53 protein-coding genes and 1 pseudogene (1 of these 54 only partly in view) are annotated in these 57671 nt (G+C 37.9%); 40 read left to right on the top strand and 14 right to left on the bottom strand.

Annotation, left to right across the window (positions count from 1 at the left end; translation table 11 throughout):
- Together NCWK1_RS22695 and NCWK1_RS22690 are read right to left on the bottom strand one after the other, a co-directional pair.
- On the bottom strand, nt 1-1259 hold part of the coding region annotated (locus NCWK1_RS22695; RefSeq protein ID WP_103126272.1) for an NACHT domain-containing protein (this coding region is incomplete at its 3' end). Its footprint begins 1090 nt before the window's first position; 1259 of 2349 annotated nt are visible.
- A gap of 218 nt (nt 1260-1477) precedes the next feature.
- The gene (locus NCWK1_RS22690; protein WP_103126271.1) at nt 1478-2443 is read right to left on the bottom strand and encodes a GDP-mannose 4,6-dehydratase; all 966 of its coding nucleotides are present in this window, start codon (nt 2441-2443) and stop codon (nt 1478-1480) included.
- 1319 nt (nt 2444-3762) lie between these two features.
- On the opposite strand from NCWK1_RS22690, the gene nifB reads away from it, so the two are divergent.
- The 7 genes from nifB (at nt 3763) to nifD (ending at nt 11357) form a co-directional block, all read left to right on the top strand.
- Nucleotides 3763-5211, top strand: a complete 1449-nt coding sequence (gene nifB / locus NCWK1_RS22685; RefSeq protein ID WP_096576478.1) for a nitrogenase cofactor biosynthesis protein NifB — start codon at nt 3763-3765, stop codon at nt 5209-5211.
- 100 nt (nt 5212-5311) lie between these two features.
- Nucleotides 5312-5659, top strand: a complete 348-nt coding sequence (locus NCWK1_RS22680) for a DUF362 domain-containing protein (protein ID WP_103126270.1) — start codon at nt 5312-5314, stop codon at nt 5657-5659.
- A 2-nt stretch (nt 5660-5661) separates the two neighbouring features.
- The gene (gene nifS, locus NCWK1_RS22675) at nt 5662-6864 is read left to right on the top strand and encodes a cysteine desulfurase NifS (RefSeq protein WP_103126269.1); all 1203 of its coding nucleotides are present in this window, start codon (nt 5662-5664) and stop codon (nt 6862-6864) included.
- Nucleotides 6865-7052: 188 nt separating this feature from the next.
- A complete protein-coding gene (gene nifU / locus NCWK1_RS22670) occupies nt 7053-7973 on the top strand; it encodes a Fe-S cluster assembly protein NifU (protein WP_103126268.1) in 921 nt (306 codons plus the stop codon).
- 195 nt (nt 7974-8168) lie between these two features.
- Nucleotides 8169-8528: a group I truncated hemoglobin gene (locus tag NCWK1_RS22665; RefSeq protein ID WP_103126267.1), complete on the top strand. Its 360-nt coding sequence runs from the start codon at nt 8169-8171 to the stop codon at nt 8526-8528.
- 324 nt (nt 8529-8852) lie between these two features.
- A complete protein-coding gene (gene nifH / locus NCWK1_RS22660) occupies nt 8853-9740 on the top strand; it encodes a nitrogenase iron protein (protein WP_096576486.1) in 888 nt (295 codons plus the stop codon).
- A 174-nt stretch (nt 9741-9914) separates the two neighbouring features.
- Nucleotides 9915-11357 carry a nitrogenase molybdenum-iron protein alpha chain gene (nifD, locus tag NCWK1_RS22655; protein WP_103126266.1) on the top strand — a complete coding sequence of 481 codons (1443 nt, stop codon included), beginning with the start codon at nt 9915-9917 and terminating at the stop codon, nt 11355-11357.
- Nucleotides 11358-11537: 180 nt separating this feature from the next.
- On the opposite strand, the gene NCWK1_RS29950 is transcribed toward nifD, so the two are convergent.
- Nucleotides 11538-13859 (bottom strand): NACHT domain-containing protein, encoded by a 2322-nt coding sequence (locus NCWK1_RS29950; RefSeq protein WP_222838807.1) that lies wholly within the window; start codon nt 13857-13859, stop codon nt 11538-11540.
- A gap of 157 nt (nt 13860-14016) precedes the next feature.
- Between NCWK1_RS29950 and NCWK1_RS22645 the strand changes: the two genes are divergently transcribed.
- Nucleotides 14017-14256, top strand: a complete 240-nt coding sequence (locus NCWK1_RS22645; RefSeq protein WP_103126265.1) for a hypothetical protein — start codon at nt 14017-14019, stop codon at nt 14254-14256.
- 6 nt (nt 14257-14262) lie between these two features.
- Here the strand turns inward: NCWK1_RS22645 and NCWK1_RS29215 are convergent, their stop codons facing one another.
- The 4 genes from NCWK1_RS29215 to NCWK1_RS22625 form a co-directional block, all read right to left on the bottom strand.
- Nucleotides 14263-14478, bottom strand: coding sequence for a hypothetical protein (locus NCWK1_RS29215; protein ID WP_146034022.1), 216 nt, complete (start codon nt 14476-14478; stop codon nt 14263-14265).
- Nucleotides 14479-14662: 184 nt separating this feature from the next.
- Nucleotides 14663-16588 carry a DNA methylase gene (locus NCWK1_RS22635; RefSeq protein ID WP_245894973.1) on the bottom strand — a complete coding sequence of 642 codons (1926 nt, stop codon included), beginning with the start codon at nt 16586-16588 and terminating at the stop codon, nt 14663-14665.
- Nucleotides 16589-17157: 569 nt separating this feature from the next.
- The gene (locus NCWK1_RS22630; RefSeq protein WP_096576496.1) at nt 17158-17577 is read right to left on the bottom strand and encodes a pepsin/retropepsin-like aspartic protease family protein; all 420 of its coding nucleotides are present in this window, start codon (nt 17575-17577) and stop codon (nt 17158-17160) included.
- Entirely contained in the window at nt 17570-17833 is a 264-nt protein-coding gene (locus tag NCWK1_RS22625) for a hypothetical protein (protein ID WP_096576498.1), read from the bottom strand. The genes NCWK1_RS22630 and NCWK1_RS22625 overlap by 8 nt, the downstream gene beginning before the upstream one ends.
- Nucleotides 17834-18611: 778 nt before the next feature.
- Between NCWK1_RS22625 and NCWK1_RS22620 the strand changes: the two genes are divergently transcribed.
- Complete coding sequence (locus NCWK1_RS22620) at nt 18612-19727, top strand: hypothetical protein (protein ID WP_103126263.1); 1116 nt, start codon at nt 18612-18614, stop codon at nt 19725-19727.
- A gap of 60 nt (nt 19728-19787) precedes the next feature.
- On the opposite strand, the gene NCWK1_RS22615 is transcribed toward NCWK1_RS22620, so the two are convergent.
- The gene (locus tag NCWK1_RS22615; RefSeq protein WP_187308219.1) at nt 19788-21206 is read right to left on the bottom strand and encodes a site-specific integrase; all 1419 of its coding nucleotides are present in this window, start codon (nt 21204-21206) and stop codon (nt 19788-19790) included.
- A 110-nt stretch (nt 21207-21316) separates the two neighbouring features.
- On the opposite strand from NCWK1_RS22615, the pseudogene NCWK1_RS30625 reads away from it, so the two are divergent.
- From NCWK1_RS30625 to NCWK1_RS22555, 13 genes and pseudogenes are all read left to right on the top strand, one after another.
- A pseudogene (locus tag NCWK1_RS30625) lies at nt 21317-21466 on the top strand (nitrogenase molybdenum-iron protein subunit alpha); the annotation flags it as partial.
- A gap of 207 nt (nt 21467-21673) precedes the next feature.
- On the top strand, nt 21674-23212 hold the full coding sequence (nifK, locus tag NCWK1_RS22610) for a nitrogenase molybdenum-iron protein subunit beta (protein ID WP_096576502.1): 1539 nt from the start codon (nt 21674-21676) through the stop codon (nt 23210-23212).
- A gap of 148 nt (nt 23213-23360) precedes the next feature.
- A complete protein-coding gene (locus tag NCWK1_RS22605; protein WP_103126262.1) occupies nt 23361-23678 on the top strand; it encodes a Mo-dependent nitrogenase C-terminal domain-containing protein in 318 nt (105 codons plus the stop codon).
- Nucleotides 23679-24252: 574 nt separating this feature from the next.
- Nucleotides 24253-25692: a nitrogenase iron-molybdenum cofactor biosynthesis protein NifE gene (gene nifE, locus NCWK1_RS22600; protein WP_103126261.1), complete on the top strand. Its 1440-nt coding sequence runs from the start codon at nt 24253-24255 to the stop codon at nt 25690-25692.
- Nucleotides 25693-27009 carry a nitrogenase iron-molybdenum cofactor biosynthesis protein NifN gene (nifN, locus tag NCWK1_RS22595; protein ID WP_103126260.1) on the top strand — a complete coding sequence of 439 codons (1317 nt, stop codon included), beginning with the start codon at nt 25693-25695 and terminating at the stop codon, nt 27007-27009.
- A 91-nt stretch (nt 27010-27100) separates the two neighbouring features.
- A complete protein-coding gene (gene nifX, locus NCWK1_RS22590; protein ID WP_096576510.1) occupies nt 27101-27514 on the top strand; it encodes a nitrogen fixation protein NifX in 414 nt (137 codons plus the stop codon).
- Entirely contained in the window at nt 27511-27987 is a 477-nt protein-coding gene (locus NCWK1_RS22585; protein ID WP_103126259.1) for a NifX-associated nitrogen fixation protein, read from the top strand. The genes nifX and NCWK1_RS22585 overlap by 4 nt, the downstream gene beginning before the upstream one ends.
- 253 nt (nt 27988-28240) lie before the next feature.
- Nucleotides 28241-28438 (top strand): CCE_0567 family metalloprotein, encoded by a 198-nt coding sequence (locus NCWK1_RS22580; protein WP_103126258.1) that lies wholly within the window; start codon nt 28241-28243, stop codon nt 28436-28438.
- Nucleotides 28435-28752, top strand: a complete 318-nt coding sequence (nifW, locus tag NCWK1_RS22575; protein ID WP_103126257.1) for a nitrogenase-stabilizing/protective protein NifW — start codon at nt 28435-28437, stop codon at nt 28750-28752. Before NCWK1_RS22580 ends, nifW begins: the two co-directional genes overlap by 4 nt.
- Nucleotides 28753-28762: 10 nt before the next feature.
- Entirely contained in the window at nt 28763-29563 is an 801-nt protein-coding gene (locus NCWK1_RS22570; RefSeq protein ID WP_103126256.1) for a HesA/MoeB/ThiF family protein, read from the top strand.
- A gap of 137 nt (nt 29564-29700) precedes the next feature.
- A complete protein-coding gene (locus tag NCWK1_RS22565) occupies nt 29701-30072 on the top strand; it encodes a HesB/IscA family protein (RefSeq protein ID WP_096576520.1) in 372 nt (123 codons plus the stop codon).
- A gap of 183 nt (nt 30073-30255) precedes the next feature.
- Nucleotides 30256-30555 (top strand): 2Fe-2S iron-sulfur cluster-binding protein, encoded by a 300-nt coding sequence (locus NCWK1_RS22560; RefSeq protein WP_015114168.1) that lies wholly within the window; start codon nt 30256-30258, stop codon nt 30553-30555.
- A 101-nt stretch (nt 30556-30656) separates the two neighbouring features.
- Nucleotides 30657-30908, top strand: a complete 252-nt coding sequence (locus NCWK1_RS22555) for a FeoA domain-containing protein (protein ID WP_103126255.1) — start codon at nt 30657-30659, stop codon at nt 30906-30908.
- Between the two features lie 81 nt (nt 30909-30989).
- Here NCWK1_RS22555 and NCWK1_RS22550 read toward each other — a convergent pair whose 3' ends face one another.
- Nucleotides 30990-31199: a TOBE domain-containing protein gene (locus tag NCWK1_RS22550; RefSeq protein WP_103126254.1), complete on the bottom strand. Its 210-nt coding sequence runs from the start codon at nt 31197-31199 to the stop codon at nt 30990-30992.
- Nucleotides 31200-31966: 767 nt separating this feature from the next.
- Here NCWK1_RS22550 and NCWK1_RS22545 point away from each other — a divergent pair.
- The 4 genes from NCWK1_RS22545 to NCWK1_RS22530 all read left to right on the top strand — a co-directional run bounded on the left by NCWK1_RS22545 (nt 31967) and on the right by NCWK1_RS22530 (nt 35071).
- A complete protein-coding gene (locus NCWK1_RS22545; protein WP_187308218.1) occupies nt 31967-32593 on the top strand; it encodes a CBS domain-containing protein in 627 nt (208 codons plus the stop codon).
- Nucleotides 32594-32934: 341 nt separating this feature from the next.
- On the top strand, nt 32935-33399 hold the full coding sequence (locus NCWK1_RS22540) for an ankyrin repeat domain-containing protein (RefSeq protein WP_103126253.1): 465 nt from the start codon (nt 32935-32937) through the stop codon (nt 33397-33399).
- Nucleotides 33386-34672 carry a nitroreductase family protein gene (locus tag NCWK1_RS22535; RefSeq protein WP_103126252.1) on the top strand — a complete coding sequence of 429 codons (1287 nt, stop codon included), beginning with the start codon at nt 33386-33388 and terminating at the stop codon, nt 34670-34672. Before NCWK1_RS22540 ends, NCWK1_RS22535 begins: the two co-directional genes overlap by 14 nt.
- Before the next feature lie 18 nt (nt 34673-34690).
- Nucleotides 34691-35071 (top strand): hypothetical protein, encoded by a 381-nt coding sequence (locus tag NCWK1_RS22530; RefSeq protein WP_103126251.1) that lies wholly within the window; start codon nt 34691-34693, stop codon nt 35069-35071.
- Nucleotides 35072-35083: 12 nt separating this feature from the next.
- On the opposite strand, the gene NCWK1_RS22525 is transcribed toward NCWK1_RS22530, so the two are convergent.
- The 3 genes from NCWK1_RS22525 to NCWK1_RS22510 all read right to left on the bottom strand — a co-directional run bounded on the left by NCWK1_RS22525 (nt 35084) and on the right by NCWK1_RS22510 (nt 36927).
- A complete protein-coding gene (locus tag NCWK1_RS22525) occupies nt 35084-35557 on the bottom strand; it encodes a hydrogenase maturation protease (RefSeq protein ID WP_103126250.1) in 474 nt (157 codons plus the stop codon).
- A gap of 626 nt (nt 35558-36183) precedes the next feature.
- A complete protein-coding gene (locus tag NCWK1_RS22515; RefSeq protein WP_222838806.1) occupies nt 36184-36351 on the bottom strand; it encodes a hypothetical protein in 168 nt (55 codons plus the stop codon).
- 153 nt (nt 36352-36504) lie between these two features.
- Complete coding sequence (locus NCWK1_RS22510) at nt 36505-36927, bottom strand: hypothetical protein (protein WP_096576538.1); 423 nt, start codon at nt 36925-36927, stop codon at nt 36505-36507.
- A gap of 347 nt (nt 36928-37274) precedes the next feature.
- Here NCWK1_RS22510 and NCWK1_RS22505 point away from each other — a divergent pair, with 347 nt between their 5' ends.
- From NCWK1_RS22505 to NCWK1_RS22440, 14 genes are all read left to right on the top strand, one after another.
- Nucleotides 37275-37520: a hypothetical protein gene (locus NCWK1_RS22505; RefSeq protein WP_103126248.1), complete on the top strand. Its 246-nt coding sequence runs from the start codon at nt 37275-37277 to the stop codon at nt 37518-37520.
- A gap of 621 nt (nt 37521-38141) precedes the next feature.
- Complete coding sequence (locus tag NCWK1_RS22500) at nt 38142-38939, top strand: WecB/TagA/CpsF family glycosyltransferase (protein WP_103126247.1); 798 nt, start codon at nt 38142-38144, stop codon at nt 38937-38939.
- 267 nt (nt 38940-39206) lie between these two features.
- Nucleotides 39207-40700, top strand: coding sequence for a lipopolysaccharide biosynthesis protein (locus NCWK1_RS22495; RefSeq protein WP_103126246.1), 1494 nt, complete (start codon nt 39207-39209; stop codon nt 40698-40700).
- A gap of 43 nt (nt 40701-40743) precedes the next feature.
- Complete coding sequence (locus tag NCWK1_RS22490) at nt 40744-41964, top strand: polysaccharide pyruvyl transferase family protein (protein WP_096576548.1); 1221 nt, start codon at nt 40744-40746, stop codon at nt 41962-41964.
- Nucleotides 41961-43127 carry a glycosyltransferase gene (locus tag NCWK1_RS22485; RefSeq protein WP_103126245.1) on the top strand — a complete coding sequence of 389 codons (1167 nt, stop codon included), beginning with the start codon at nt 41961-41963 and terminating at the stop codon, nt 43125-43127. Before NCWK1_RS22490 ends, NCWK1_RS22485 begins: the two co-directional genes overlap by 4 nt.
- Before the next feature lie 67 nt (nt 43128-43194).
- The gene (locus NCWK1_RS22480; protein WP_103126244.1) at nt 43195-44262 is read left to right on the top strand and encodes a glycosyltransferase family 4 protein; all 1068 of its coding nucleotides are present in this window, start codon (nt 43195-43197) and stop codon (nt 44260-44262) included.
- A gap of 63 nt (nt 44263-44325) precedes the next feature.
- Nucleotides 44326-45315: a glycosyltransferase family 2 protein gene (locus tag NCWK1_RS22475; RefSeq protein WP_103126243.1), complete on the top strand. Its 990-nt coding sequence runs from the start codon at nt 44326-44328 to the stop codon at nt 45313-45315.
- 106 nt (nt 45316-45421) lie between these two features.
- Entirely contained in the window at nt 45422-46585 is a 1164-nt protein-coding gene (locus tag NCWK1_RS22470; RefSeq protein WP_103126242.1) for a glycosyltransferase, read from the top strand.
- 120 nt (nt 46586-46705) lie between these two features.
- On the top strand, nt 46706-47518 hold the full coding sequence (locus tag NCWK1_RS22465) for a hypothetical protein (protein WP_103126241.1): 813 nt from the start codon (nt 46706-46708) through the stop codon (nt 47516-47518).
- A 104-nt stretch (nt 47519-47622) separates the two neighbouring features.
- Nucleotides 47623-48873 carry a glycosyltransferase family 4 protein gene (locus tag NCWK1_RS22460; RefSeq protein WP_096576560.1) on the top strand — a complete coding sequence of 417 codons (1251 nt, stop codon included), beginning with the start codon at nt 47623-47625 and terminating at the stop codon, nt 48871-48873.
- A 17-nt stretch (nt 48874-48890) separates the two neighbouring features.
- Nucleotides 48891-50069: a glycosyltransferase family 4 protein gene (locus NCWK1_RS22455; RefSeq protein ID WP_103126240.1), complete on the top strand. Its 1179-nt coding sequence runs from the start codon at nt 48891-48893 to the stop codon at nt 50067-50069.
- Between the two features lie 122 nt (nt 50070-50191).
- Nucleotides 50192-51505: an O-antigen ligase family protein gene (locus NCWK1_RS22450; RefSeq protein ID WP_103126239.1), complete on the top strand. Its 1314-nt coding sequence runs from the start codon at nt 50192-50194 to the stop codon at nt 51503-51505.
- A 140-nt stretch (nt 51506-51645) separates the two neighbouring features.
- A complete protein-coding gene (locus tag NCWK1_RS22445; protein ID WP_103126286.1) occupies nt 51646-52881 on the top strand; it encodes a glycosyltransferase family 4 protein in 1236 nt (411 codons plus the stop codon).
- A 153-nt stretch (nt 52882-53034) separates the two neighbouring features.
- Nucleotides 53035-54210 carry a glycosyltransferase family 4 protein gene (locus tag NCWK1_RS22440; RefSeq protein ID WP_103126238.1) on the top strand — a complete coding sequence of 392 codons (1176 nt, stop codon included), beginning with the start codon at nt 53035-53037 and terminating at the stop codon, nt 54208-54210.
- Nucleotides 54211-54241: 31 nt separating this feature from the next.
- Here NCWK1_RS22440 and NCWK1_RS22435 read toward each other — a convergent pair whose 3' ends face one another.
- Nucleotides 54242-55468 (bottom strand): nucleotidyltransferase domain-containing protein, encoded by a 1227-nt coding sequence (locus NCWK1_RS22435; RefSeq protein ID WP_245894972.1) that lies wholly within the window; start codon nt 55466-55468, stop codon nt 54242-54244.
- A 233-nt stretch (nt 55469-55701) separates the two neighbouring features.
- Nucleotides 55702-57159 (bottom strand): glycoside hydrolase, encoded by a 1458-nt coding sequence (locus NCWK1_RS22430; protein ID WP_103126236.1) that lies wholly within the window; start codon nt 57157-57159, stop codon nt 55702-55704.
- Nucleotides 57160-57671: the final 512 nt, after the last annotated feature.

The raw sequence follows: 57671 nt of genomic DNA, 5'->3' as shown, positions 1-57671 counted from the left end.
TGATAGCCGATAATGCGAGAAGTGACAATTACTTGCACATCTGGATATTCGTTAGTAAAGCGATGAATAGAATCAATGACTTCGTTTCGCATCACTGAATCAAATATTTCATCTAATCCATCAAACATAACTAAAGCATTACCTGCCTTGAGTTGTTCGTGCAGCTTATGCTGATTGAGATGAAAGAAGCACTTGGGGGCGTGATTATAATATTCTAGAAAATTATTACATTTCTCGTTGCGATCGCGCACATAACTGTTCAATTCAATGAGCAAGGGAATCGGCAAAGAAAAATCTTTTAGTGTCAAAGTTTCTTCAACCCATTTTAATGCTAGGTAATGAAGTAACGTAGACTTACCCGAACCCGGATCGCCTAAAATTACAAGATAATTTTTTGAGTGTTTTTCTTGAATAACATCTAATACTGAACGTATCGGCTGCTGAACATAATTGCGTTTATAGCGGTCTAATTCTTCTAAATCAAATTCAGTGTCTAATTGCTGAGTTGCTTGTAATCGGCGGAGATGTTCTTTAGGTAGTTCTGGCAACACCTGATAAACTTCGCGGACATTTTGAGGAATAAATATTTGCCATAAATTAATCCTCAATTCGCTGCCTTTATTCTCTAAACGATGCAGCTTTAAACTAATGTAACGCTCACGAATAGTTTCTAGATATTTTTCTAAATCAAAATCTGGTGTAATACTACGATTCTCTTTTAAAAATCTGAGAATTTCTTCAAGTCTCTGACCTAATAAAATACTGCGTAGTTCAGATGAGTCTCCAAGAATTTCTTTACATTTTTCAATATATTTTTCTGTAACCGATTGCCAGTTAAAGTTAGCTGGCATAAGTGGTAAATTAAGCTCATCCCAGATATTTCTGAGTTCTTGATAATTAAGAGAATTACAATCGTCTTTAAAGGCTTTTCCTAAAATTTGTTTAATAGATTTATTATATATAAACGTTTTTAGAGGTTTAGCAAATTTCTTAATATCTGCTTCTGATACTTGGCACAACTTCAACTCGTCTTCTACAATTTGAAAAAACTCTTTCAGTGCTTTAATAATAGCTTTTTGCAGTGGCTCTTTCTCAAATAGTGCTATGGGGACATTATTGAAACGGTCTTTGAAAAAGTCCTTAGCATAGTCTCTGGCTAATTCCTGAGCAAATTCCTTAACAAATTCCTGATTCATAATTGTCTTAACTAATACCCCAACAGCATTAGTCGCTACCCACCCAAGAATCCATTCCACCATAAGAACTGCGATCGCCTAGTGTATTGTTTAAGTATGAGTATATACACCAGTCTCAGCCAGCATGGGCGAATTTAGGATGATTTAACCTCAGCGATGTAAAAAAAAGGCGATCGCCAAAAATCACTATAATTTACTTAAATAAATTGACTAAAATCATATCTCACATAGAGGCGCAAAGAATTGTAGTTTAAAAATGCCTCTTTGCGCCAAAGCTAAGTTCACAAATAATCTTTTTGTTTCTCTTCTATCATCATTCGCACTACATCTTTCATTGTGTATTGTGCTTGCCATCCCAGCTTTTCTTTTGCTTTCGCTGGGTTGCCTCTGCCAACTACAATATCAGTAGGTCGTAATAAACTACTATCAGTAGTTACATATTCCTGCCAGTCTAGCCCTACACAAGCAAAAGCCTGCGCTACAAAGTCCTCTAATTTTGATGTCTCACCCGTAGCAATTACATAATCATCAGGTTGTTCTTGTTGCAACATTAAATACATCGCATTCACATACTCCGCAGCCCAACCCCAGTCCCGACGCACCGACAGATTTCCCAAATAAAGATGATTATCAGTTCCTTGAGCAATACGACAAGCCGCAGAAATAATTTTCTGAGTTACAAATCTTTCTGGTCTTAACGGCGACTCATGGTTGTATAGAATACCAGAACAAGCAAACAAACCATAAGCTTCTCTGTAATTAGCGACTTCCCAAAAAGCCGTAGCTTTAGCCACACCATAAGGACTGCGCGGACGAAATGGTGTATCTTCATCTGCTGGCTGTTCACCTGTATTCCCAAAGCACTCACTAGAACCAGCATTATAAAGTTTAATCGGCGCACCAATAAAACGAATAGCTTCTAATAAATTCAAAGTTCCAGTAGCGATACTCTCTAAAGTTTCTACTGGCTGTTCAAAAGACAAACCCACAGAACTTTGTCCAGCTAGGTTGTACACTTCATCAGGCTGAATCTTTGTCAAAACCTGCAAGACACTACGAAAATCAGTCAACGCCACAGATGCTAGTTTAATTTGATCACGGATGCCCAAGCGCACTAAATTATGAAACGAGGACATCTGTGCGTCTCGTGAAGTCCCACAGACAATGTATCCCCGGTTTAATAGTAACTCTGCTAAATAAGCCCCATCTTGCCCTGATACACCACAAATAAGTGCTTTCTTCTGCATATTTTATCCCAACAATATTACGTAGAAAAATGTAGTACTTAAACCAACAGTAAAAATAAAACAACCATATTATCATTATTTTTCGGGAATGCCTTCTTAACTAGGACTTACGCAAAAAAACGAAAAATTAAGGTTTTAGAGCAGGGTGTAAGAAGATATTCAAAACCCTTACACCCTATATCCGTTACTGAGTGCAGTCAAAGTACGCACCACAATCCCCACAAATAATTTTGGTGTGTAAGTTCTATTAACATTTCTCCTGTAAATCTGTTTGGGAAAGGAAGTGGTTTTCTTGTGAGTAAATACCTGACCACTGCGGAGTACAAATACTAACCTCTTGTGGCAATGTCTGGCGATCGCCCTTCATTTGTAACGCAATTAACTTTTATGCTATCTGTTAGATATGCTGCAATTTGAATATCAAAATATTTTACTTTTTATATAAAAAAATTAATTTTTGCAAATTATATTCATTAATTTTGACACTTTCAAAAACCTTGAAACCTAACAATATCATACTCTTGGGTGCGATTTAATTTCATTAAACTTAGAAAACTTAAGAAAATGTGAATTACATTTTTCTCTAAAAAAAAATGATATGTTGTATACAGAATTGAATTTCGCACGTATCTGGAGTAGTACCTACGAATCTACTCCAGTTTTTCCCCTTAAATCCTTAAGCCATCGCTATTTTTGGCAAGATTTGTGAGGGGTTGAGTACAATTTTTTGTATCCCGAAATCAGCAGCAAACAGCCTCAAAGCTTTGCTGATATTGGGTTATAGCTGAGTACAAAGAAATCCTAAACCCCACTCTAAAAATACAAGAACCCTGACCTAAAAATACTAGAACCCCTACCCGAAAATAAAATTTATAAACTTTTTTATAGCTCAATATCAAGGTTTGCAGATTTGAGTACAAATCTAATAAATCCAATAAATTCTATCCAAATGTAACTTCAGTCGAGCTAAAAAACGGCTGCTATAAATCATATATCGCCAATCACCAATGACTCGAAACAAAACAACGAGCCAAAAGTGAGTGGAGGGATGAGATAGCACCATGCCTCGGTGAATCGAAGTCGCGGCTGTACACACCAACTCTACCCACAACCTCAAAGTTGACACACACCAGCCGAAACACAAGGATTCATAGCCTGCCATCATCAGCGAAGTTGCCCAACCAGTGGCTTTGCTACAACCAAAGGATGCACTCCTGCGGGCAGTGTGATGGCCGTGACTTCCATTCTACTAGGGCAATAAAAATAGCAACTGCATCTCCCACAGTGGCAGCTTAGTCCACCGACATTTGCGAAATTCAATGACACCACAGGTTACAGACTCCTCCGTTACTGAATCGACACCTACCCAAGCAAAATCTGGTGGTTGCGGATGCGACAGCAAAAGCAGCGCCACCGTGGAAATGGACGAAAAGCTCCAAGAACGTATTGCTAAACATCCCTGCTACAGCGAAGAAGCTCACCACCATTACGCGAGAATGCACGTTGCAGTTGCACCCGCTTGCAACATTCAATGCAACTATTGCAACCGCAAATATGACTGCGCCAACGAAAGTCGTCCTGGTGTAGTGAGCGAGTTACTTACACCGGAAGAAGCAGCACATAAAGCGTTGGTTATCGCAGGCAAAATCCCCCAAATGACAGTTTTGGGAATTGCTGGCCCTGGCGACCCTCTAGCCAACCCAGACAAAACCTTCCGCACCTTTGAGTTGATTGCAGACAAAGCACCAGATATCAAGCTTTGCTTATCAACTAACGGTTTGATGCTAACTGAATACATCGATCGCATTAAACAATTAAATATAGATCACGTTACTATCACCCTAAATACCATCGACCCAGAAATCGGCGCGCAGATTTATTCATGGGTTCACTATAAGCGCAAGCGTTACAGAGGTGTTGAAGGAGCCAGAATTCTGCTCGAAAAGCAGTTAGAAGGCTTACAAGCTTTGAGAGAAGCCGACATTCTCTGCAAGGTCAACTCCGTGATGATTCCCGGAATTAATGACCAACATTTAGTAGAAGTCAACAAAGCAATTCGTGAGCGTGGTGCATTCTTGCACAACATCATGCCTTTGATTTCTGCACCAGAACACGGTACACACTTCGGCTTAACAGGTCAACGCGGCCCCTCACAAAAAGAACTCAAATCAGTTCAAGACCAGTGCGCCGGCAACATGAAAATGATGCGCCACTGCCGTCAATGCCGCGCAGATGCCATTGGTTTGTTGGGTGAAGACCGCAGCCAAGAATTCACCAAAGAGAATTTCTTGGAAATGGCTCCAGAGTACGACTTCAGCAAGCGTCAAGAAGTTCACGAAGGTATTGAGAAATTTAGAGAAGAAATCAAAGCAGCCAAAGAAAAGGCAAAAGCTGGCAAGCAGCAAAGTGCAAACAATCCGAAAATCTTAGTTGCAGTCGCAACCAAAGGCGGCGGATTAGTTAACCAACACTTCGGCCACGTCAAAGAATTCCAAGTTTATGAAGTCGATGGTAACGAAGTTCGTTTCGTTAGTCACCGCAAGATTGATCAATATTGTCAAGGTGGATACGGTGAAGCCGCCACCGCAGAGAATATTATGAAGACAATTGCAGATTGTAAAGCAGTATTGGTTTCCAAGATTGGCAACTGTCCCAAAGAAAAATTGCACGAAGCTGGCATACAGACCGTTGAAGCTTACGACGTAATCGAGAAAGTTGCTTTAGAGTTTTACGAACAGTACGTCAAAGAATTAGGAAATAGGGAATAGGGAACAGGTGACAGGTTACAGATAATTTTTTATCATCTCTCACCTGTCACCTATCACCTATCACCTCTCACCTATCACCTCATTCGCAAGGAGAATAATCATGGCTTATAAGATTACCAGCCAGTGTATTTCTTGCAATCTCTGTGAGTCTGTATGCCCCACTGGCGCAATTAAAGTAGAAGGCACCCGCCACTGGATTGACAGCGAACTTTGCACAAATTGTGTCGGTAGTATTCATACCGTGCCTCAATGTAAAGCTGGTTGCCCAACTTGTGATGGTTGCGTTAAAGAGACAAACGATTATTGGGAAAGCTGGTTTGCTAAATATAACCGCGTTATAGGGAAATTAACAAAAAAACAAGATTATTGGGAACGTTGGTTTGACTGTTATTCAAAGAAGTTCTCTGAACAAATGCAAAAGCATCAGGGTGAAATATTAGGGGTATAAGAATGAGCGTCATTTATCTAGATAATAATGCGACTACTAAGGTAGACCCACAGGTTTTAGAGGCAATGATGCCCTACTTAACCGAATATTACGCCAACCCCTCAAGTATGCACACCTTTGGCGGGCAACTGGCTAAAGCAGTGAAAACAGCCAGGGAACAACTAGCCGCCCTCCTCGGTGCAGATGAATCAGAAATCGTTTTTACGAGTTGTGGAACCGAGGGAGATAACGCAGCCATTCGCGCCGCTTTGTTAGCCCAGCCAGAAAAACGCCACATCATCACCACCCAAGTAGAACATCCGGCGGTGCTGAATGTCTGCAAACAACTAGAAACCCAAGGTTATAATGTTACTTATCTTTCGGTAAATAGTCAGGGGCAGTTGGATCTAGATGAACTAGAAGCCTCGCTGACTGGGAACACCGCCTTGGTAAGCATCATGTATGCTAACAACGAGACAGGCACAATTTTCCCGATTGAGCAGATTGGATTACGCGTTAAAGAACGCGGCGCACTGTTCCACGTAGATGCAGTGCAAGCAGTGGGTAAAATTCCCCTGAACATGAAGACCAGTACAGTAGATATGTTAACTATGTCTGGTCATAAGATTCACGCACCCAAAGGTATTGGCGCGTTGTATGTGCGCCGGGGCGTGAGATTCCGTCCCCTGTTGATTGGTGGACACCAAGAACGCGGTCGCCGCGCGGGTACAGAGAATGTTCCTGGTATCGTTGGTTTAGGTAAAGCAGCCGAGTTGGAATTGCTGCATTTAGAAGAAGCAACTACCAGAGAAAGACAGTTGCGCGATCGCCTGGAACAAACTCTCCTCGCTAAAATCCCTGATTGTGAAGTTAACGGCGATACCAAAAATAGATTGCCCAACACCACCAACATCGGTTTTAAATATATCGAAGGTGAAGCAATCCTGCTTTTGTTAAACAAATACGGTATCTGTGCCTCATCTGGTTCCGCTTGCACCTCCGGTTCACTCGAACCATCCCACGTTCTGCGGGCAATGGGTTTACCATACACTACCTTACATGGTTCCATTCGCTTCAGTCTTTGTCGCTACACCACCGACGCTGAAATTGATCGCGTCATTGAAGTCATGCCCGAAATTGTAGAACGTCTGCGCGCTTTGTCACCATTCAAAAACGACGACGCAGGTTGGTTGCAATCTCAAGAACAAACACTGGCACATCGATAAATAGGTTACAGGTTACAGGGAACAGGTTACAGATAGTTTCTATAACCTGTCACCTGTCACCTGTCACCCTTCGGGTGACGCTCCTGCGTCGCTACCGCTTCGCTAACGCCACTTGCTTTATGCCGGGAAACCCGTCCACCACAGTGGCTCACCTGTCACCTCTCTCCACTCAGCACTCGGAATTTAATATGTGGGACTACACAGATAAAGTATTAGAACTGTTTTACGATCCCAAGAATCAGGGGGTCATCGAAGAAACCAGCGAACCTGGAGTTAAGGTTGCAACAGGAGAAGTCGGCAGCATTTCTTGTGGTGATGCCCTCAGACTGCACCTGAAAGTAGAAGTAGAATCTGATAAAATTCTTGATGCCCGCTTCCAAACCTTTGGTTGTACTAGTGCGATCGCTTCTTCTAGTGCATTGACCGAAATGGTTAAGGGTTTAACTTTAGATGAAGCCCTGAAGGTATCTAACAAAGACATTGCAAATTACCTCGGCGGCTTGCCAGAAGCCAAAATGCACTGCTCAGTTATGGGTCAAGAAGCCCTAGAAGCCGCCATCTATAACTATCGTGGCATTCCTCTAGCTGCCCATGACGACGATGACGAAGGCGTTTTAATTTGCTCCTGCTTTGGTATTACTGATACAAAAATTCGTCGCGTAGTGAAAGAAAATAACCTTACTACTGCGGAGCAGGTAACAAATTATGTCAAAGCTGGTGGCGGATGCGGTTCCTGTTTAACAAAAATTGATGATATTATTAAAGATGTAGAGCAGGAAGTCGCCACAACCACTAAAAACGCAAATAACGGCATAAAAACAGCAGAAATTCTTAACTCTGGTCAGATAGCTACAGCCACAAGACCACTGACCAACGTCCAAAAGATTGCCTTAATTCAAAAAGTTCTCGACGAAGAAGTCAGACCCGTCCTCATTGCTGATGGTGGAGATGTAGAACTGTACGACATAGAAGGAAATACAGTTAAAGTCATTCTCAAAGGTGCTTGTGGTTCTTGTTCTAGCAGCACCGCCACCTTAAAGATAGCGATTGAATCGAGACTGCGCGATCGCATCAGCAAAGACATAGTAGTACAAGCAGTTGAGCCATAGCTCTAAGTTTTACCCACAGTACAAATACACCCTAATGTGCAACAGCCAAGAACAGAAAGTAGGATTTAACTGATACGATTGTTTTCTCATCAATGTTTTATTCCTACTGACAACAAACAGCTAACAGCACATAGGCAAAGATATTCAACGCCTACCTGCAATTTCAATATCCAACACGCTTCAAAGGAAAAGGATATGAGTGCAACATTGTATGACAAACTTGGCGGACAACCGACTATTGAGAAAATAGTTGATGATTTACACAAACGCATCTTGGCAGACAATACCCTCAAACCATTTTTCGCTAACACAGATATGGCGAAACAGCGCGCTCATCAAGTTGCTTTCTTCTCTCTGATATTTGAGGGGCCAAAGCAATACACTGGTCGCCCAATGGACAAAACACACACAGGTATGAGTCTACAGGAACCACACTTTGATGCGATCGCCAAGCACCTAACTGAGGCTATGGCTGTAGGTGGAGCATCAGCAGAAGATACCAAAGCTGCGTTAGATCGCGTTTCCAGCTTGAAAGGAGCTATTTTGAACAAGTAATGGGACTGACGCATTGATTATTGACTAATAGCTTAGTTAAATCTCACCTAGCGTTCCCAGTTTTTCCAGATTATGGCGTATTTGTAAAGTGTGTAATTCCTTTGTCATTTGCCTAATAAACAACAAATGACAAAGACTAAACAAAATTTTAACCCCGAATCATTATGACACCAATATCCACCAATTTTGCTGTAGAGCGATCGCCCCCGGCGTGTGCCTAAACGACCGTTCTACAAACCCCTCACAGCCATAGCTCAACAGGCGTGAGATTCTCAAACAAAGGCTCATACCCACTAAACCAACCAATTGTAGGAAAAGAGAACCATGACTGACGAAAAAATTAGACAGATAGCTTTCTATGGTAAAGGCGGTATTGGTAAATCTACCACCTCCCAAAACACCCTGGCAGCTATGGCAGAAATGGGTCAACGCATCATGATCGTAGGTTGTGACCCTAAAGCAGACTCCACCCGTTTGATGCTCCACGCCAAAGCACAAACCACCGTATTACACTTGGCTGCTGAACGCGGTGCAGTCGAAGACCTAGAACTAGAAGAAGTAATGCTCACCGGTTTCCGTGGCGTTAAGTGTGTAGAATCTGGTGGCCCAGAACCCGGTGTAGGTTGCGCTGGTCGTGGTATCATCACCGCTATTAACTTCTTGGAAGAAAACGGTGCTTACCAAGACCTAGACTTCGTTTCCTACGACGTATTAGGTGACGTTGTGTGCGGTGGTTTTGCTATGCCTATCCGTGAAGGTAAAGCACAAGAAATCTACATCGTTACCTCCGGTGAAATGATGGCGATGTACGCTGCAAACAACATCGCTCGTGGTATTTTGAAATACGCTCACTCCGGTGGTGTACGCTTGGGTGGTTTGATTTGTAACAGCCGTAAGACAGACCGGGAACACGAACTCATCGAAACCTTGGCAAAACGGTTGAACACCCAAATGATTCACTTCGTACCTCGTGACAACATCGTTCAACACGCTGAATTGCGCCGGATGACCGTCAACGAGTACGCACCTGACAGCAACCAAGGTAATGAATACCGTGAATTAGCTAAGAAAATCATCAACAACGATAAACTCACCATTCCTACACCAATTGAAATGGATGAATTAGAAGCACTGTTGATTGAATACGGTATCCTCGATGATGATTCTAAGCACGCAGAAATCATCGGTAAGCCCGCAGAAGCTACCAAGTAGGTAATTCCCTAATTGGGAGACAAGGAAAGTATGAAGTATGAAGTGTAAAGTCTGAAATCTCAAATATTTCATCTTTTAACCTTCAGCTTTGATCCTTTAGCCTTCAACCTTCATCCTTCTCCTCTCCCTTTTTTCCCTAAATTTCCCCATCCTTAACAGTAACCGAGGCAGACTATGACACCTCCAGAAAACCAAAATCTTGTAGATGAAAATAAGGAACTTATTAAAGAAGTTCTGCAAGCTTACCCCGAAAAAGCTCGCAAAAAACGCGAAAAACACCTCAACGTCCACGAAGAAAGCAAGTCCGATTGCGGCGTTAAGTCTAACATCAAATCTATTCCTGGTGTAATGACCGCTCGTGGTTGTGCTTATGCAGGTTCTAAAGGTGTGGTTTGGGGTCCTATTAAGGACATGATCCACATCAGCCACGGCCCAGTAGGATGCGGTTACTGGTCTTGGTCTGGTCGTCGTAACTACTATGTAGGTATCACAGGTATCAACTCCTTTGGTACCATGCACTTCACCTCCGACTTCCAAGAACGCGACATCGTATTCGGTGGTGACAAAAAACTCACCAAAATCATCGACGAACTAGAAATTCTCTTCCCTCTAAACCGTGGTGTTTCTATTCAATCTGAATGTCCCATCGGTCTAATTGGGGATGACATCGAAGCTGTAGCTAAAAAAGCTTCTAAGCAATATGGTAAACCAGTTGTACCCCTACGTTGCGAAGGTTTCCGTGGTGTATCTCAGTCTTTAGGCCACCACATTGCTAACGACGCTATCCGTGACTGGATTTTCCCTGAATTTGACAAGGCTAAGAAAAACAACACAATTGACTTCGAGCCAAGCCCTTATGATGTAGCTCTAATCGGTGACTACAACATCGGTGGTGACGCTTGGGCAAGCCGGATGTTATTAGAAGAAATGGGCTTGCGCGTTGTTGCTCAGTGGTCTGGTGACGGTACACTCAACGAGTTGATTCAAGGCCCTGCTGCTAAATTAGTTCTCATCCACTGCTACCGTTCTATGAACTACATCTGCCGTAGTTTGGAAGAACAATATGGTATGCCTTGGATGGAATTTAACTTCTTCGGCCCCACCAAGATTGCTGCATCTTTACGCGAAATCGCCGCTAAATTTGACTCTAAGATTCAAGAAAACGCTGAGAAGGTCATCGCTAAATACACACCAGTGATGACTGCGGTACTTGAAAAGTATCGTCCTCGCTTGGAAGGTAACACCGTAATGTTGTACGTAGGTGGTCTACGTCCTCGTCACGTTGTTCCCGCTTTTGAAGACTTGGGTATCAAAGTTGTCGGTACAGGCTACGAATTCGCTCACAACGACGACTACAAACGTACCACCCACTATATCGATAACGCCACCATCATTTATGATGACGTTACCGCCTACGAATTCGAGGAATTCGTTAAAGCTAAGAAGCCTGACCTAATCGCTTCCGGTATTAAAGAGAAGTACGCCTTCCAAAAGATGGGTCTACCCTTCCGTCAAATGCACTCTTGGGATTACTCCGAACTTGGCGACGGGGCAAATATGTCAGGTAAATCAAGGTTTTCTTGTGACGGGAGAAAAAATAGTCTATTTTTAGCCTAAATGCAGGTTGTAGGGTTACGTGATAACAATATATTTTTGCGTTTTAAGACAATATAACTCTTATATGGTATGGTTTTTGGGTTTGCTTAGATTTTGGTTACTGTAAAACTGTAAATTTAAAAACTATTTTAATTGATATTTTTTAGATTAATATGAGACGGTTGGGCGATCGCTTCTATACTAATAAAACTGAGGTAACAACAAGTTTGTTTCAATATTATCTCGGACAGCACGAGTAACGTAGCAATCACTATTGATATATGTTATTAACAACCTATTTAATTCATGATACTCTTTAAGCAATTCTATTTCTTCCTGTTGAAAATTACGTTCATGGCAAGTTGCAGAGTCCTGAAAAAGCGCAAAATATAAAGCTTTAAGGGATGCCTGATAAGGAACAGCCGCAGAACGAGAATTAGCGTTTATTTGCCTCAAAAATTGATATAGTTTTTCGCTGTTATTATGCCTGATTATCTTTGTATCTATTGTCTGCTTCATAAGGCAGAATAGACGATCAGCACTTGGAAGCATACCTACTGTCAATAAAATTACTTCTCTCCAACGTTTTTCTGCCATATGCTTTACAAGATATTCAAATAATTCTTCCAATGCCTTTGGATCTGATGTGGTAACAACCTTTCTAGCTGCAAAATATTCATGAAAGGTTAAATGCGAAAAAGAATATATTCCTTTTGCTCGCTCTACCAGTAAGCCATGTTGTGCTTCAATGGACTTTAGGACAACTTCGCTATCTAAATATAAAGTTTTTGGATCAGTTCTGGCTTCAGGTAAATTCTGAATGTATTCCATTATGTATCTTTGAGCCTGTCTCTGTTTAAAAAAATAGTCTTTTTGATTGAATGTTACCCAGGCAATATGTGTTAGTAAATCCTCCTTTCTTGCTGTTGATAATTTTCTATAAACTTGATCACGCTCAATACTACGTTCAGCATCCCATTTTTTCAATAGAACAGCAATGCCTTCCTCGTAAAGTTCAGAACGATTAGTTGGAAAATCGGAAGATGTTTCAAATATTAAGCATAACAAAGTTAGTAATAGAGGATTAATAGCTAATTCTTTCACTGATTTCTGATTATTCAACTTTTGAATGAAGTTTTTACCTCTTGATGTATTTTTGCGTTGAAACCATTTTTGTGAAAATGTTTTGATTTGTTTGTCATCGAAATCCGCAACTTCCACATCTGTAAATTCTTTGAAACAATATTCTCTTGCAGCAATACGACAAGTAATAATAAAGTTATTAACGTAAATTCTACTTGGATATAATTTTGACAAAAAAATTAGACCTTGATCGTCATGTTTTAATATATCAGGTAATAAACTGTCTAAATCTTTTTTTAGGTTATTTATACCTGTCTTGATATTATATTGGTTTCTCTCTTTTTCACCAAAAAAATTATTTAATTTATTTATTTCTTCTACCAAAGATAAGCAATTCATATTTTCTATTAAATCAGCAATAAAAGAGCATATTCTACTACTCTCATAGTAGTTAGTATCAATATTGAGAGATTCCAATTCACTTATGATTTTCTTTCTTTTACTTATCAAGTAAGCTTGATCATTTCTAAAATCATCAGAAAAAGAATATAAACGTGAAAATGTTTCAACCTCTTTTATAACTCTTTTCCTATCTTCCTCTCTCACTTCATCTAATCCATCGAATAAAATTAAAAACCTGCCATTTTTTAAAATTTTAATAACTTTGTCTTCAGAAATATTCTGACAGGTGAGGAATTGATTAATAAAATCAATAAGACTAGGATAACCTTTGGCTTCAGCGAAATCTTTTAATGTAATGAAAATTGGTATTTTTTTAGATTGAAAATTGCCCCAGATGCACTGAATTGCAAGATATTTTAAAAATGTTGTTTTTCCTGCACCTGGTTTTCCTAATACCATTAGTTTAGAATATCGCTGGACTACATTTAAACCTGGGACTCTTTTCTCAACAATTGTGCTAAGTCCACAACGCTCAAAGTCATCTGACTCTGGATCAAAATTTTCGAGTAATTCGTTAAGTTCTAAACGTCTATTACCTGTGACTGTTTCTAAAACATTGACATCAGTATATATATCTTCTAAACCTATTGGTTGAGTCATATCCAGTACACGCATTTTTCCACATTGTTCTTGAATATCAGGTTGAATTTTACTCCGAATTTTTTCTACTAAAACATCAATTTCAGCTATTTCCTTAAAATCATTTTGACTAGATATTAATGTGACATCTTGGGCGACACTGATAATTTCTTCCCAACTTATACCTAAAGCCTTACAAATTCCAACAAAGTATCGTCTATCAACTGCTTTGCCGGTAAAAAATTTGTGAATCGGCTGAATATCGATCCCATTGATTACTGTCTTGCCTTCAATAACTACGTGTCCAGCTAGTTCATGACGACTCCAACCTTTATTTATCAGTGCTTTCTCTGCTTTCGCAATGCCAGTTTCAGTAGCCTTGAGTGATCGTTTTACCATAGCCAAAGTGTAAGTATAATGACAATTTTAGCAACTTCCACTCAACGCATATCAAACTCATACAAAAATCATATTACCTGAAACATTTTCACAGACTGAACTTCAACGTCAAGTTTCATAGAATTTAGATAACTTTAATTAATGAGGTAGTTTTCAGATGAACAACAAAATCACACATACTTTTCAACAAATATTTTTCACAGTTATTTTCCTTACTCTTCTCTCTGGCGGTTCTTCTGTTTTGCTAGCATCTCAAGGAAAACTCTTACCTGAGCAAACTCGTGTGTTTGAAATCTGCAACACGACCTGGAATATGGGAATTGGTGCTATTTTTGGACTTTTAGGTAGTAGAACAACTAATATCTTTCAATCAGAGCAGAAGCAAGACGAACAGTGAGCTTATTTAGCTATTTGGGTGTGAGTACGGATTAAGATAGATAGAGAGATCGCGTTCATGGCTCAATTTAGCGATCGCACTCCAAAAATCTGATTGAATTACCTTGATGGGCTGGCAATCGCACTCATGGCTAAAGTTAGCGATCGCTATGGTAAGCTTGGCGATCGCACCCAACAAACATAATTTAATTTCCTTGATGAGCGATGCGATCGCACTTAGCACTCAAAAACTAATTAAACTGTGCAATCTTCTATTAACAATCCCGGTACTTTGCTTAAAGCTTGATGATTGCGTGTTAATAACACTAATTTTCGAGATAGAGTGATGCTTTTGGTAGGCTACACCAACACACCAATCATACATAATAGGCGATCGCACTCACGCTCACTAAATCTCAAGTTTCAATTTAACTATCCAACTTTCTTAAAAAATCGGCAAGGACAGTTTTATCTTGAAATGTTGCCCGAATCGTATCATTATTGTTGTAATCAACAATAACTTCAAACCTCTCAAAATTACCATCAGGGCTATCAATATTAAGTGTATTTAACTCCATAAGTGCGTTATCAATACTCTCAAACTCATATCTCACTCCAAAAAGTGGCAGGATAACTATTTTAGTAATGTAACGCTCAAGACTATTTCGGAGCGTTGTCATAAAAATGTCTACTTCTTTTTGAGAAACTTGCATTAACGCTTGTCTCAGAGTTTCCTTGTCTGAGCTACTAAGACTCGCTAATCTCTTTGATGCTGTTGTATACAGATCATCAGGAGTGTCTTCGTCAAAAGCAACATCAAAATCAATTGTTTTAAATGCTGAAACTACATCTTTGTAAGGAATATAAATAACTGCAAAACCATTATTTTTGAGTTGTTCTAACGCTGGTTTTGTAAAGTCTCCTGCTAATACTACCCCATAGAATGGGGCTGACAGATGATGAAGCTCAATAATCGGTAATATCGCTCCTTGTATTTCTTGAGCTTTGTTTTTGGAGTGTTTTGTATATCTCCGCCATGCTGACTCAATAAATGCAACTGGTCTACCCAGTTTCTCATCTGTACCATCAACTTCAATAACAAAATCTAAATCGTGTTTATTACCATATTTATCTTCCCAAGTAACTTTTTTTCCAGTTCTGGCTGGACGCGCTTTTTGCGAATCGAGATAATAATTTTTGGTTTGAGCAAACTGCTGTAATCGGGGCTTGAGAATATCATCTAAAACAATATCCTCTAGAAGTTTTCCTAGTGCTTGACCAAATTTATGTGATGGTGACTGTGCCATAATTTTGCTTTCTATCCAAAGTCTGCCTTCATGGAGTGGAACATCATGTTTTCTGTTTTTCCACTTGACATTTCGTTGTCTTATTTGCTCAAAAGACCAGTTATCAAAACCTGCTGCGATCGCTAATTTTCCTAACCACTTCTCTACAGGAACATACACACCATAAGGGGCTGAATCTCCCACCACAATGCAAATTTGGCAATCATCTGTTGCAACTCTACGTAGAGCGTGGAATACTTGTGCCATATCAGAAAAATAAGCAGCAATCATTGTATGATATGCTTTATTTCCACCCTTAGTCCCTCGAACTGCTTCTAACTCTTTACAAACAGGTATTAGTTCATCTTTGATTGGTTCAATAACAGATTCATCTATCAGAGTATCTAAGCTAAGTTTTTCTTTAGAAACGTGTTGTGAACTTGAGCGTATCAAGAACTTACGCACTGTTTCATGTAAATCTCCCCAAGAATTAACTTCACCCCAAAAAGTCATTTCCAGACGTGTTGCATCTGCATAATCATAATTATTTGCATAGGGTGGAGATGAGATGACTAAATCAATTGAGTTATTTGGAATACCTGCTAAATTTCTAGCGTCACCTTGAATAAGATTAGCTCGGCTGACTCTTGTAAAAGACTGCATATAAAGCATATCTTCTTGCATGAGAGAAACTTGCTTATCTAGTGCATCAAAAGGTTCATAAATTTTGACTTTTCGTTTATTTGGGAGAATGTATTGCCATTGTGCCGTACCTACATAACTTGATGAGCGTAAAATAGCGCAAACTGCCAAAAAAATGAGAAATTGTAAATCTTTAGATAAGGTTGGAGCAATTTCTAGATATGCTTGCCTGATTTTTAAAAGATTTATCAATGTTTCTTCTGTATAACACTTGTTTAATAAGAGGGGAATATTTTCAGGTAATTTTAGTTTTAAGTTCGCCGCAAAATTTTTAATTTCAATGATTGCTGCCAAAAAATCATAAATATCTACATTCCATGAAAGCTTTCCTTTAGCAAGTCGATAAACAAAAGGATGAGCTTCCACAGCATAAGAACTAACACCCAACTGATCAGCAACAATACAAGCAGTACCGGAGCCTGCAAATGGATCAAGAATAGTTTGAGGTTCTAACTCTTTAATTAATTGTTCAACCCAAGCAGCAGAAAAACCAGCAGAATAACGAAACCACCGATGAATTGGTAATTTCATATTGTCAGTGAAAGTTCCTGCTCTTTCTCTAACAATTTTTGCTAGATCAGCATCTACGTCGAACAGAGGAAGTTGAGAGGAATTAGTCATTAATAAACGGGATGAAATTTGTTGTTGTGGCTCAGTAAGGGAAAGCCAAAGCAGTCTTTGAGTCATTGATATATAGACTTAGTGTAAGCGATCGCATAACTTCGCCTGTATAATTCCTTAATTATGTACTTATCTGCTTTCTTTTAGGATAAGGCTTTAAATAAGCATATCTACGCTTACTTAAATGTTTCGCTAGTTCAGCAAGCCCACATTGAAGATAAAAAACCATTGGTAATCTGTACAGCATTGAAGCGATCGCTTTTTTGTTAAAATATTGTTAAGCAGAGATATAAAACAGTAGTCAAGCTAATCATTTACTTTCTTCTTGGACTTACCTCAAAAGCCAAATCAGCACGGTAGAAACACACATCAAACTCTATAAAGAAATTCATGTGTCCGAGTATCAGAGGTGCTTCTGTTGATTTTGTCCAAGCAAATGCAAGTAACACAGGAGTCAATTCTGCAACTGTTGCGGATAATATTAATCCCCGTGCTTCGAGTTGCGCTAAATTCCCAGTTAACTGAATTGGAACCGTTTGTTCTTCCCAAACTGCTCCTAGTTGCAAACCAATTTCATAAGGTAATACATTTACACTTGCTCCTGTATCCAGCAAACCCATAACTTCGATAGACTGGTTTTTATAAGCCAAAGTCAAGGGTAAATACGGCATAGTGCTAGAAAAACCCAGAACATTACTACGTTCTATGAAAGGAAATCTTTTACCTTCAAGCATAACCTTCCTGTTTTTTTGCATCAGCAAGAAGCACAGATAATGTCTGCGCGGCTTCGTGAGCTTCATAGGGAGACCATACAACTGCTTCTGTAGATTCGAGTTGTTTCAGTAGCGCGTTTTCCTGTTCTTGATTGTCAGTAGATTCTAGATCGCATCCTTCTTCCTTCGCCACTTCTAGCAAAAGAAAATGGATGAGGCGTAATTTGTCTTGATGGGATAGTTTACTAACAGTTTGTAACAAATCATTTAGAAGCATATTCTAAATTATTAATAGTAACAATTGAAGTTAGTTTAACGCTAATGGAGTTTTTTTAGTAGATGAGTTTATTCTATGCTTTGTGGAGTTGCGATCGCCTGTAGATATACTTTCTTTTTCCTCTGACTTTTCTTGAAGCGATCGCACTTTACCATCTGTAATTATCAGTGAGCGATCGCCTGTAGATATACTTTCTTTTTGTTCAGCATTTCTTGAGGTGATAGCACTTTACCATCTGTAATTATCAGTGAGCGATCGCTGGTAAATCTACTTTCTTTTTACTCTAGTATTATTGAGGCGATCGCACTTTAACATCTGTAATTCTCAGCAAGCGATCGCCTGTAGATAAACTTTCTTTTTGACTCCAGCATCTATTGAAGCGATCGCACTTTATCATCTCTAATTTTCAGCCTGAGATCGCCTGTGAACATACTTCTTTTTCGTACAGCATTAATTGAAGCGATCGCACTTTACTATATATAGTTATCAGCAAGCGATCGCCTGTAAATATACTTTCTTTTTAGCCCAGCATCTATTGACGTTATCGCATTTTACTATGTTTACAAGCCAAGCATTTACTCCAACGTTTCGCAGATATAATTCTAGAGTAATTACGTATACTCTCTAATAAAAAATGTGGCTATGATTAATAGAACGTTTTTGTTTAAGGACAGATTTGTATTAAAACGCATCAATCACCTTGATTATTTTGTTGTTCAAGCTACAAGAATAGGATTAATTTCTAGTAACACTCAAACTTATATAAAAACCAAAATCAATGCTGAGAACATTTGTCTCTTTTGATTCATCAACTATTAATTTTGATACATTACAACAAATATACTCTACAAACAATCAACTCCAGCAAGTTGAGCAAAACCTCTGTATTTTTGAGTTTGATGCCATAACATTTACTCATGTCTTAATGTTATTAGGGCAAAATCAAGATAGATTTGGTTATAATCTTTTTTTATATATTAATACAGTAGTGCCTTTATTTAATGGTTCAAGTATATCTATTAATGGATTCATAATTATTGGTCAAGGTTCTTCAGACTTTAAAAAACGTTTGTCTGAAGATTTGGGAGTTGCCATATCCTCTTTACTTATGAATCAATCTTTTAATATTAGATGGGAAACTATTAGTCAAATACCTCAAAATAGAAAGTTATCCAAAAAAACTCCTGACTTTTTGGGATTCGATATAAATGATGAAAGATACATTTACGAATCAAAAGGAACAACCCAGCCGCAAAATGTTGAAATAGCTATGACTAAAGCACTAGAACAATCAAAAGCTTATCCAGAACCCGCTAGAGGAAAATTTGCAATTGTTTCGTACTTTCCAACAGGAGACAAAAGTATGCCACCGTTCACATTTATTGCAGATCCTCCAATTTCTAATATTTTTCTGCCTGAAAAAGATAACTCAATATTATTACATTACACCTGTGTTCTCAGCTTTGTTGGCTTAGACACTACTTTGCGAGCCTATGAAACTTTGCTCGCAGAAAAATTTAGATTAGATAGGCAAGATTACCAAGAACGAGTTTTAGAGCGATTTCCAAGGAATCTGGGTCTTCAACGTTTTTTAGATCCACTTATACAAACTTTTGAACAAGAAAGGCTAACGAAAGAGACTATTACATGGGAAAATAGAACTTATATTGGAAGATATTTAGAAGTTCCTGATGGTAGAACTCGTCTATTTATGGGTGTTCATTTGGAGACAATAGAGCAGATTATTCGACTTGATACCAACATCCAGGAAATTCAAAATACAAGAGTTCGAGAGGGTGAAGAAGAAATCAGTATTTTTTCTGACGGAACAATTTTAAAACTTCAGACACCTGATGCTGACAATAAACTTTTTCCCACCAAATGGACTAAATAACTATGTAGTAGATTGCGTTTTAGAACAGCATAATACATCACATCAAGTTTATAAGCAAATTTAACTTTGCTTATAAACAATCTCCATCTTTAACTTCTCAATCTCCAGCTTTAACTTTTCATTCTCCATCCTCAACCTAGCATTTTCTTCCCTAATTAACTCCATCTCATTCCTCTTAGTCAAAGCCTGATTAATTGCCAACTTCCGCATATCTAGCGAAAACCAACGCTGATAGGTTTGGGTGTGAACTTGCATACTATGTCCTAAATTATCGGCTGCTGCTTTGATTGGTATACCTAAAATATGCGCTCGAATTGCCCAAGCGTGACGTAAATCGTAAGGCTTGAAATCTAAGCCGATTTTGCGGAACCACCAACTTACTCGTTGTGTTAATGCAGTTATCTCTGCATGATTATTTTTATCTTTTTTACTAATTGCCGTTGCCAACATTTCTAAATATTTAGGATTTCTTAAATCAAATTCATCAATCCATTCTTTATGTAATGGTAATGCTTGTCTTTCGCCAGTTTTACACTCTTTATCTACCTTCCATGTTAAGTCTGTATTTTCTTTACTCAACCACCAATCAATATCAGGATTGATAAAAATTTCTCTGGGACGTAAACCAAATACGGCTAACATTCCATACGTCCATCGCCAAAGTTGCCAGCTATCTTTTACATCTTGATTAACTTGATTGCCTCTACTATTTAAATAGTCTTCAAATTTAGTAATTCCTGATAGTATTTCGGCATCTGTAGGGATGTTGCGGGAATTGCGATCGGGCATTTTGGCATATTTAGACAAATCAATTTCTATATTGAATGTCTGGCAAAAAGCAGATATGGCTCTAGTGGCATTATATCTAGCCCATTCCTTATCGATTTGTTCAATTGAATTAATGAGATTTTCCGCAGTGGCTAAATCTTGAGGATTAGTGTATCGCTGGGTGCGGGAAAAATAATAGAAAAATGTGTGTTCACTTTTCGTTGTCCGTTTATGCGTTTTAAAATATTCATCCTCGAATTTTTCCAGTAACTCACCTATAGTTTTGACATCTTTTTTCGTAGCTTCTTTGCCTAGATATTTATCGTTCCATTCAAAGGTTTTACGAGCGATTAATTTGCCTAATTCATAAGCTTCTTCCTCAGCCGTCTTGAGTCCATCCAAGTTGGCGGGAATATTCAAACTAATATTGTATTGCTTTCTGCCAGTGCCGTTGCTGTCTTTGTCGCCGGGTTTAATTGGTAATGTTGCCCGTAATTGCAGACTTCCGTTTGATTCCCGAATTGATACTTTTGTTTTTGCAGACTTTAAACGCAGATTTACTTTCTCTAGTTCTTGTAATACTTTTGCTCTCATGTGTTCTCTTTGCTGCTGTGCTTGCAGACTTGAGCCAAGAAAACTGCCGTCGGTAGATGAAAGTGGCTCTAAATCTGCAAAGGCTTGCTGATATTTGTCTTTACCCTGATTTTGCATCGCTGTGGTATTAGCCTATATTTAGCCTAAAATTTAATGTGTTATCAGCGAACAATGTTTAAAACTAACACTGTTTAACGTAAACATTTCGCTGCTAAAAGCCATTAAACCACAAAAAGGATTACTCCGGCCCTTATCACGGTTATGACGGATTTGCTATCTTCGCTCGTGATATGGACTTAGCACTCAACAGCCCAACTTGGAGCTTGATTGGCGCACCTTGGAAGAAAGCTGCTACCAAAGCTAAGGCTGCTGCTTAATTCATCCCCAAGAATAAAACGGATAGCCTGGGGTTTTTAGCCCCAGGAACCCAGGGAAGAATGGTGAATGCTGAATGCTGGATGAAGACTTTTATTCATTATTCATGATTCATCACTCGTGACTCCCCAGGAGAGGAGCGGAATTCCCCCAGGCTCTCCCAACACTTCAATTACTACACCAACCAGCAAGCGTAGAGAGACAGACAAATGCCACAGAATCCTGACAGAATTGTAGACCACGTTGATCTATTCAAACAGCCAGAATACACCGAGCTATTTGAAAACAAGAGAAAGAACTTTGAAGGCGCACATCCTCCTGAAGAAGTTGAAAGAGTTTCTGAATGGACAAAATCTTGGGATTACCGGGAAAAGAACTTCGCTCGTGAAGCTTTAACCATCAACCCCGCTAAAGGTTGTCAACCTGTAGGCGCAATGTTCGCGGCTTTAGGTTTTGAAGGTACTCTTCCCTTCGTTCAAGGTTCTCAAGGTTGTGTGGCTTACTTCCGTACACACCTCAGCCGTCACTATAAAGAGCCTTGCTCCGCAGTTTCTTCTTCCATGACAGAAGACGCAGCAGTATTTGGTGGCTTGAACAACATGATTGAAGGTATGCAAGTTTCATACCAACTGTACAAGCCTAAGATGATTGCTGTTTGCACCACCTGTATGGCTGAAGTTATCGGTGATGACTTGGGTGCGTTCATCACCAACTCTAAGAATGCTGGTTCTATTCCTCAAGACTTCCCAGTACCTTTCGCTCACACCCCCAGCTTCGTTGGTTCCCACATCACTGGTTACGACAACATGATGAAGGGAATTCTATTGAACCTGACAGAAGGCAAGAAAACAGCTACCAGCAACGGCAAAATCAACATCATCCCTGGTTTTGATACATACGTTGGTAACAACCGCGAAGTTAAGCGGATGTTGAACATTATGGGTGTTGACTACACCATTCTGTCTGACAGCAGCGACTACTTTGATTCACCCAACACTGGTGAATTTGATATGTACCCAGGTGGTACAAAGCTGGAAGATGCTGCTGATTCTATCAACGCTAAGGCAACAGTAGCTCTCCAAGCTTACACCACACCCAAAACCCGTGAGTATATCTCTACTCAATGGAAGCAAGAAACAAAAGTTCTACGTCCTTTTGGTGTTAAAGGTACTGACGAATTCTTGACTGCGATCGCTGAATTGACTGGTAAAGCGATTCCTGAAGAGTTAGAAATCGATCGCGGTCGTTTAGTTGATGCTATCACCGATTCCTACGCTTGGATTCATGGTAAGAAGTTCGCTATTTACGGCGATCCTGACTTGATCATCTCCATCACCAGCTTCTTGTTAGAAATGGGTGCAGAGCCTGTACACATCCTCTGCAACAACGGTGATGAAACCTTCAAGAAAGAAATGGAAGCTATTCTCGCAGCTAGTCCATTCGGTAAAGAAGCTAAAGTTTGGATTCAAAAAGACTTGTGGCACTTCCGTTCCTTGTTGTTCACAGAACCCGTAGACTTCTTCATCGGTAACTCCTACGGTAAGTACCTGTGGCGCGATACCAAAATCCCAATGGTGCGGATTGGTTATCCTCTGTTCGATCGCCACCACTTACACCGCTATGCTACCCTCGGCTACCAAGGTGGTCTAAACATCCTCAACTGGGTTGTTAACACTCTGTTGGATGAAATGGATCGCAACACCAACATCACTGGTAAGACCGATATCTCCTTCGACTTGATTCGCTAGAAATGGCGACAATACCATAGCTTGTTTGTTAAAAACAGCTAAGTAAGTCAAAAGGTAAAGGGCAAAGGTAAAACACTTACTCTTTTGCCTTTTGACTTTTTACCTTTTACTTTTCAACCTACCTATCTCTTGATTCAGCATCTCTATTATGGACAGCATCAATCACACTCACTCTCACGTTAATTACCATCCACCTAACTATAAAAAGTCTCCTGTACTTAATCCCTTACGTCGTTTGGTGGACGGAATTCAAGTTAAAAATAATCGCTTCGCTCATGTAATATGCCAGGTAATTCCTTGCTGTTGTCCTTTTGAGCGAAATATTAGTTTATTTGGGAAGAGTCTCCATATTCCACCTTTGTGTAAGCTGAATCCTCTCTATGATGAGTTTGTTGGTTTGCGTTTTCGGGCTTTGTCTTACCTCGCTGATGAATGTGGTGAGGATGTGACAAGGTACATTTGCTAATTATTAGCGGCTCAAAATTACTCATTACTGATTAAATCTCACCTGAGAATAGGGGTTTGGGGCTATTTCTAAAAATATATTTGTGTAGTTATATAAATGTCTCACCCCAAAATCAGGTAAAAAATGGCAGGAAAGAAAATTTTTTATCCTTCGTAGTGAAGAATACTTTTAACTTTCTTGTAAAAGTCGATGTTATAGAAATGAATTACTGATGCACATGGGGAATTGTGTGTCGGGTATGGAAAAGATTTTTGCAGGAAGTTTTTGTAACAGTTAACAGTAATCAGTGAATTTATAGGTGATTATTGTTAACTGGTTTTTCTCAAGTAGGATTTAACGAACCACAAAGGACGCTAAGGACACGAAGGAATTAAGAGGATGTCTGAAAGCTTTTTAAGATTTATAGATCCCCCTAAATCCCCCTTAAAAAGGGGGACTTTGAGATATTTTCCCCCCTTAAAAAGGGGGGCTAGGGGGGATTAAGATTTCTCATACATCCTTTAAGAGTTTCAGTTAATTCCTATCAATAATTTTTGTCGAACCACAGAGGCGCGGAGAACACAGAGGAAGAGAGATGAATACCCAGAAGAAGGTTAATGAACTGCTGAATGAGTCGGGATGCGAACATAATCAGCAGAAGAAGGGCGAGAAGAAGAATAAGTCTTGTACGCAACAAGCGCAACCTGGGGCGGCTCAAGGTGGTTGTGCTTTTGATGGGGCGATGATTGCTCTGGTTCCAATTACTGATGCGGCGCATTTGGTTCACGGCCCGATCGCCTGTGCTGGTAATTCTTGGGGTAGTCGTGGTAGTCTCTCTTCTGGCCCTCAACTTTACAAGATGGGTTTCACTACCGACATGACTGAAAATGATGTGATTTTCGGTGGTGAAAAGAAGCTCTACAAGGCAATTTTAGAAATTCATCAGCGTTATAATCCCACGGCTGTATTTGTTTATGCTACTTGTGTGACAGCGTTGATTGGCGATGATATCAATGCTGTTTGCAAGGCGGCGGCTGAAAAAATTGGTACTCCTGTTGTCCCGGTGATTGCGCCGGGATTTATTGGTAGTAAGAATTTGGGGAACCGTTTTGGCGGTGAAGCTTTATTAGATTATGTTGTCGGGACAGCAGAACCGGAGTTCACAACCCCCTATGATATAAACTTGATCGGCGAATACAATATCGCCGGGGAAATGTGGGGAGTCCTGCCTTTATTTGAAAAATTAGGCATCCGCGTACTATCCAAAATCACGGGTGATGCTCGTTATCAAGAAATTTGTTACGCTCACCGTGCCAAGTTGAACGTGATGATTTGTTCGCGGGCTTTGCTCAATATGGCGAGAAAGATGGAGGAGCAATATGGGATTCCCTACATTGAAGAGTCTTTTTATGGCATTGATGATATAAATCGTTGTTTGCGGAATGTGGCTGCTAAGTTGGGCGATCCTGATTTGCAAGAGCGTACAGAAAAGCTGATTGCGGAAGAAACTGCGGCTTTGGATATCGCCTTAGCTCCTTATCGCGCCCGACTCAAGGGTAAGCGTGTGGTTCTGTATACTGGCGGTGTGAAAAGTTGGTCAATTATCTCCGCCGCTAAGGATTTGGGGATAGAAGTTGTGGCTACTAGCACCCGCAAGAGTACAGAGGAAGATAAGGCAAAAATCAAACGCTTGCTCGGTACAGAAGGCATGATGCTAGAAAAAGGCAATGCTCAGGAGTTGTTGCAATTAGTACGTGACACAAACGCTGATATGTTGATTGCGGGTGGTCGTAACCAATACACAGCCCTAAAAGCGCGGATTCCTTTCCTCGACATCAACCAAGAACGTCATCATCCGTATGCTGGGTATGTGGGAATGTTAGAGATGGCACGAGAGTTATACGAAGCCCTCCACAGCCCCATCTGGGATCAAATTCGTAAGCCTGCGCCTTGGGATGAAGAAGCAGGGACTTTAAATAATTTTAGTTTGTCAGCAGAAGATATGTTTTCTGCGTCAATAGAAGAGGTATTTTAGATGGCGATCGTTACTGTCCCCGAAAAATCAGTTGCAGTTAATCCCCTCAAACAAAGCCAAGCTTTAGGTGCATCCCTCGCCTTTTTGGGATTGAAGGGAATGATACCTCTATTCCACGGTTCTCAAGGGTGTACCGCCTTTGCCAAAGTTGTGCTTGTACGGCATTTTCGGGAAGCTATTCCCCTAGCCACTACAGCCATGACTGAAGTAACTACGATTTTGGGTGGCGAAGAGAATGTGGAACAGGCTCTTCTCACGTTGGTTGAGAAGGCCAAGCCAGAAATTATCGGTTTGTGTACCACTGGATTAACCGAAACCAGAGGCGATGATATTGAACGCTTCTTGAAGGATATCCGCGATCGCCATCGGGAATTAGACCACATCCCCGTTATATTTGCACCAACACCAGATTTTAAAGGTGCATTACAAGATGGTTTTGCTACTGCTGTGGAAAGCATCGTTAAAGAAATTCCCCAAGCAGGCGGGATCAGAAGCGAACAAGTCACAATCTTGGCTGGTTCTGCTTTTACCCCAGGCGACTTACAAGAAATCAAAGAGATTGTCACTGCTTTTGGATTAGAACCTATCTTCGTACCTGACCTCGGAGCTTCTTTAGATGGTCATTTAGAAGATAACTATACCCCCGTCACAGGTAGCGGTACTAGTGTGAAACAACTACGACAAGTAGGTTGTTCTGCTTTCACCATCGCTTTGGGTGAAAGTATGCGGGGTGCTGCCAAGATTCTGGATGAGCGGTTTAACATTCCCTATGAAGTGTTTGGTGAACTGACTGGACTGGAAGCAGTCGATGAGTTCTTGCAAGCACTATCGATTTTGAGCAGCAACCCAGTACCCGAAAAGTACCGTCGGCAACGTCGCCAATTGCAAGATGCAATGCTTGATACGCACTTTTATTTTGGTGCAAAACGAGTATCTTTAGCTCTAGAGCCTGATTTGTTGTGGGGTACAGTGCGCTTCTTGCAATCGATGGGAACACAAATTCACGCTGCTGTGACCACAACGCGATCGCCTTTACTTGAAAAACTCCCCATTAAGAGTGTCACCATCGGCGATTTAGAAGACTTTGAAGAACTAGCAGTAGGTTCTGACTTACTAATTGGTAATTCTAACGTGGGGGCGATCGCAAAACGTCTGTCGATACCTCTTTATCGTTTAGGCTTGCCCATTTACGACCGTTTAGGAAATGGTCTATTTACAAAAGTTGGCTATCGCGGCACGATGGAGCTTTTGTTCGGCATGGGCAACCTCTTTTTAGAAGCTGAAGAAGAGAGAGTAAAACACTTTTTCAATGATTAGAAATTGGGGAATTGGGAGTAGGGAATAGGGAGTAGTGAATTTCTACTCCCCACTCCCCACTCCCCACTCCCTACACAAGTAGGAGAACAGAATGAAAATTGCCTTTACAACCAGTGACCATATTCATGTTAATGCTCACTTTGGCTGGGCGAGAGAAATTGATGTCTACGAAATCGATGCAGAAGGATATCAATTTTTACAAACTCTCAACTTTGAGGGTGAGTTAAAAGAAGATGGTAACGAAGATAAAATCACACCCAAACTTGATGCACTGGTTGACTGTGCAATTGTTTATGTGACAGCAATTGGTGGTACTGCTGCTGCCAAGTTAATAAAAAAAGGTGTTACCCCAGTTAAAGCCCGCACCGAAGAAGAAAAAATTGAAGAGTTGCTCACTAAATTAGTCCAAACTCTTAAAGGGAATCCTCCACCTTGGTTGCGGAAAGCTCTACAACCAAAAACCAAAACCTTTACAGATGATATTGAGAACGAAGCAACTGTATGACCGCAGATAATACTGTTAACGGAACTACTAGTCTCGCCGCCTTAAACTCTCCCTTCATTAAGGCTTTAATCCTACAAATTAGAGGTCAAGATAGTTACGGATTTTACCGTAATTGGTCAGATGAATTAATCCTCAAAGCTTTCGTCGTTCCCAAAAAAAAGAAACGCGAAATTCCTATTGAAGGTGAAGTTGATGCCGCAACACAAGCCCGGATATTAGTATTTTTCCGAGCTATTGCTGCCAGAATCGAACAAGAAACTAATCTGATATCTCAGGTTGTAGTTAACATCAACCATGAGGGCTTCGGCTGGGCGTTAGTCTTTTCTGGACGGCTTTTGCTAACAGTTAAAACCTTAAGAGATGCTCATCGTTTCGGTTTTGAATCTCTAGAAAAGTTAGCAGAAGAAGGCGAAACTTTTGTCCAAAAAGGATTGGATTTAGTTAACCGTTTTCCAGAAGTAGGAAAGCTATAACTTTTCGTCATTAGTCATTAGTTGTTCGTTATTTTAACCCCTCTCCAAACCTCTCCCCCAAAGGGAGAGAGGCTTTGAAACTCTGAATTTTTTGTTAAAAACACAGAATATTTTTGCCCCTCTCCGCGTCGGAGCGAAAAGTTTGCGCGTCCGGGTTTCCCGGCGCAAAACTTTTCAAGACAGAGGGGTTGGGGAGAGGTTTATCAAAGTCACGCTTATTTACAAATGACAAATGACAAAGGACAAATAACCAATGACAATCGAGGAATTGAAAACTCAAATTAAACGCCTCAACAGCAAAGCAGGTCAAATGAAAATGGATCTGCATGATTTAGCAGAAGGTCTACCAACAGATTACAAAACACTTATGGATGTTGCGGCGGCAACTTATGAAATATATCGTCAACTTGATGAGTTAAAGCAGCAGCTAACAGAATTGGAGGCTAAATGAGTAAAACTATTGATGAATTCAAAAAAATAAGTGATGCTGAAGAATATTTTCAATTCTTTGAGCTAGATTATGACCAAAAAATTGTCAATATAAATCGTCTCCATATATTGAAAAAATTCTCGCAATATATCCAAGAGATAGATAATAATTCTGCTGATTTAAATGCAGAAGAAAAGCTCAATCAATATTGCTTGGCTTTGCAAAAAGCATATCAAGTATTTCTCGAATCAACACCCCAAGAACAAAAGGTGTTCAAAGTCTTTAAAGACAAGCCAAAAAATGTAATTACGCTGACAGAACTCTCTTCTGATTAGGAGGTAAATAGTGGTTAACCTAACTCCTACCGAGTTAGAACGTTATAGTCGCCAAATGATGCTGCCTAATTTTGGCGAAGCGGCTCAGAAGCGCCTGAAGTCAGCGACAGTATTGGTGACAGGTGTGGGGGGATTAGGTGGTACAGCCGCGCTTTACTTAGCAGTAGCAGGCGTTGGCAAGCTAATTCTAGTCCGGGGTGGCGATTTGCGCCTTGATGATATGAATCGTCAGATTCTGATGACGGATGATTGGGTAGGTAAGCCAAGAGTATTTAAGGCTAAAGAAACCTTACAAGCCATCAATCCTGATATCGAAATCGAGGCGGTTCATGACTACGTTACCGCAGAGAATGTAGATTCTTTGGTACAGTCCGCAGATATGGCACTGGACTGCGCTCATAATTTTACAGAACGCAATTTGTTGAATGCGGCTTGTGTACGCTGGCGAAAACCAATGGTAGAAGCTGCAATGGATGGGATGGAGGCTTATCTGACAACGATTATTCCCGGTGTCACGCCTTGTTTATCTTGTCTGTTTCCCGAAAAGCCTGATTGGGATCGGCGTGGTTTCTCGGTGCTAGGTGCTGTTTCTGGCACATTGGCTTGTTTAACAGCCTTAGAAGCAGTCAAGCTAATTACTGGTTTCAGTCAGCCTTTATTGTCGCAATTGCTGACAATAGACTTTAACCGGATGGAATTTGCCAAGCGTCGTTCATACCGCGATCGCTCTTGTCATGTTTGCGGTAATAATGCGCCTTGGAGATACGCGCAATCTCCATCAATGGAAACCACCAGTAATTTTACAACTTAATAAGTATTTTGTCCTTGGTCATTTGTCCTTTGTCTTTTGTATTTACAAATGACTAATGACTAATGACAAAGGACAATTATCACAAAAATTCCAAATTCTAGATTAGAACAATCAATCGCTACAGATCAGGAGATTGAATGACTGTTACTTTAACAGAAAAAGCAGAATTTCGTTTGCGGGCTTTCCTGCGAGGTTCCGGTTCCGATGAGAATAGTGCAACTAAAGGTATCCGCATCTCTGTCAAAGGTGGTGGTTGCAATGGCTATGAATATGGCATGGATGTCACTAGCCAACCCCAACCAGATGATTTAGTAATCCAGCAAGGTAGTGTGCTGGTTTATGTGGATGCCAAAAGTGCGCCCTTGTTAGAAGGAATCGTGATCGATTTTGTCGAAGGGATGGTAGAAAGTGGTTTCAAATTTACCAACCCCAATGCAACTAGTACCTGCGGTTGTGGCAAATCTTTCCAAGCAGGAGACTGTACGCCAACTGGTGTTCCTTGCAGCTAAAAGATTCTTCTTTTAGTTTCAAATCAACCATAGAGGCTTTCCGTAAACGTACTCCACGCCAAATGTCAGAGACACTCGCAATCACTCATCAAATGCAGTGTCTTCCTATTCATAGTTTCTCGAAGAGGAGACTGACACACTTCGAGAATTAACCGAACCGTAAAATTGAGGAGAATCGGAAAAATGGCTACCTATCAAGTAAGATTAATCAACAAAAAAGAAGACCTCGACACCACAATTGAAATTGACGAAGAAACTACAATTTTAGACGGAGCAGAAGAAAATGGTATTGAGTTACCTTTTTCTTGCCATTCAGGTTCTTGCTCTAGCTGTGTAGGCAAAGTTACTGAAGGTGAAGTTGATCAATCTGATCAAATCTTTTTGGATGATGAGCAAATGTCCAAAGGATTTGCTCTATTGTGCGTTACCTATCCTCGCTCTAACTGCACAATCAAAACACACCAAGAACCTTACCTCGTTTAATTAGTGGTTTAGTTGCTATTCATAGCAATCAATAAAAGTATGAAAGGTCAGGAAAATACTCCTTATCTTTCATACTTCATATTTTATACTTTATATTTATAATGTTTACTCCTTTTTCCATAATTGGCTGCTCCTTAGAATTACTTAAACCAGGTGAACAAGGTATAGTAGCTTTTTATCAAACTGAGAATACAAGAATACTAGATAAAATTATTTCAATAGGCATAAAAATCGGTACTTCTATTACAATAGAACAGCAATTTCCTTCATTGTTAGTCAAAGTTAATAACCAAACTATCAGTATTAATCAAAAAATTGCTCGGATTATTTATGTTCGGATTGTTGAAAGTTAATTATATGCTCAATATTATTGATACCCAACTTATTAAAGAAGTCGGGTATCTTGTTTATACATCTCACAAATCAGTTATTGATTAATCAATAGCAACAATAACATCTGATGCTTTAATAACAGCATAAGCTTGTTTACCTTCAGCCAAGCCTAATCTATCGGCTGAGGATTTGGTGATTATAGAGACTAGTTCTACTCCAGGTGCTAGTTCTAAAGTGACTTCGGTATTAACTGAACCAGTTACAACTTTCTTAACAGTAGTTTTTATTGCATTACGAGCGCTAATTTTCATGTTTTATTTTCCTTTTGGATGATGCTTGTTTGAAACAATACCAACTATTTGGAATAAAAGAGGTGTTTTTTAGAATTTCTTTATAAATTTAGCAGATATAATTTATACAAAATTACTTGGGTAAGTGATTGCTAATAAAAATACTCCATTGGGGGGATATATTTGCTTGGCAGACATAGCAAAATTCATACCCAATGGATGATTAATTGTTAGCAAGTTTTATACATCAATCATGTCTATAAAAACAAATTTCAAAAGATAAGTTTTGCCTACAAACTAAACAAATTTACATAGAGACCTAGGTTTTAAAGCCAGCCTAAGTTGAAAACACAATCTTTAAAAAACAAATGTATTTTCTAATGCAATTTGACAATTTTTTGTGTTATTTAACCAATATCTATAGGAGAATACACACTTATTTATAAAACAAACTTATCAGAGTGATAATATATAAGTAAGCTAAATTGTTGCTAGTGAACCTAAACGCCAGTAGCAAGTGATTACAGGGTTATCTAAGATATTTCTACCTGAATCCTGGTACAACTGAAAATTAGGCAAAACGATGCGATCGCTTCAGCAATATATAGGGAAAATCTGTAAATCTTATACCTAAAATACATAATTCTACTAAGTAGAATTTAGGGCTAATACTGCGTAAAACCTGTGTCTAATTTTCATCATGCTTAAACTAAGCAAATACTGTTTGGGAAGAAGTACAGCAGTTTAGAAAAAATTCCCTTACTTGCAATAAATAAGGAGCAGGAATTATGCGAGCCAAACAAATCATGATTCAAGATGTAGCTACCATTCGCGGCTCCGCTACTGTAGCAGCAGCAGTGAAATTATTAAGGCTCAAACAACTCCAAGAATTAATTGTCGAACCTCGTCATAGTGGTGATGCTTATGGCATTGTGACTGAGAGTGATATTGCAGGCAAAGTGGTTGCTTATGGAAAAGATCCTCAAAGAGTTTATGTTTACGAAATAATGAGTAAACCCTGCGTCACTGTAGATCCTGACCTTGATATAGAATATGTGGCAAGGTTATTGGCTAATACAGGTATGCGGAGTGCGCCTGTCATCAGAGGCGAATTACTTGGGATAATTTCTATCAGCGATATTATTACTAAGGGTGATTTTGTAGAGAAACCCAAATTACTATTCTTGCAAAAAGAGATATATAAAGCTGTCTCTAATGCACGGGCAATTTCTGCGAACTACGGACCAGACTCTAAACGCACAATCGAAGCTTGGGATTTCGTTGATGAACTAGAAGCTGAAGCAGGTTTTTACGGCGCACCCAAACAAGATAAATCTTCTAGAGAACTATTCTCTGAAGAACCTAAATATATGCCAATTAGTGAACATTCTAATCAGACAATCAATGCTGTCTAAGTGTGAATTGAGAGGAGTTTATACAACTCACTAGATAGCATTTCTAAAGAGTTTTTTGATAATGGTGGGCATTGTCCACCATTACCTTTTATTGGCAATATATGGGTGTAAGGGCGCAAGAGTATGGGGTGTAAGGGAAGAAAAAGTGTTTCTTTTATATCTTATACGATTAGCGATCGCACAAAATATGAGGCTAATATTTCGCACCATTTTCAATAACGGTAGAAATAGTAATGTTCACAACTTCAACATAAAGTATGAAACGAACTTTCAGCATTGCCCACTTGACTTTAATGTAATAAAGTCACTGCTGCAAAATTGAATCTAACTTGAGGCGATTTATGAAGCAAGAAAGTAAGCAAGGTTTGAGTAAAAAAACTTGTGAATGGTTGATAGCTAACAACTACAACCCTGAAGAATTAAATCAGAGGCGTGAAAATGGTGATACAGCTTTGATGAAAGCCACCAGGATAGGTAATTGTTCAGTGGTTCAAGAATTGATTCGTGCAGGTGCGGATATTAATTATAGAAATCATGATGGTAATAATGCTTTATGGTTTGCTTGCTTTGGCAATCATTATAAATTAATTAATTTGCTGCTAGAAGTGAAAATTAATATCGATAACCAAAACGATAATGGTGCAACAGCTTTAATGTATGCAGCATCATCAGGTAAAGCAGAAGTGGTCAAGTTACTTTTACCACATCGCCCTAATTTGAATTTAAAAAATTTAGACGATTATAAAGCTATAGATTTTGCCAGTACGGTCGAAGTTTTAAGGATGTTGAAAGATGCTGGAAAATGATTTATCTAGCAAAAACTATCATCAAGCAACTAAACATTCTTACCTATCAGTGCAGCTTGATCCCAATTATGTAGACTCTAAAACTCAACCATCTGCTTTTAAACAATATCCAAAATTTTATCGTCGGGTGCAATTAAATATCAATCATCCGATTCATTCTTTAATTTACTTAACAGGTGCAATTACCCTAGAGAAAGCTTATAAAGATGTAGCTTTCAAACTACGTGTAAATCCTTCCGCTGGTGGTCTATATCCTACAGAGATTTATGTACAAATTCGTGGAATGCCTGAAATAGTTGATGGCATATACCATCTAGAAGTTGAGAATAATTGTCTAACACTCATCTATGAATTAATAGATGATGGCTTAGAAAGTTATATTATACAGAGCAAATGTATCAAGGGAGTCATTTTTTTAATTAGTTGCGTTTATTATAGGTCTAGTTGGAAATATAAAAACAGAAGTCTGAGGTATTGCTTTTTAGATAGCGGACACCATTTAGGTACAATTGCCGCATCAGCTTATCTCCATGACAAAGACATCCAGCTAATTTTCGATTTTGATAAGTTAGCTCTCAATACAGATTTAGGTTTTGAGAATAAAGAGTTTGTCACAGCTTGTGTTGTATGTGGGGAAGTAGAAGAAAAGAATGTCAGGCGCTTAAGGCTAAAAGTTCCTTTTGTTTGTGGCACAGATTATTTTGAAGCTAATCAATTCGTTGAATATGGCTATCAAATAACTGCCTTACAAAAGAGTTCTAAACAACAGCTAGAACATCCAAAGTTTGAGTTTGACAAGGACAAATTTTATCAAACTGTTTGGCATAGACGTTCAAATAGACGTTTCCGGAAACAGTTGATTTCTCAAGAAGATTATTTCAAGATATTGCAACAACTAAAGCAACCGATTCCCACAGAAAGTTGCGAAGCAATAAAAGTTTATTCAGTCGTGCATCGAGTCGAGGGGATATCCCCTGGGTTATATCAAGATAATCATCTGATTAAGAGTGGTGATTTTAGCGAACATACTGGTTATTTGTGCATTAATCAAGGCATAGCTCGTGATTGTGCAGTAACTTTATTTTTTGTGTCCGACTATACAAATTATCAAACCGCTATGCAGCTGGCAGGGTTTTTAGGACACAGAGTTTACCTGAGTAGTAACTACTTAGGGATACAATGTAGCGGAATTGGCGCTTTTTACGACGATGAAACCCAGAGTTTCTTAGAAACAACAAAGGATATCCTCTACGCAATGGCTATTGGCATTTAAGTAGTTTTGTAAGTAGAGATGGTTAGGTGTATGTATTGTTTCAATGATGATTCCGATTTCCACCCAATGCAGCCAACATCGGCAGATATCATTTTACGGCAACAACTAGAGCATTCTATTAGTAAATACTTTTACGAAGCGTGCGATCGCATAATTCAAAATCTTCTTTCTCATTGTCGTTGGTATGTGACAACTGATGCCAGCGCAATGACATTAGTAATTGAATGTACCGACCAAGTTACCAACTGGCGAATATTACAGCAAATCGTACCAATGGGGACATTGCTCCAGTCAATTGTTAGCAGCGCCAAAATCCGCGTTTGTCCTCCCGAAAGCCAAGGTATACCTTTTGAAATGCGAGTAGATGAAATCGCTGTTTATCGTGACATGGCTGGATAAAATATTCTGTAATTATGACAAATTATTCTGTCTAATAATTGCAACTACCTTCTCAAAAACCAGGTCAGCAGAATGTTTAACCACAGGACTTAACTCCAGTCCAAAACCAAGATTTGCCGCCTCAATTAAATACACAGTCACATCTTTAGGAAACTCATCCTGAAATATTTTCCGTCCGGCGGCTAGTGCATTATCCCAACGAAAATCATGCAAGTTATAACTGGGTTCCGGCAAAGCTTCCAATTCTTTGCCCGGAACCTTAAATATTGCACCCGGTTCTGAATTAGTTGAACTAGCATCAATAATTACTAATTTCTTACTACCTCTAGCTTGAAACATTACCTCCATCCCTGCGGTTCCACAGTCATACACGCGCACACTAGGGTCAGGGTTTTCGGTTAGATATTGTTGTAAGCGTTGGGCGATAATTACACCCACAGCATCATCGCTGCGATTCAGATTTCCGCAACCAATAATAGTTAGCATCCAGATTTATTTGTGTGTTGAAAATTTCCGTTGAAAACGGATAGTGTAGAGATACTAGAGATAAAAACTCTAGCTAGTCGCAGAGTGACGAAAAATTGTAGATTGATTAATATAGAAAAGTATATCCAAGGCTTGATTACGTCGCTAATAAATTGCGAAATTGCTAGATTTTTGGTAGGTTAAACTAGACAAGGATATTACAAAAAAATGGTTTATGTAAGTTCCCATTCTTATTTTAAAAACTAAATGAGCAAGATTCTTAATATTATTGGTCTAGTTATCGGCTTCCTTGGTGCATCACTGGCTTTTCTTGATAGCTGGCGTACTAGCTCGCGCTTCGTAGAGAGGGGTGTAAAACTTGGATACGAACAAAGTTTAAACACTTGGTTCTGGAAATCATGCGGAAATGTTGGCTTCGCGTTAATTACAATTAGTTTTGCCATTCAGTTGGTTGCAACCTGCATACAAGAATAGATATGAATAATAGTTAGGACTTACGTAAAAAAACTCTCAAACTCTCATTTCTCCGTGACCTCTGTGTCTCTGTGGTTCGATTTTCCGTAGCCTCTGCATAAGTCCTGATAGTAATTTTGTATATTGAGTATAATGTTTAGTTGCAATATTGCTCAACTGGCATTGGAAACAAAGCTTAACAATATCCCCAGCACCTTATCGATTGGAGGAATGTTGTACTCTGTTAGCCCAATTGTGACGGTTTGGGATTCTAGTTTGAGAAACTTCCAGCGATCGCCTGACGTAATTGCACTGTAAATTATAGGTATCGGACTATTCATTTCGTTAAACTTCTGGGCAGAAACCATTTCAGCGATACACTGTCCAATACCCGGATTTAAATCTGCTTTTTTCGCTTCGACTATCGTAGCAGTGAAAAGGCTCTGTCTTTCAATACAGACAAAGCCTCAGAATAGTTAACAAATAACAACAACTTAGAACGTTACATTATATTTATCAGCAAGCTCAGATAGCTTTTCATACTGCTGAATTGCCGCTTCTGTAATTAACTTTTTTGCTTCTTCTGGAGGTGTGCCATTTTCGGGAATTGAATACTTAATATAAATGGCCAAAAAATCTGCCATAATTGGCGAACCTACTAAACCGTGGCTATCAGCTTCTTGACCAGCTATTGTAGCTACTAAACCAGCTTTGATGGGGTCTGGTTTCACTTTCATAAACTGATCAATAAGTTGCCAAATATACTCATTGGGTATTAAATTTGCTAACTTAGTTGGATCAGGAGTAAATTCTATACCTGCGGCTTTTGCCTGCTCTAAAACACACCATTCTGTAAATTCTTGTAGGGCTGGTTCGGGAAGTTTGGGAAGATATTTGTGTAGTTCTAAATCAGACACAAGCTTACCTTATAAATTTCATGTTTTTGAAGTCTATTAAGGCAAGCCTAACGCACTATTTCTAAAGGTTTTAGTGTGATACGCTACGACTGTTGAAGAAAATTCAACTTAGATATAATGTGCGTAACTTCTTGGCATCTGACTTTTGGTGTTAAAAGTCATTAATGTTTAAACTATTGCTGCTGTATGGAATCTGATGTTTTCTAGCAGCATTTTATTAGGTTAGATTGCTCAAGCAAAGGGATAAATACAGGATAAAGGAGTTATGAGATTTGGGTAGACAATAAATATATATATGTATTATAATGGTAATACTAGTTAACACACGCAAGTAAAACTTATTTTTTATGCGCTTAAAAAGATGGGAATCTCCTCGCCGCGAAGGGAGAAATGATAAAGGCAAAGGTGGTTCAGCAAGAAAGCGGCAACTCAAGAAGCAAAGACAAATGCTAAGGCAACGATTAAAGGAAAATAATCAATCAGACAATAGAGACAACAATCAAAAAGGGGGGGGAAATTATTCCTCCCCTTTTTATTGGCTAATTTTTGTAGGTTTAACCAACGGCTTGTACGGAAACTCAAGAAACAAATAATATGAAGTGTTCTGTTTAACACTACCCCTACAAATAATAATGGCGAGATGTAAGGAAACCCTGACTATAGTGTTGTAATATTTTACTGAATGAATATGCTTTGTTTATTATTTGAAGTTAGTTTCGAGAATAGAAATTAGATTATACCTAGTAAAATTACTTTATTCATAAATAAATATTATTGATATATACATTTACTTGTATAAATTTAAATATATTTAATAGTAACCAATCCTCTATAAGAGGGATGACATATAAAAATTTGCCTAAATTTACAAGAAATTTTTACGAACATAAATACTATTACGTAAGCATAAATTAAGTATGAATGTAATGTTTAGGTGAACTAATCCCTAGAAAAATATAAAGTAAATATAAAGTTTTGCAGACTAGTGTAATAAACTATTAGTTAAACAAGTAAGCTAATCTACGGTTGTGATTTTTTGGAATGGTATTCAGCAAACAGTAAAATTGCTGAGAAACTGTTTCATAATTATGTGTTCTCTTGTAAAAAAGCTACAAGCTCAAAAAAAAGTCAAGATTCATCTAATTGGCTTATTTAGACATGGAGAGTGCCTAAGGCAATCTGTTTCTATTTATCTTTGATACAAGGAGTGAGCTATGGTAGCAGATATGTTTCTGCCTACTCAAAAAGTACTCGATTTCCCTATTACTGCCTTACGCTTTGAGGATCAGATACAAACAATTATACGATGGGCGATCGCTCGTGAAAGTAGAAGTGTATGTGTAGCAAATGTACACATGCTCATGGAAGCCCACTGGAATCCAGATTTTGCTAACGTACTACAAAATTCAGATATGGTCACACCTGATGGTATGCCATTAGTCTGGATGATGCGCCGAATGGGATCTCGTTACCAAGATCGTGTAGCCGGTATGGATATATTTGTTAAGACATGTCAGTATGCACAAACGCATAATCTGAGTGTTTTCTTTGTCGGTTCACAAACTGAAATTCTTGCCAAAATGCAAGCGAGATTGGGACAAGAATTTCCCAAACTGAAAATAGCTGGAATGGAACCAATACCCTTCCGCCCACTGACGGAAACTGAAGACGAAATTTTAGTCAATAAAATTAATTCCAGTGGTGCGGGTATAGTCTGGGTATCCCTAGGATGTCCAAAACAAGAAAAATGGATAGCACAACACAAGGGTAAAATTCGCTCAGTCATGATTGGAGTAGGTGGTGTTTTCCCTGTGTATGCCGGAATTCAGAAACGCGCTCCCCGTATAATCAGAGACTTAGGCTTAGAATGGCTTTATCGTTGGATTCAAGAACCGCGACGACTTTGGCGGCGCTATGCAACAACAATTCCAGTTTTCATCTGGTTAGCTGCTAAACAGCTATTATTATCTAGCCGTATTGCTGGAGTTTTCCTAAATACTACAGTGGAATGAGTAACTTTTAGCCAATTTTAGTCGTGATAATTGATAGATTAACCATATTTAATTCAGACTTTCAGTTAATCACTGTGTTCCTATTTTAGTATTAACTATCCTGAATTAAGTGTGCTTTTAAATGTAAACTTTTGAAAAATTTTTGCCCTTTAAATTAGGCTAATGATTAATTCTTAATCAAGATAATCTGCTTCTTTGCTCAAATAGCAATTCGCAGTGAAAAAATCATAATAGATATTTCTATCCTTTGTATAGGTAAAGCCTGGAATGGAATCACCAAAACAAACATCAAATTTACGACAGAAAGCAGTTAAAGGTTTACTGTGGTCTGCGATTGAGAGTTGGGGAAAACAGGTGGTTTCCTTCGGGGTTTTCTTTTTACTAGCTCGATTACTAGGGCCACAGGCATTCGGGTTAGTTGCTTTGTCGGGCATATTTCTCAGCTTTTTACAAATTTTTGTAGATCAAGGATTTTCGACAGCAATTGTTCAGCGTCACGACTTGGAAGCAGAGCATTTAGATACTGCCTTTTGGACTAATTTAGGAGTGAGTGTAATACTTGCGGCTTTAAGCATCGCTTGTTCTGGTTTAGTTGCCGCCTTCTTTAAAGAACCTAAGATAGTACCAATTCTTTGCTGGCTGTCTCTCAATTTTGTAATTAATGGTCTCAGCAGTGTACAACAAGCAATTCTGCAACGTTCGCTGGCTTTTAAAAGTTTAGCTGTGCGTTCATTAATAGCTGTGGTTGTAGGTGGTGTTGTTGGTATAGTTTTGGCATTTTTAGGTTTTGGGGTTTGGAGTTTAGTTGGGCAGTATTTAGCTAATAATATTACTCAGGTTTTAGCTTTATGGTGGGTAAGTGATTGGCGACCAAAATTTAGATTTTCCCAAAAACACTTCAAAGAATTATTCTCATTTGGTATTAACGTCACAGGAATTAATGTCCTGAACTTTGTTAATCAAAACTCTGATAATTTATTGATAGGATATTTTCTCGATTCTGTTGCGCTAGGTTATTACTCTGTGGCATATCGAATTTTGACGATAGTAACTCAATTGATGGTTACTGTCATTCAGAAGATAGCTATGCCAATCTTTTCACGTTTGCAACAAGAACCAGAAAAGATGCGTAAAGTACTTTATAGTGCAGTTAGTTTAACAAGTATCATCGCTTTTCCTGTGTTCATCGGTATTTCAGTACTATCTCCCGAACTGATAGTAACTTTTTTTGGTAAAAAGTGGACACCAAGTATACCAGTAATCCAAGTACTAGCACTCATCGGCCCTTTATATGCAGGTTTTTACTACAATGGCTCGATGATCATGGCTCTAGGAAAGCCTTCTTGGAATCTAGCACTAACCCTTGTTCAAGCGATCGCTAATTTTATCTGCTTCCTCATCGCCGTACGTTGGGGAATCGTCGCAGTTGCAGCTTCTTATGTGATTCGTGGTTATGTGATGTCACCCATACCTGTATTAGTTCTCCGCAAATTAATTCAAATTAAGATAACTACATACTTACAACAATATCAAGCGGCACTACTAGCTTCAATTGCTATGGTAATTGCTATTTTGGGATGCAAATATATATTTAATAGCTTAGTTAATCAGTCTGTTTTACTGGCGCTTTGTGTAATTATTGGTGCTATTGTCTACCTCGGAACAGTTTCATTGGTAGCACCTCAATACTTTCAGCAATTAGTTGATATACTGCGCTCAATATTTCCTACATTAAGTAGAAAGAAATTAAACCATAAATAATATTAATAATCAATAACAGCAACATTTGAGTAGTCAAAAAGATATGCAGATTTCATCAATTAAACGAAAATCTAAATTGATTTTTAATAAAATTTACAATCCTCAATCCAAACTATCACAATTACTTTTCAGTTCTAGATATGCTAAGTCATTTAAAAAAATCGACGACTACTTCAGCATTCAACCAATAGCAGGGTATGTTGGTTGGTTAGGAGATGCTAACCTTGGCGACGAGGCTTTGTATTTAGCATTTAAAGATTTATTTTCTGAATTTCAAGTCTTAACTTATGATGATTTTGGCGAACTCAATTACGCATATCATCGAGCAATACATCCTCTAGAGCTTTACTTGTATCGCAATTTCATCAAAAGTCAAGACTTCTATAATTTGGTTTTTTTAGGTGGAGGAACATTAATCCATTGGCAAAGCTACCTTGAGCGTTTTCAACACGCACTGCAAAAAGGTTATCAAGGTATTGTTTTTGGTACTGGTGTTGGTGATCCTGATTTTTGGTCTGACTATTATTCAGACATAAACTATTCTGCTCTAATAAATCAATGGGTTCAGGTACTAAGCAAAGCAAAATATGTTAGTGTACGTGGTTTCCGTTCAGCAAAGATTCTAGAAAACCATGGTTTCTCAAATGCTAAAGTCATTGGAGATCCGGCTCTATCAATCTGTACACCCAGAGATTCAAGCTTACTCAAAAATCGCAAAATAGCCATTAATTTAGGTAGTCATGGGCAAATGTGGGGTAGTCAATCTTTAGTGATAAAAAATATCATTGAAGTAGTAAATCATTTATTAGCTAACAATTGGTTAGTAGAATTTATACCCATGCACCAGAAAGATTTTGATATTGGTTTAGATTTGATTCGGAATTTCAATTCAAAAAATATTTCCATCTGGCGGAAATATAAAGATATTCAGCAAACACTCTTCAGAATAAAATCATACGATATCGTTATTGGCCAAAGATTGCATTCAGTCGTTTTAGCGCATGGATGTGGAGTTCCAGCCATCATGCTGGAATATCAGCCGAAGTGTAGAGATTTTATGGAATCTATGGGAATGGAAAGATATTCTTTGAGAACAGATACTTTAATAATAGATAATGTTCTTGAATTAGTAGAGGAAATAGAAAATAACTATGAACAACATTGCGAGAAACTAATTTCTAAAGGTAATCACTACCGCCTATTGCAAAAAATGGCAGCGCAAGAGGTAGTTAGTATGATAGTTGCAGGATCTACTAAAGGGTGAGTACAGTGAAAATTGGCTACTTACATATTGGTCATAGTCAACATGGAATTCGCCGCTACAGTGAGTTACTTGCTTCGGAGGCTCGTAAATGTAATCTCGATGTAGTTGAAGCCAGTGTAATTTTAACTGCAAATCCCCAACAAAATCGCGCAATATTGATTGATGCTGCTAAAAAACTTGCCTGTGCAGATGTGATTCACTTGCAACATAATACATTACTGTGGGGCGAGCGATCGCAATCGCGCAATATTAAAACTTTTATCCAAAATTGTTCATCTCCATTGATAGCCACTTTTCATGATGTTTATGTACAAGCACAACCTTTAACATGGAACAATTTTTTTACCTATGCTAGAGCTAGATATGGCCCATATTCTCTTTTGCTTCGCTGGATGTTTAGTCAATTAAAACAAATTCTCGTATGTACCAAACAGGAATCTCAAAGACTTAAATCGATTATAGGTACAAACACAACTAATGCTGAGAAGATAAAACTAGTACCACATTTTGTAGAAGAACGTACCGTCAAAAATAACTCAGATGAAGCTCGCAAAGCTTTACAGTTAGAGGGATTTAAAATTATTACCCTATTAGGTTGGATTGTTCCACGAAAAGGACACAGGTTGGTAATCGAAGCACTACCTAATTTACCACCAAATGCAAAAGTCATTTTTGCAGGTAGTCCTAGTAGTGGTGGCGAATGGTTTTTAGAAGAATTACTCACCTTAGCACAAACATTGGGAGTCAAAGATCGTCTGATAATTACAGGTTACTTATCAGAAACAGAATTAGAGCAATATTTACTTACAACTGACTTAGCTATTTGTCCTTTCCAAAAATCCTCTGCTTCTGGTTCGTTATCTACTTGGTTGTCTATCGCTCATCCCAAAATTTTATCTTTTGATTTACCTTTAATAGATGAATACAACACAATAGAGCCAGGTGCTATCAAAACTTTTTCACCTTATACACCAAATGCTTTTGCACAAGCGGTACAACAAATGTTATCTAATTTTAGTGAGGAAGAAAATATAGCCGTTAAGAATATCCAGCAACGTCTTTGTATGTCTACAATTTTTGCTGAACATTTACAAATTTATAGTCAAATTGCTGAGAAAACTAACAAATCAAACTCTAATGTTTTATCAATTATTAACAATTGAATAAATTTTATTCTGATAATTATTGATTTGATAAATACGAAGATAGTTAATAATAGCAACAGTTAATATGAAATCTATATTCCTACCGCGAACAAATGATGATAATCCATACCAAAAAGAGCTAATTAACCATCTTAATAAATTAGGTATTCAAGCAGAACTACCGGATGCTTCAATATCAACAACTTTTTTTTTACCAGCAGTATTTTTTCCTCAAAAAACCAATATAGTACATTTACATTGGCTGAATCCTTTTTTTGCAGGTTCAACCATCTTAGAAAGATTACTAAAACTATTATTTTTTATTTTAGAATTAATTATTTTGAAAATAGTAGGAATCAAAATTATTTGGACTGTACATAATCTGAAAAATCATGAAAATAAAAACCTAATTTTAGATAGTTTATGTAGCAGTTGTGTTGCTAGATTAGCCAATGGCATTATTGCCCATTGTGACAGTGCCAAAGAAGAAGTTATAAAGTCTTTTTCCCTAAGTAATCACGATAAGATATTTGTTGTTCCACATGGTAACTATATCAATTGTTACGATAATAATATTGAAAAAAGCCTAGCCCGAAAAAGCTTAAATTTAGATGATTCTGCTTTGGTTTTTCTTTTTTTAGGAATGATTAGGCCATACAAAGGAGTATTGGAACTAATCGATAAATTTAAACATCTAAATAATAATGCTAGTCAATTAGTGATTGCAGGAAAAGTATATCAGAATAGTCCCGAAATGACAGATATGCTTTTACAGAAGATTGATAATGATCCAAAAATTAAATTTATACCGGGATTTGTTCCCGCCGAGAAAATTCAAATTTATATGAATGCTTGTGATGTAGTTGTCTTTCCCTATCGAGATATTTTAACTTCAGGAGCCGTAATGCTGGCTATGTCTTTTGGTCGAGCCTGTATTGCTCCACGCAAAGGATGTATTGGCGAAGTACTAGATAATGATGGAGCATTTTTATATGAAATTGATGATGAAGGTGGTTTAATTAAAGCCATGAATTCAGCCTTAAAACAACAATCTCAACTATCAAATATGGGTCAATATAATCGCCAAGTAGCAGAAAAATATGACTGGAAAACTATAGCTGAAATCACAGGCAATGTATATCGTCAATGTTGATAATTTTGTAATATTTAAGAGTTTTATAGTTAATACATAAATATTATTAAAAATATAAAAATTATGAACATATCAATTCAAGAGCAACCAATCATTAGTGTTGTAGTGCCAACATTTAATCGAGCTAATCTTTTACCACGAGCAATTTCCAGTATTCTCAAACAAACTTTTCCTAATTTTGAATTGATTATTGTTGATGACGGTTCTACAGATAACACGGCTGAAGTGGTTAAAGAATTTACAGATCCGCGAATTATATTTTTACCTCTAGGTAAAAACTATGGTGGTAGCTATGCACGCAATCAAGGTATTAAAGCAGCAAGTGCAGAACTAATCGCATTTTTAGATAGTGATGATGAATGGCTCCCTGAGAAGCTAGAGTTACAGTTAAAACGTTTACAAGACAGTGATGATCCTGATGCTACTGTTATCTACGGACTGGGATATGAATGTGCTGAAGGACAACAAAAAATACCTAGCTTAGTTCTTTATGAAGGAGATGTGCTTGATCATTTATTGAGAGGTTGGCTACCTCCTACTACATCACTATTTATGGTTAAGCGCTCTGCTTTACTAGGGGTGAATGGTTTTGATGAAAGTCTACCTAGTTTTCAAGACTACGATTTATGGTTAAGTCTAGCCGCCGCAAATAATCATTTTTTAGCAGTAAATCAACCACTTATTATCAGATATTTTCATGACCAGCAAATTAGAGGTAATTTAGCAGCAAAATCTACAGGTTTGGAAATATTTAAAACTAAGTGGGGTGAAATTATGAAACAGCGTGTTGGCTACATAGAATATTGGAGATTTATCTCCTTAAAAACTTCAATTATTCAGTTAATTCGGGTAGGTAAATCAGTGGAAGATGGTAAAAAACTGCTGGCTTGGGGTTATGTTATTGGCTTATTAAAATATTTACCTTGGTCAGCAAATATGATTATTAAGGGAATAGTATTATCAACCTTGGGCAATAATGGATATCGGGCAATTTTTCTGTTTAAATCTAGAATTAACCAGTTAATTAAGGGTTCCAAAACATATCAATATTGAGCAACTTTTTCGGCAATATAATTAACTCATAAAATTAAGGCGATCGCCCAAAGCAAACAAGCTAGATTATTTCTTAGTAATTAGGTTAGCAACTCATCAAAATTTCATGTTAGATAAAAACCCGGATATTTCCAATCCCGCCGTTGTAATCTTCAGTAGCCTCTTACTTCCTCCTTCTCAAACATTTGTGCGAGATTTATTAGGAGAACAATTAGAAATTTTTACTTCTTATTATGTGGGTTCGCGTTTTGTCAAAGGATTAATGTTACCTCCAGAACGCACAATAGCAGTCAATCAAGGAAACTTACCAGGTAAATTAGTAGAGGCTGCATTTAAATTTTCCGGCTTTGCCCCCAAACTGTATCAAGAACTACAGCGGATCAGTCCTGTTTTAATTAATGCTCAATTTGGGTTAAGTGGCGTATTAGCACTTCCATTAGCCCGAAAATTGAAAATTCCTTTATTAGTACACTTTCGAGGCGCTGATGCCACAGTAAAAGAAGAGTATGCTCGTTATGCTTCTGTAAATCATTGGATTTATTATCGTCGTCGAGAAGCACTGAAACGTGAAGCCCAGATATTTCTTGCTGTATCTAATTTTATTAAAACAAAGCTCATAGAGCAGGGTTTCCCAGAGGAAAAAATCATTACACATTACGATGGAATAAACATTACCAAATTTCAACAAGATGTTTCAGTTACCAGAGAGCCTGTAGTTCTATTTGTGGGGCGTTTAACAGAAAAGAAAGGTTGTGAATACCTGATTAAATCAATGGCACGAGTCCAATCTATTTTACCTAACACCAAATTAATAATTATCGGAGATGGTAACCTAAGATCAGAGCTAGAAGCTCTAGCAGCAAAATTATTGAGCAAATATCAGTTTTTGGGAGTACAACCCTCAGACGTAGTAAAAAACTGGATGAACCGGGCCAAAGTGTTAGCAGCACCAAGCGTTACCGCTGTTCAAGGAGATTCGGAAGGATTACCTACTGTTGTCGTTGAGGCGCAAGCGATGGCGCTTCCTGTTGTTAGTACGTTTCATGCTGGTATCCCAGAAGCTGTGATTAACGGAGAAACTGGTTTTTTAGTAGCAGAGCGTGATGTTGATAGACTAGCTGAGTATATTTTGGCTCTGTTAAAAGATAATGAAAAATGGCAATACTTTAGTGTCAAAGCCAGAGAACATATAACCAAAAATTTTGATAATTCCAAACAAATCAAAATTTTAGAAGGTATTTATAGCAGTTGTTTAGCAACAAGAATTTAAATATATTTTTGATGTTTTATCTCAGACAATTATCACGCCCACTTTTCTACAAAAAAATCATAAACTTCGTACATTAGTAAATAAATTTATTTAAACAAATAACATTTCGAGCGCACAAGTATGACTAATGAACCACAACTAACAATTTTGGTAAATAGCACAGATAGTTTTGAAGATTGTTGGCAGCCTTTCTTCAAGCTTTTCTCTATTTATTGGCCAAATTGTCCATATCCTATTATTCTCAATACAGAGACAAAAACCTTTGCTTATCCAGGCTTAAATATTCAGTGTTCACAAGTTGGGCTAGATGAATCAACAGCTAAATTAAGTTGGAGTGATTGCTTAATTCGGTGTTTAGATAAAATTAATACAAAATATGTACTGTATTTACAAGAAGACTATTTTCTCAATGATTATGTAAATACAGATCTGATTGACCAATTTCTCCAAATTATGGAGCATGAAGAGTGCGCCCATATTCGGTTAATGGAAATTGTTGGTAACAGAAACGAACCATACAATAAATTGTCTAAATACCCTTTACTCTGGGAGTTGCGGCAAAAATGTAACTATCGCATAAGTTTGCAAGCGGGTATTTGGGTCAAAGATAGACTGAAGTTTTATTTAAAACCAAATGAATCAGGTTGGGAATTTGAACGCTGGGGTTCGATTAGAGCAAGTAAAGAAACAGATAAATTTTACTGCCAAAGTCTTGACTACTTTAATCGTCAAAATAAATTTATTATTCCCTATAGTTTAACAGGAATAGTCAAAGGCAAGTGGTTAGAAGAAGCTGTGGTTGATTTGTTTGAAAAACATGATATTAATGTTGATTACTCAGTCCGGGGTTTTTACCGTTTAAATCAACGACAACAATTGATTCAAACAATCAGAAAAGCTAGTCGTAAATTATTTGTGGAAATGTTTTCTTAACTGGCTTATTGTGTAGAAACAGTGATTAATCTTACTCTAAATACATGAAAAGAACTGAACAATTGAAATAAATGCCACAATTTTTTCACGGGAGCCATTAATTCATGAAAGTTCTTGTGTCTGCCTACGCATGTAGACCACACATGGGTTCCGATCCTGGTATCGGCTGGAATGCGATTAACGAAATTGCAAAAAAACATCAAGTCTGGGTTTTAACCCGTAAAGATAACTCTCCGTTCATTGAAGCTGAAATTAAGGAGAAATCAATATCTGAATTAGAATTTATCTATTTTGATTTACCTGGTGCAGATCGTTGGAAAAAAGGTTCTGGACTAATCATATATTTGCATTACTATCTGTGGCAAATACAAGCATATTTTGTGGCAAGAAAGCTACATCATAATATTGGTTTTGATATAGTTCACCATGTATCTTATGTGACGTATAACTATCCAAGTTTTTTATCTTTGTTACCAATTCCTTTCATCTGGGGGCCAGTTGGCGGTGGAGAATCTGCACCGAATACTTTTTGGCAAAATTTCCATTGGCGGGGCAAAATTTACGAACTATTAAGAAACTTGATGCGTTGGACTAGAGAAAATGATCCCTTTGTGCGTCTTACAGCCAAGAGAAGCATTCTAGCCTGGGGTATGACTCAGGATACAGCAGTCAAATTAAAAAAGTTAGGGGCTGACAATGTGAAAGTTTTTTCTCCTATAGGTTTACCCCAGCAGGAGATAGATATGCTTGCTCAATCTTTAGTACCCAAAACTTCCCCAGTGATATTCATCAGTATTGGTAGATTGTTACACTGGAAAGGGTTCTATTTAGGTTTGAAAGCTTTTGCCCAAGCAAATCTCACAGATTCTGAATATTGGATTATTGGAGATGGGCCAGAACTGAAATATCTGCAAGCTCTGGCGGAAAAATTGGGTATTACGCAGCAAGTTAAGTTTTGGGGTAAGCTGCCAAGAGAGAAAATTTTTAAATTATTAGGAGAATCTCATGTGCTAGTTCATCCGAGTTTACATGAGTCAGGTGGATTTGTCTGTATGGAAGCAATGGCAGCAGGTAGACCAGTCATTTGCCTTGATTTAGGGGGGCCGGCTTTGCAGGTGACGGAAGATACAGGTTTTAAGGTTTCTGCTCATACTCCCGAACAAACTGTGCGTGACTTAGCAACAGCAATGACTTGTTTGGCTCAGGATGCCGAATTACGTTTGCGTATGGGAAACTTAGCTCGCATCCTGGCAAGGGAAAACTTTTCTTGGGAGGCAAAAGGTCATACTTTAGCTCAAACTTACGCAGAAATTTTGAGTTCTCCAGAAAGTTTGACATCTTCAAGTGCGATTTAGCTTTGAATTCCTAAATTATGCAGATTCTAAGTATTCATAACAACTATCAAATTCGTGGCGGCGAAGATGAATCTCGTGAGGCTGAAGAAAAACTATTACGAGAAATGGGTCATGCAGTTGATGTTTATCAAGAACATAATGACCGAGTTCCATCTATTGGCGCTGTCCCGATGGGATTGAGATCTATCTGGTCTAAAGAATCTTACAACATAGTCAAACAAAAACTTCAACAGTCAAACTGTGACATTGTTCATATTCAGAATTTTTTCCCCTTAATTTCTCCTTCGGTTCACTATGCAGCCAAGTCAGAAGGAGTACCAGTGGTGCAAACTCTGCGTAACTATCGCCTATTGTGTCCCAATGGCTTATTTTTTCGGGATGGCCTTGTCTGCGAAGATTGTATGGGGAAGTTTATTCCCTATCCTGGCGTTTGGCATGGTTGCTATCGGGACAACCGCCCAGCAACGATCGCCGTAGCAACTATGTTAACTGTTCATCGGGCTATGCGTACTTGGCTGGAAATGGTAGATGTTTACATTTCTTTAACTGAGTTTGCCCGGCAGAAATTTATTGCCGGCGGTTTCCCAGCCGAAAAAATTGTCGTCAAGCCTAACTTTGTGCATCCAGATCCGGGTGTGGGAAATGGTTCTGGTGGTTATGCTCTGTTTGTCGGCAGACTATCTGTAGAAAAAGGATTAGATACTTTACTGGCTGCTTGGAATTATCTAGAAGGGAAAGTTCCTTTGAAAATTATTGGAGAAGGGCCTCTAGCAGATCAAGTAGTGGAATCAGCCAAAAGATTACCCAATGTAGAATGGCTAGGACGTAAACCAATCACTGAAGTACATAAATTGATGGGAGAAGCGATGTTTTTAGTTTTTCCCTCTAAATGGTATGAAACTTTTGGTCGAGTAGCGGTTGAGGCATTTGCTAAGGGTACGCCAGTCATTGCTGCTAATATTGGAGCAATCGCAGAATTGGTAGATGCTGGACGTACTGGATTGCTTTTCTCACCTGGCAACCCAGAAGATTTAGCAACTAAAGTACAGTGGGCGATGACTCATCAAGAGCTACTAGCTCAAATGCGTCAAGAAGCTAGGAACGAATTTGAATCTAAGTACACAGCACAACAAAACTATTATCGGATGATGGAAATTTATGAGTTAGCTGCTAATCGTAGTCTGTTAAAAATTTGATGAATCTAAATCATATAAAAATTACTGTTATTTTAACCTTAGACAAAAATATTTCTTCCGTTCAATTTATATTTGAATTGTTTTCCTCTCCTAACCTTAACAAATAACAGTTAAAGCAGCTTATGCTCAATAAACCAAGTATTTATCTGAAAAGTGATACAGAAAAATCCACCATAGCCGATAAATTTCTCAACTGGTATAGTTGGGTTCTTTTGGGATATGCTCTGTGTGGACGAGGATTTTCTTACTTCGGAGTTGGGCCTTTTTATATCGGGGAAATTACTCTTGTTTTCGGATTATTCACGTTAAGTATAAACAAGTCTATCCCAAAAATTCTCAAGCTACCGCATACTTGGTTTTTAATTATATTTATGGTGTGGTGTTGCATCAATACCATACCTTATTTTCCCATCTATGGTTTGGACTGCATACGTGACGCTGCATTGTGGTACTACATATCTTTTGCTTTGATAGTTGCAACCTTATTACTTGGTAAACCACAGCGCTTTTTGTTTATGGTTGCCCAGTATGAGCGTTTTTGCAGAATTTTTATTATTCTTCTACCATTTCTATGGTTAATGGCCAGAACATTACCATTACCTAGTTTACCTGGTGCTGGAGCTAAAATTATCTCTCCTAAAACAGCAGATGCCATGACTCATTTGTCTGGAATTACTGCTTTTTTTGTTGGGTCTAGTTTGCTAGATTTTCAACCATTATTATTTACTTTGATGTTTTTTATCAACTTGGGTGTAGTAGCTCTAAATGCAAATCGTTCAGGAACACTGGCTTTTCTCAATGCTTTTTTTCTAGTTGGACTTGCTAAGTATAAAAGTAGTAAAATTTGGCGCATAGTAACTATTATAATTTTGATTGTTTTATTGGCTGTAATTATCAAACCAGAAATTTTTCAACCATTTATCAGCAAAATCTTCAGCATTTTTATTAATAATAATGAAAGACAAGGTTCAAAAGAGTATCGCTTAGAATGGTGGACTTATTTAATTAAAAGTACTATCTCAGATTATTTTTGGACTGGGCGAGGATTTGGGTTCAATTTGGGTGCTGGTACTGGTTTTGACCCAGTAGGTGGTGGTGTTGTGCGTAGTCCCCATAATGGTCATATAACTGTACTTTCGCGTACTGGTATTCCTGGTTTTGTTCTTTGGTTATTAATTCAATTAAGTTGGGCTGGTAGCATACTGGCTAAATATTTACAGTGTAGAAGAAAGGGAGAAACAAAATGGGCTGGCATATTTTTAACTTTACTTGCTTACTGGGTAGCTAGTATGACTGTCACATCATTTGAAGTGATTATTGAAGGCCCAACAGGAGGTATTTGGCTATGGACAATGTATGGTATTGGTTTAGCCGCAATGCAAATATACAAACGTTATCCCCAAATTCTTGAAGCGGAAATTGACTCTGGACAATGAGTAACTCATCTTAATATTTAAGAAATTTATTTGTTAGATATATTTCTCATTTAAAGTACTTAAATATTACCCAAGTTATTTTTTTACACACTATTAATGCTGAATTAATGCTGCATACAACTTAATACAACTTAATGATTATGAAAATTCTAATTTCTGCATACGCCTGTGAGCCAGGTCAAGGTTCTGAACCAGGAGTAGGTTGGAATTTTATTCGAGAAATGAGCAAATATCATCATCTCTGGGTTTTAACTTCTAACTGTCACCGCCCAGGAATTGAAGCCGAATTAGCCCGCCAGCCACAACCCAATCTCAATTTTATTTATCTAGATCCTTTTGGTTTAATTATAGATTGGAGCCAAAAAGGAAAATCCACCCAAAAGTGGGTATATATTCACTATTATTTATGGCAAATGAAGGCTTATTTTATTGGGCGATCGCTCCATCATCAAATAAAATTTGATATTGTGCATCATGTAACTTATGTCAAATATACTAGTCCAAGTTTTCTTTGTTTATTACCGATTCCTTTTATTTGGGGGCCTGTAGGTGGAGGAGAATTAACTCCCAAAAATTTTTGGCAAAGTTTAAATTTTCGCAGCAAAATATATGAGTTTATTAGAAACACAGCTTGCTTCATAGGAGAGTGTGATCCTTTTGTCCGCTTAACAGCCAAACGCAGCATTTTAGCTTGGGCGACAACAGAGGATACAGCCAAAAGGCTGCAATATTTAGGAGCAAAAAATGTTCAAATATATTCTCAACTTGGTATATCTCAGGAAGAATTAGCGAGTTTTGCAGATACCTCTCCATCTCATCGATCTATTATCAAGTTTATCAGTGTGGGTAGACTGTTGCATTGGAAAGGATTTCATTTAGGACTATTAGCATTTGCAAAAGCAAACATATCTAATTCTGAGTATTGGGTTGTTGGAGAAGGATCGGCGCGAAAACATCTGGAAAAAATCACCCAAGAACTAGGCATTGATCAACAAGTAAAATTTTGGGGTAGTTTGTCTCGTAACGAGACTTTAAGTAAAATAAGAGACTCCCACGTACTAGTTCACCCAAGTTTACATGACTCTGGGGGATTAGTTTGTTTAGAAGCTATGTCTGTAGGTTTACCAGTGATTTGCTTAAATTTAGGAGGGCCAGCACTTCAGGTTACTCAAGAAACTGGTTTTAAAATTCAGGCAAATACACCAGTACAAACAGTCAACGACATCGCTCAAGCAATGATATCTTTGGTTGCAGAGCCAAAATTGAGATTAAAGATGGGTGCGGCTGGGAAAAAGAGAGTTAGAGATGCTTTTAGTTGGGAATTTAAAGGGTTGTTTGTGGCTCAATGTTACAAAGAAGTTTACAGTCAAAGATAGCTAGATTTTCTCTAATTGCTATTCCCTGTTTTTATAGACTATTCATATAAAAATAAAGTTCAGATAAATTTTTATTAGTGTATCCCTCAGAACCAAAATTACTACACCTTAACTGAATAGTATTAATTCATATCCAACAGTTCAGAAAAAAGCATGAAGCTGTTAATGTTACACAATCGCTATCGATTAAGCGGTGGTGAAGATAAAGTAGTTCAGGCAGAAAAAAGCCTATTAGAAGCTAATGGGCATAATGTGATTTTATTGGAAGAAAATAACCTAAATATAGTTAATATTTGGGATACATTGGCAGCAGCTGGGGGAGCCATATATTCCCTTGCATCTAAACACCGAGTTCAAGCAGAGATTACGCGTTTTTCTCCTGAAATAGTTCATGTACATAATTTTTTTCCTTTACTCTCTCCTGCTGTATATGATGCTTGTTATAGTGCTGGAGTACCTGTTATTCAAACACTGCATAACTATCGCCTTGCTTGTCCTAAAGCAATGCCATTTCGAGATGGCAAGATTTGTGAAGATTGTATTGGTAAATTAATCCCTTGGTCTAGTGTGGTGCATGGCTGTTATCGTAATTCTCATCTTCAAAGTTCTGTTGTAGCAGCAATGACTACATGGCATAGATTAACAGGTACTTGGCACCAGAGAGTCAACGGTTATATTGTTTTAACTCAATTTCAAAAGGAAAAAATGATTCAAGCTGGACTACCAGCAGAAAAAATTTATATTAAACCAAATTTTGTTTTTCATCCAAATACTGTGGAGTTTAATAGTCGGCGTGATGATTACTTGCTGTTCGTTGGTAGACTATCAGAAGAAAAAGGAGTTTCTGTTCTGATAGATGCTTATATCCATAACAATATATCTACACCATTAAAAATTGTTGGAGATGGCCCAATACGTCAATTATTACAGAAACAAGTTCAACGAGCAGGTTATGCAAATTTAATTGAATTTTTAGGATATCAAGATAAATCAACAGTCATGGAACTAATGAAAAAAGCTAAATTTTTAGTTCTTCCTTCAATTTGGTATGAAGGTTTTCCATTAACAATTGTGGAAGCATTTGCTTCTAGTTTACCTGTACTAGTTTCTAAGTTAGGAAGTATGGCCGAAATTGTTGAAGATCAGGTCAGCGGATTACACTTTGAAGCTGGCAATTCACAAGATTTAGCAGCTAAAATACAATGGGCTATTAATCATCCTGAGTTTATGAATAATTGTGGTAATAATGCTCGTTTTATGTATGAATCCAGATATTCTTCAGCAGTAAATTATAAGCAATTAATGTCTATTTATAGGCAGTTCATTTAAAAAGTAATTTATCGTTTAATATAGTTTTTATTTATTTTATATTTTGATTAAAAAAAATCATCCGCACTGGTCGAACAAAATAGTACAAAAATGATAAAGCTTTAGGTAAACGGATAAAACTTTTATCAGCGATCGTAGGAACCATAATCTGCTCGTAGCAATATGTTATCTTGTCCCAAGGATTTTCTATTAACTTTAAATGAAAGAGGATAGATTTTAATTGACTTTGTGGTGCAGTATTTGGCAGATTACAAGTCAGTTGAATAATAATTTCTAAAGTTAGATTTTTGACTAATGAGTTACCTTCTATTTTTTGTAAAATAAATTCAGGAAGTTGAGCATCTAAGACATGATGAGCAAGCGAAAGTCCTAGTAACAGCATTCGTGTCATTTTTAGCTTTATAGCAAGCTGCCAAATCTTCTCCCAATTCACATCAGCATAGGTACGTAGTACTTCAGCCAAGTCACATATTCTATTCAACCATAGCCAACAGTCTTTTCCACCTTGTGAACAGAGAATAATGATCAGATTTTCCGCAGAAAAGCTAAGTATTTGTTTACCAGTAAAAGATATTAATTTGGTATCTTCCCATATCCATTCTGAACTGTAGGGTACTGAAAATTTCTTGGATAACACTCCTTGGTGAACATCTAAAGTAACTTGCTCTTGGCGATTAATTAGATGTAGTTCCCAATGAGAACGTAAATAAGCTTCTTGGTCGAGAATATTGAGAGATTTAAGATAAGCGGCTTCTTGTTCACTGCTATCTGCATACGGCTCAAATCCTTTATCCATCAAAAGTTGTTTAGTTTTAATAAAGTCTTCTCGATGTACGAGCAGATCCAAATCTCCAAAAGATCTACGTGAGATATCTCCGTAGGCTGTGATAGCTAAAATAGGCCCTTTAAAAGGAATGACAGGAATGTCATATTCAGCGAAAATATTTAATATATTTAAAAGTTTACTCGCCATTAACAGACTATTCTGTGTATTAATATAATAATATTTCTGTAGTGAACTAAATATATTACTAGGAATAGATTGAGAATCTATTTTACTAAGATTAATAAATAACAAAGATAAAACTTTGTGGTAAGCAGCAATTTCAATGAGATATTGCCAGTTAATTTGAGCTTGTTGTAACAAAGTTTGGATAGTTATAGAACTTTTTTCGTCTAGGTAAGTGCGAGAACAACAAATTAATAGTTCTATTTCAGGAGTTAGAGTATTTTGTTGAAGATGTATTGTTTTTAACAAGATTTTGCTTATATATTATTAGAATAATCGATATATGATTTTATCACACATATCTATATTTATAGCTTAGTGATGAAGTAAGTATTAAGTCGAGTGTGTTTTGGCTATGTAAGTATTTGAGAGTTTTGTTGATTTAACTAAAATCTAGAAAAAAATAGCTAGAATTTCCTCTAGCTAAAACGTTGATGATTGATTAACTTAGTTTGGGGAATTTACAAAGGCTATCGTTTTAATTACTGATTGCGAAGAGTAATAAGATCCAAACTTTCTACTTTGGGAATAGTAACTGTTCCTTTACGCATCAAAGCAGTGCCAATGTAGACGTTATTCACATTGCTGTTAGAACGATACATTTTCATCTTGATGTCTCCAGTTTGAGCTAGTTCTTCTATAAACACTGTGACAGCAAAAGTTTCTGCTTGACGACCAGATTGTGCGTCACTCACCAATGTACCTTCTGGATAACCCAAACCAGCAGGTAGAGCAAAGAAAAATTTGTCAGAAGTGTAATTACTTATCCCTATTCCCCAAGAACCGTCTGGGTTTTTAGCACTAGCTACAGTAATTCGCGGTTTTTTACCAGAAGACCATCTCATATCTTTCTCTAACGAGCTATAGCTTTTGCGGAATACGGCTCCGACATCAAAGGTTCGAGTTAGTTGCTTGAAGTAATGATATTTTTGGAACAACTGATATTTAAATGGGCTGATAGTGTAAGGAATTATTCGTGTAGAGTTATCTTCGGTATGTGATGGTGCATGTCCAATAAACCAAATCCAGTGAGTAACCCGATTGTTCATATCATTGAGAAAGCGGGAAGCCGCAGAAGCGGCGTTAAGAGCGTCTCCGGGTTCTTCTGGGCCATTGTTACCAGCTTCTGTCATCCAATATTCTTTATCTGTTCCTTCAATTTGCGAGACTATCCAAGACGCTGCGGCCATATTGTAAGAATGGGTAGAAATCGCCGCCAGTGCTTTCCAAGCTTCGGAGTCATTTTTGATGGCTTTGATGATTCGGACAGCGATACTATCAGCATTAGCCAACTCAGGTGTAATTATTTTGACATCTTGTAAATTACGATTATCTAACTCTTGGCGTAGCGCCTTAATCATCACAGGCCATTGAGAATCTTTGAATCTGATTGAATTATCATTAGGCTCGTTTAATATGCCTGTAGCATGAAGTTTAACTCCATATTCTTGCTTCATCCGAGATATGAAGTTGGCTAAAAGAGTAGCATAATTGAATATCTCAGTATCTTTAATGTAGATACTATCTTCAGACTTCATATACGATGGTAAGGCACCAGGCGCTAACAGCAGTGTAGTACATCCATTTGCTAAGGCATCAGCAATAAATCCTGATTTTACATAAGGATTTACGAACACAGGCATGTTTTCTACACCGGGTTGAGGTGCATATTTATTTCCGTCAAACCATAGCCTAACAATCTTGAATTTCGCATCATTACATAGCAGTTTTTGCAGTGTATTTTTTTGTGATTGTGTTAGCTTTGCATATCCATTACTACCAGCAATAGTTGAGCTAAATCCTAACCCTTGAAATGCTTGTTTTGCTCCTGATTTAACTGTGATGTTAATAGGAGTAATTGCTAATGCACTAGCTAATGGTTGTGCCAAAAATGCAGCAGAGGCTACTAAAGAACACAAGAAAGAATTACGTTTACTCATGAAAAATCCTGAAGTCATTAGGGAACACTAAACTCTTGCAATTTCTCTATATCCGAGAAATTGCGTAAATAGGTTTAAAACTACAATGTGATTTAGGTTAACTTAATATTTGCGTGATTGGTACTAGAAAAAACTCGTAACTAGTGTTAAAAAAAGAAAGCGTTACGTATCATAAAAAACTGGTAATTCTACGCAATATTTAAATTTAATCAGAAAATACTTAATCTTCTTTAATTTGCAAAGCAGTGTCTAACAGTGTTTTGCATCCTTTATCTATCATTTTCAATTTTTATGTAACATGTAACACCAATCATATAAATTTTGATATTTTTGAGTATATTCTAGGAAAAATAAATTGTAATTTTTTAAATAAGTATTTTTATTTTTTTGTAAAAAATATCTATCTGTCTTAGGTGTAGATTGGAAAAGTAATAGGATTTCCAGAAAGATATATTTGATACAGCTATCCTGAATGAGTTGTCAAGTTATACCATTTCACTAAAAAAATGATA

The organism is Nostoc cycadae WK-1 (assembly GCF_002897135.1).
In the GTDB taxonomy this organism is placed as follows: domain Bacteria; phylum Cyanobacteriota; class Cyanobacteriia; order Cyanobacteriales; family Nostocaceae; genus Nostoc_B.
The sequence above is the reverse complement of the archived record's forward strand: the minus strand, read 5'-3'. Positions and strand labels throughout refer to the sequence as shown.

Excerpts from the sequence above, each read along its gene's own strand:
- NCWK1_RS22690 (WP_103126271.1), bottom strand. The coding sequence starts at position 2,443 with ATGCAGAAGAAAGCACTTATTTGTGGTGTATCAGGGCAAGATGGGGCT.
- nifB (WP_096576478.1), top strand. The coding sequence starts at position 3,763 with ATGACACCACAGGTTACAGACTCCTCCGTTACTGAATCGACACCTACC.
- NCWK1_RS22680 (WP_103126270.1), top strand. The coding sequence starts at position 5,312 with ATGGCTTATAAGATTACCAGCCAGTGTATTTCTTGCAATCTCTGTGAG.
- nifS (WP_103126269.1), top strand. The coding sequence starts at position 5,662 with ATGAGCGTCATTTATCTAGATAATAATGCGACTACTAAGGTAGACCCA.
- nifU (WP_103126268.1), top strand. The coding sequence starts at position 7,053 with ATGTGGGACTACACAGATAAAGTATTAGAACTGTTTTACGATCCCAAG.
- NCWK1_RS22665 (WP_103126267.1), top strand. The coding sequence starts at position 8,169 with ATGAGTGCAACATTGTATGACAAACTTGGCGGACAACCGACTATTGAG.
- nifH (WP_096576486.1), top strand. The coding sequence starts at position 8,853 with ATGACTGACGAAAAAATTAGACAGATAGCTTTCTATGGTAAAGGCGGT.
- nifD (WP_103126266.1), top strand. The coding sequence starts at position 9,915 with ATGACACCTCCAGAAAACCAAAATCTTGTAGATGAAAATAAGGAACTT.
- NCWK1_RS29950 (WP_222838807.1), bottom strand. The coding sequence starts at position 13,859 with ATGGTAAAACGATCACTCAAGGCTACTGAAACTGGCATTGCGAAAGCA.
- NCWK1_RS22645 (WP_103126265.1), top strand. The coding sequence starts at position 14,017 with ATGAACAACAAAATCACACATACTTTTCAACAAATATTTTTCACAGTT.
- NCWK1_RS22630 (WP_096576496.1), bottom strand. The coding sequence starts at position 17,577 with ATGCTTGAAGGTAAAAGATTTCCTTTCATAGAACGTAGTAATGTTCTG.
- NCWK1_RS22625 (WP_096576498.1), bottom strand. The coding sequence starts at position 17,833 with ATGCTTCTAAATGATTTGTTACAAACTGTTAGTAAACTATCCCATCAA.
- NCWK1_RS22620 (WP_103126263.1), top strand. The coding sequence starts at position 18,612 with ATGCTGAGAACATTTGTCTCTTTTGATTCATCAACTATTAATTTTGAT.
- NCWK1_RS22615 (WP_187308219.1), bottom strand. The coding sequence starts at position 21,206 with ATGCAAAATCAGGGTAAAGACAAATATCAGCAAGCCTTTGCAGATTTA.
- nifK (WP_096576502.1), top strand. The coding sequence starts at position 21,674 with ATGCCACAGAATCCTGACAGAATTGTAGACCACGTTGATCTATTCAAA.
- NCWK1_RS22605 (WP_103126262.1), top strand. The coding sequence starts at position 23,361 with ATGGACAGCATCAATCACACTCACTCTCACGTTAATTACCATCCACCT.
- nifE (WP_103126261.1), top strand. The coding sequence starts at position 24,253 with ATGAATACCCAGAAGAAGGTTAATGAACTGCTGAATGAGTCGGGATGC.
- nifN (WP_103126260.1), top strand. The coding sequence starts at position 25,693 with ATGGCGATCGTTACTGTCCCCGAAAAATCAGTTGCAGTTAATCCCCTC.
- nifX (WP_096576510.1), top strand. The coding sequence starts at position 27,101 with ATGAAAATTGCCTTTACAACCAGTGACCATATTCATGTTAATGCTCAC.
- NCWK1_RS22585 (WP_103126259.1), top strand. The coding sequence starts at position 27,511 with ATGACCGCAGATAATACTGTTAACGGAACTACTAGTCTCGCCGCCTTA.
- NCWK1_RS22580 (WP_103126258.1), top strand. The coding sequence starts at position 28,241 with ATGACAATCGAGGAATTGAAAACTCAAATTAAACGCCTCAACAGCAAA.
- nifW (WP_103126257.1), top strand. The coding sequence starts at position 28,435 with ATGAGTAAAACTATTGATGAATTCAAAAAAATAAGTGATGCTGAAGAA.
- NCWK1_RS22565 (WP_096576520.1), top strand. The coding sequence starts at position 29,701 with ATGACTGTTACTTTAACAGAAAAAGCAGAATTTCGTTTGCGGGCTTTC.
- NCWK1_RS22560 (WP_015114168.1), top strand. The coding sequence starts at position 30,256 with ATGGCTACCTATCAAGTAAGATTAATCAACAAAAAAGAAGACCTCGAC.
- NCWK1_RS22555 (WP_103126255.1), top strand. The coding sequence starts at position 30,657 with ATGTTTACTCCTTTTTCCATAATTGGCTGCTCCTTAGAATTACTTAAA.
- NCWK1_RS22550 (WP_103126254.1), bottom strand. The coding sequence starts at position 31,199 with ATGAAAATTAGCGCTCGTAATGCAATAAAAACTACTGTTAAGAAAGTT.
- NCWK1_RS22545 (WP_187308218.1), top strand. The coding sequence starts at position 31,967 with ATGCGAGCCAAACAAATCATGATTCAAGATGTAGCTACCATTCGCGGC.
- NCWK1_RS22540 (WP_103126253.1), top strand. The coding sequence starts at position 32,935 with ATGAAGCAAGAAAGTAAGCAAGGTTTGAGTAAAAAAACTTGTGAATGG.
- NCWK1_RS22535 (WP_103126252.1), top strand. The coding sequence starts at position 33,386 with ATGCTGGAAAATGATTTATCTAGCAAAAACTATCATCAAGCAACTAAA.
- NCWK1_RS22530 (WP_103126251.1), top strand. The coding sequence starts at position 34,691 with ATGGTTAGGTGTATGTATTGTTTCAATGATGATTCCGATTTCCACCCA.
- NCWK1_RS22525 (WP_103126250.1), bottom strand. The coding sequence starts at position 35,557 with ATGCTAACTATTATTGGTTGCGGAAATCTGAATCGCAGCGATGATGCT.
- NCWK1_RS22515 (WP_222838806.1), bottom strand. The coding sequence starts at position 36,351 with ATGAATAGTCCGATACCTATAATTTACAGTGCAATTACGTCAGGCGAT.
- NCWK1_RS22505 (WP_103126248.1), top strand. The coding sequence starts at position 37,275 with ATGCGCTTAAAAAGATGGGAATCTCCTCGCCGCGAAGGGAGAAATGAT.
- NCWK1_RS22500 (WP_103126247.1), top strand. The coding sequence starts at position 38,142 with ATGGTAGCAGATATGTTTCTGCCTACTCAAAAAGTACTCGATTTCCCT.
- NCWK1_RS22495 (WP_103126246.1), top strand. The coding sequence starts at position 39,207 with ATGGAATCACCAAAACAAACATCAAATTTACGACAGAAAGCAGTTAAA.
- NCWK1_RS22490 (WP_096576548.1), top strand. The coding sequence starts at position 40,744 with ATGCAGATTTCATCAATTAAACGAAAATCTAAATTGATTTTTAATAAA.
- NCWK1_RS22480 (WP_103126244.1), top strand. The coding sequence starts at position 43,195 with ATGAAATCTATATTCCTACCGCGAACAAATGATGATAATCCATACCAA.
- NCWK1_RS22475 (WP_103126243.1), top strand. The coding sequence starts at position 44,326 with ATGAACATATCAATTCAAGAGCAACCAATCATTAGTGTTGTAGTGCCA.
- NCWK1_RS22470 (WP_103126242.1), top strand. The coding sequence starts at position 45,422 with ATGTTAGATAAAAACCCGGATATTTCCAATCCCGCCGTTGTAATCTTC.
- NCWK1_RS22465 (WP_103126241.1), top strand. The coding sequence starts at position 46,706 with ATGACTAATGAACCACAACTAACAATTTTGGTAAATAGCACAGATAGT.
- NCWK1_RS22460 (WP_096576560.1), top strand. The coding sequence starts at position 47,623 with ATGAAAGTTCTTGTGTCTGCCTACGCATGTAGACCACACATGGGTTCC.
- NCWK1_RS22455 (WP_103126240.1), top strand. The coding sequence starts at position 48,891 with ATGCAGATTCTAAGTATTCATAACAACTATCAAATTCGTGGCGGCGAA.
- NCWK1_RS22450 (WP_103126239.1), top strand. The coding sequence starts at position 50,192 with ATGCTCAATAAACCAAGTATTTATCTGAAAAGTGATACAGAAAAATCC.
- NCWK1_RS22445 (WP_103126286.1), top strand. The coding sequence starts at position 51,646 with ATGAAAATTCTAATTTCTGCATACGCCTGTGAGCCAGGTCAAGGTTCT.
- NCWK1_RS22440 (WP_103126238.1), top strand. The coding sequence starts at position 53,035 with ATGAAGCTGTTAATGTTACACAATCGCTATCGATTAAGCGGTGGTGAA.
- NCWK1_RS22430 (WP_103126236.1), bottom strand. The coding sequence starts at position 57,159 with ATGAGTAAACGTAATTCTTTCTTGTGTTCTTTAGTAGCCTCTGCTGCA.